This is a genomic window from Dictyobacter halimunensis, from assembly GCF_036245075.1.
Genome location: NZ_BSRI01000002.1, coordinates 1 through 57671 on the forward strand (window position 1 = coordinate 1; position 57671 = coordinate 57671).

Below are 57671 nucleotides of genomic sequence, written 5' to 3' on the forward strand. Positions count from 1 at the left end.
CCTTTCTCCGTGGAGCATGATACAAACACGTGCAGGAGGAGACAGACGCACCATTTCTTGCCTCGACACCGAGGCATGCCGTGTGAACGCCTCCACCCGGGGCGCCAGATCATCTGACGCCCCGGGTGGAGGGGAACGAGACACACACACACCACAATCAAATACGATCGCAGGGCACTGCGAGAGGAGAACCAATCCGCTCTCCTCTCGCAGGCCCGGTCCAGACAACGGCTGATCAGACACCATACAGATCACGTCGGGCATCCTTTTTCACTTTCGCATCCCCCCATTCCCTTCAGCCTTTCCCCGCAGCACACCCTCACACCATCGAGCACTGGGCGGCTGCACACAGGACCTGGCACATCCAGAGGAACGTGAGACGGCCTCGAGCTCGCGACACATCGTCATCCATTCGCCGCCCGCACTCCTGGCTTTCTCGGTCCCCCCCTCCACCTCCACCGTCAGCACTCCGGCCCCTCGCTCACACAACAACGCGCTCTGCTCGGCCTGCATGACACCGCAACCGATGCCCTCTGGACACCCCTGCAGGCCATGCCCCTGCCTCGCTCCCAGCAGGTCGACGCCGATCTCCTGCTCACTTCCTCCCCACATGGCACCATCCACACCTCCCTGCTGGCTGCCCTCCTGCGCACACCATTGGAGCCATAACGGCCAGCTTCCTCTCACACAGCAGTGAGCAGGGCCGGCACGGTGACCAGCCCTGCTCACCTTGTTCCCCTCTCACTCTTTGTTCACAAATTCATCTCATCTATCGATCAAAGCATTACACAAGGAAGCTGGCACCGTCAATTCCATTTTTATGTGGTGTGCTTTTTTTCTTCGCTGTTTGCGCGCTCCTTCTCCTGCCTCCACCCGCCTCCTTCCTCTCCCCATGCGCTTTCCCTCCCGTTTCTCCCCTCCCTCCTTCTCCCCAGGCCACCACGAAAAAAAGAATTCAGGGTATTTTCACTTTCACTTTCACTTTTACGAAACAATCAATATGTTATCATCTGATCGGAAATAGTTTTGCTCATATCGCAATTTTATCAATGCGATTCTATCCATCTTACAATATCATCATCTAGTAATACTCTATCAGCTTCAAATTCAGTATCATGATACCAATTGGGGTATTCTTTCCATTCTTTGTCTTTACTTTTTAAAGTTTCATAGAAAGCATGAGTAGCCGCAATAATAACCACTTTATCCTCTTGAGCTTGTAACACCAGAGCAGGTATAACAACACTTTCCGCTCTTTTCATCGCTCCCAAACGCATCCGCAATATCTGAACGAGAAATGTCGCTGTAAGCTCTTTTACCCAATAAGGGTCTTCCTCTAACATGCGTGCAGCCTCATGATTTGTCGTCATTCCATCATACCCTCCTGCCACATGCCAACGGCGACGAGATTTAAAAAGCCCTCCAATCAAAATAGACAAGGTCGTTCGTAACGACAGTCGACTGCCATCTCGTATCCATGGATTCAAGAAGATCACACCACTGAGAAGGTGTCTATAATCAGCCGCGACATAAGTCGCAAAGATACCCCCCATACTATGCCCCAGGAGATATACTTTGGCAGATTGATGACGTTGATGAATTTCGGCAATGACCTCTACTATATCTTGCACATATTGTTGATACACATCTATGTGACCGGAATGTCCTTGTGATCTGCCAAATCCTCGATGATCCACGGTATATACCGTTAAGCCACGAATATATAATTCATTAGCTAGATCAACATACCATCCTCCGTGCCCTCCTAAACCATGAAGAATTAAAAGCACGTCAGCATTTTGCTTCTGCCAGGATCTGACAAATAACTGACAACCATCTTGTAGAATTATATATTCGTCTTTGCGTGGGATATTCACATCATCTGTAAATTCCCCCCATATTCCAGGCGTCTCTGCATTATAGCGTGCCATACATTTATCACCCCTTTACTTTCGTACATTCATTCTTACTATATGAATACGCACAATCACAGTTTATTATAATTCAATTAACTGTACCAGGGTAAGGCTCTATATATCACCCAGGAAGCTCATCTTGCCACTCGCTCATTTGGAAATCTGCAATCCGTGAGAGTATACTATCTGTAAGAGGATAAATGTTCCTGTAAGGTGTTCACTTTTACTGCGGATCATATGTACAAACTCATCAATTATAAGTAAAGGCGCAGCTTATGAAGCCTCATTCTATTCCTCTACACTTCATAGTACTAAGCGCAATGATCGTACTTATTGCGCTCTTTTTTACAGGTAGCCGCACTGAGGTGTCTGCACTTCATCCTAGCATAATCCCTCGCACAACACAGATAACTTCAAGCCCTGATAGTAGGCTGCAAGATTTCGCTGGCACATGGTATAGTCATGGGGCAGCTTTAATTATCCAGGCTAATGGGGACGCAACCTATACAGCTCGAGCCTATAGCTGGTGTAATGCAAATACCCCCCAACCCTGTGACGTAATACAAAAGAATATTATTATCTCCGGCATCAGAATGGAACTTAAATTCACACAGGCTCAAGGAAATGTCGCGTATGGAACCGTCTTAAAAAGTACAGTTGGTCATATTGGCTCTCCGGTCAGTTTGACACTGGCTCATGACCATACAGCAAAGTTTACAGAGGTGACCTCAAAGTCTCCTCGTGTGCTATGTGATCTCTATGCTCCCACTGGACGTTGCGGAGCATAAAGTATGCCAATCCTTAATCAGCTCTCAGGGGTTTTACATCTACAAGATTTGAAAGGATATATATTGATGTAAAATTCAAACATCATGCACAATATATACCCTTTACAAAGACCTACTATTTGCCGCTGCGGCTACGAGTCTGCGCACGACGAATTAAAGCATCGGAAGTGACTGCCAGAATCAGTACCAACCCTTCAACCATCTGCTGTACATCTGTCGTCTGATTTAGCAGTGACAGGCCGTTATCCAGACACTGCACAATGAACATACCCAATATCACAGCCCAGATCGAACCACGACCACCAAACAGACTGACACCACCAATAACAGCTGCCGCGATAATGTCCAACTGCAACATGGAGGGAATAGCACTGGCTACCGCATTTTGTCTCGACGTGTCAACAATAGCAGCAACTGCAGCAATCGCTGAGCATAGCACAAAAACGGCAATCCTAATACCTACAACATTAATACCTGCACGGCGGGAAGCCTCCGCATTACCACCAACTGCGTAGATGTGACGACCAAATGAAGTTTTAGTTAACACCAACCATAGTAGTAAAATGAGTCCAAAGAGAATGCCCATGGAGTAAGGCACGCCCTGATAATTCTCAAGCAAAACTACTACAACTTCTACAATAGCAATAGCTACAACTGATTGCACAATTAGCCGCGTCATTGACATTGTGCGTAAGCCAGCTTTTTTACGGGTAAAGTAGTCATAAACGAGGCTGGCAACGTATGCCAATACTGCAAGTGTAGGCAAACCTACGCCCAGAACATCCGTAAAGTAGCTGACCGGTGTACCCGCCAGCGAAAGAATGAAGGGATCTCCTACACTCTGCGTTGTCTGGGAACCTAGAAGGAAAAGAAGTAAACCAGAGTATACAATAAAAAAAGCAAGCGTCACAATAAATGAAGGAATTCGAAGGATCGCGACAAAGATACCATTCAGCAGACCTGCACCAGCACCTATCAATAACGCAATCAGGATCGCTGGTCCAGCTGACCACCCATGGCGCTCGGTAAGAATAGCCATGACCACCGCACATAACGTTCCCACAGCCGCCACCGATAGATCAATTTCACCCAACAAAAGCACCAGTACAATGCCTGAACTATAAATACCTAGCGAGGCGCTTTGCAAGAGGATATTCGTAAAGTTTTCACCTTGCAAAAAAATCGGGTTCAAAATCTGGAAGAAGGCAACAATCAAAATCAAGGTTAACAGAACTGGTAGAAAACCCAGGTCGTTCCTCAGCATTTGACCAATTGTCTGACGAGGCTGATAGCTGGGGACTTCTACCGTGCTCGCCGCTACCTGAGTTTGTTCAGTGCTGGCATCTGCCCCATGTTTTTCTACAGTATCACTCATTACTCATTTCCTCCCATGGCACTAGCCTTCTCTCCGCTTACAGTGCTATAATCTGCGCCTGTCATAGCAGCTACAACCTGGCCGCTTGTAGCATTCTTGGCATCAAAGGTTGCTACACGCTTCCCTAAGCGCATCACAATCACACGATCTGCAACCTCGAAGACATCGATCATGTTGTGCGAGATCACTACTACAGCTAAACCTTGATCCCTCAAGCGTTTGATAAGATTAAGCACCTGGCGAGTTTGGGCAACACCCAGGGCCGCTGTTGGTTCGTCTAGCATGACGAGTTTTGCCTGGCGCAATATAGTTTTGGCTACGGCTATGGATTGGCGTTGTCCACCTGATAGTGAAGCAACTAGTGCTCGTGCAGAAGGAATCTTTACATCCAGAGTCTTCAATACAGCTAGAGCACGCTTTTCCATTTCAGTGGAATTAAGCGTTCTGTATGGCGTGCGGATCTCATGTCCTAGAAAAAGATTCGAGGTGACATCTAAATTATCACATAAGGCCAGGTCCTGATAGACAGTTTCAATACCAAGTCTCGTCGCTGCCTGAGGACTATTGATGATGGCAGGCTGCCCATCAAAGAAACATTCGCCTTCATCCGCTGGCCCTACTCCGGAGATTGTTTTGACTAGGGTCGATTTACCGGCTCCATTGTCACCCACAAGAGCAACTACTTCACCTGAGTATACTTCAAAATCTACACCAGATAAAGCTCTGACGGCACCGAAGGTCTTTCCAATGCCAACCATACGCAGTAAAGGCTCTGCCCCTCTGGTCGCTATTTTTTCGTTCTGGCTCTCTGGCAGTTGTTTGTTCTCAGCCATATAAACCTCTCTGTTAAGTAAAAAGAAAAGAGGACAGCTACATTAACAAGAACTATATAGTTGTTTACTTTTTTACACCTTCATGAGGCGCAATTCTTCTGCTTCTCGTTCTTGCTACTGACAATATAGAAGCCCTGATACACGTCATTGAACACGGTACCAGGGCTTCTATAGGTCCAAGAGCTGTGTTCTGCAGTGTAAGGTGGAACGGACCATATTTTCGCTAGCCTCGTTTATGTATACGCTTCTGCGCTAAATATAACCTGTCGCCACCTCGATCAAACTACAGTACTATTTAGCAGACGCCACCAGCACCAGCTGGAACACCTTTACACACCTGATCTTTGGTGTAGAAATTGTCTTTAATAATGGTGTCTTTTACGTTGGTGATGTCAACTGCAATAGGAGCTTCCAGAATCGAAGGAACTGACGCGCCAGAAGTTGGCTCTGTAGATGTATCCGTAGCAATGGATTTAATATCATCACCCTTACTAATCGCGGCTACAACTTTGGCAGTGTCCTGAGCCTCTTTGCTGTACGGCTTGTAGACAGTCATTGCCTGCTCACCGTTCAAAATGTTGGTGATAGCAACCTGGGCAGCATCCTGACCAGTTACCAGCACTTTTTTATCCAGGTGAACAGTTTTGAGTGCCGCAATAACTGAGTCAGCCATGTTGTCGTTAGCGACATAGGCAATAGCAACTTTGTTTCCGGTGCGGGAAAGGGCAGCCTGCATGTCTTTCTGGGCTACAGGGCCGGTCCAGTCGGTGAACTGCTCATAAACGTTTTTCAGGGTTCCGTTATTGAACAGGGGATCTAGAGAAGTATGCATGCCCTGTTTGAAGAGAATTGCGTTGTTGTCAGTCTGTGCGCCGTTGATAAGAACAGTGTTAGTGGTGCCGTTCTCTTTAACATACTGCTGGTAGTGCTTAGCAATGTAATCGCCCTGCAGTTTACCAACATCCTGACCCTGGAAGGAGACATATGCGGTAACTTTCTTGTTGGCGATCAGACGATCATAAGAAACGACTGGCACACCTTTCGCTGCAGCTTTATCGACAATGGCTGATGCCACTTTACTGTCAGCAGGCGCTACCACCAGGATACATGCACCCTGCGTCAGCATCGATTCTGCCTGCGTCTGCTGGGTTGCTGCACTGCCGTTAGCGTTGTTGTACAGAATGTCGCTGTCGGTAATAGACAAGGCGCTCTTCAAAGCATTGATGAGCAGTGGCTTGTCCTGGTTGTCCCAACGATATGAGGTATTGGTCTCTGGGAAGGAGACACCAATCTTTTTACAATCTTTGCCGTTAGTTCCACCGTTCGTGGTGGGGGTCGAAGAACTTGTGTTACCACTGTTATTAGCGCTACCACAAGCTGATAGGAGGAGAGTAAATAAGAGGATGCCTGCCATGAGGCTCCATTTGCCGCGTTGACCCTTTGAGAGTTTCATCTTGAAACCTTTCTCCATAAAAATCACCTGTGTCTTCTTCTACTAAAAAAACACGCCAATGGTGAATTTCTAATGAACGCTTTCACAACTCCCCATAGGTCATATTTCTACCTGTACAGATATTAAGGAGCACAGCTAGCCATTATTAAGCTATAATTTCGTATTAAAATATGGAATTCTTCAATACGCTCTATAAAAATGAGATAAAACCCACTCTTCTGCTTCACATCTTGCTAGCAAGCATGTTAGAATCGTGAAGTTCTATCCTTCAATTTTTCTTAGGTGTATCGAACATCGCCATCGGACAACAATGTCTTAGGATCCATTACGCCGCACTAGATAATACTCGTATACGCGTATTACATTCTCCCATATCCATAAGCTACAAACATGCACTCCACACAAGCTTTTTGTAACCCAATGGTAGGCAGTGCCTTCTTCGTATATCAGCATCACACATGTACAGCTATTCTGCGAAACTGGTCCTTTAATATATGCAAGGTCTAAATACGAACCAATTGAAGAAGTTACGAAAACACTACCAAAGAGCTACACTGCTCCTGGTAATCCGGACAATATATCCAACAGTGGAAATGTATCACAGCCATAATAGTTTGTCAATAAACTGATCTTACGAATTATGCTCATTCGCTAAAAATGAAACCTCGCCGGACAAATATATCATGCATTACTATTGTTTGCTTACTATTAATGCAAGCATTTATCGTCTCAAGGGTTGTTACCCTATTATGTAGCGAACGTTCTGCGATTAATGGAGTCAAGAGGTTTCCACACCTCTATTACTCTTATATCTATTTCGCTACAAATATGCATTAAACGATCAGTATTGTCAATCGCTAAAATGCTTACTCTTGTGCGCTGTGCATCTTGCAGTTTTTAAAAGACGATTGGCTACTTCTAGATATTCAAGATATAGATCCATCAAATTGACAACAACTATTAGATCTGGGGTCTTTTTACCCTGACTCGGTATGTTCTGGATAGCACAGCACGCTAAGTTTTTTAGCGAATAACATTTACCACCTGCTACAGTTAACCTCTGCCAAAATGGGTAAAAAGTTCCGATTTTTTTATGTGCCTTCCATTTCTCCCTCCTTTGTGGTCTTATACATAATAAAGATACCTGCAGTTACGAAAAAAGAAGGATTGACAAACTTGACAGAATATGTTACAAGTAAATGAAACACATCGAAACTAACTGAAAGCAGAGAGAAAAGTAGTACATGGACATAGAAAAGGAAAAGGCATATGCTCCTGCTGCGTTAACAGCTGGTTCATCCCTCTTTACAAATGAGAGAAGACAGCAAATCGCACATATTTTAGGAGAACAGCAGCGTGTAACCGTTCCTGCGTTAAGTCAGTTGTTTTCTGTCTCAGAGGTAACCATCCGCAAAGACCTGGCCTGGCTTGAAGCCCATCATGTTGCAGTACGCACCCATGGAGGTGCTGTTCTGGCAACAAGCCACTCGTTGGAAATGGGCTTCGATACCCGCGAGAAACTTCAGCATAACGAAAAGGAACGCATAGGTGCAGCCGCAGCCAGTTATGTGCTTGATGGTGAAACCATTGCACTGGATGCCAGCACTACCGCCCTTGCTATGACCCAGTATTTGAAGGCGAAGCGCGAATTAACGGTTGTTACCAATGGCTTACGCATCGGTATGGAACTTATCAATACTCCAGGTATTTCCGTTCTCATTCCCGGCGGTATGCTCCGTCATGAGTCGTTCTCTCTCATCGGAACGTGGGGAAAATCTGTTTTGCAGCAGGTTCATATCAGTAAGGCGTTCGTAGGCGCCCGTGGTTTTTCCCCTACTGAGGGTCTTACTGATGTGAATGGGGAGGAAGTGGAATTGAAACGCGCTATTGTTGAGGCTGCAAAAGAGGTTATTGCTATTGTTGACCATAGCAAATGGGGTCATCTGGCCTTTGCTACGTTTTGTCCTCTTGAACGGTTGAAGTTAATTATTACTGATGCGAAAGCTCCCACCAATATGGTTGAGCAAGTACGTAGTCAGGGCATCGAGGTCTGGATTGCTTAGGGTCTGGTATCACTAATACTACGTGTCTGTTATCGCTAGTACAAGGAAGGAGTAGCGGTCAATGGGGATTTCAGCATACACATTTTTTGAGCAGCAGCAGGCCGATCGTGGCATCGATCTTGAACAGGTGAAACAACAGATTAAGGCTTTGAAGATTGAAACCCCTTCATGGGGGTATGGCGACTCAGGCACGCGATTTAAGGTTTTTCAACAGGTTGGCGTTCCTCGCAATCCGTTCGAAAAACTTGAAGATGCCGCTCAAGTTCATCGCGTGACAGGTGCATGTCCTTCAGTTGCTTTGCATATTCCATGGGATAAGGTTGAGAACTATGATCAGCTCCGCAGCCATGCAGAGTCACTAGGACTCACCCTTGGCGCGATTAATCCCAACCTTTTTCAGGGAGATGCATATATTTTTGGTAGCCTTTGCAATTCTAATGAAGATATTCGCCTCCAGGCAGTAAATCATGTACTTGAGTGCGTCGATATCGCTCGCGCAACCGGATCCTCTTTAATTAGCCTCTGGCTCGCTGATGGCACTAATTACCCTGGGCAGGATAACATCCGTGAGCGTAAACATCGGCTTCTGAGTTCTTTACAAAAGATCTATCAGGCGATGGATCCCCATATGCGTTTACTCATTGAATATAAATTCTTTGAGCCCGCCTTTTACCACACTGATCTCGGCGATTGGGGGATGGCCTATAATATGGCATTAAAATTGGGTGAGCAGGCTCAGGTGCTGGTTGATACTGGTCACCATGCTCAGGGAACCAATGTCGAACAGATTGTGGCCTATCTCCTCGATGAGCAAAAATTAGGCGGATTCCATTTCAATAGCCGTAAATATGCCGATGACGATCTGATTGTGGGTTCAACCAATCCTTATGAGCTCTTCTTGATTTTTTACCAGATTCTCGATGCCTCTCGAGCTAATGATGCGGGAGTCCGTCAGACGGCAGCGAACATTGCGTACATGATTGATCAGAGCCATTGTATTGAACCTAAGATCCCAGCTATGATCCGCTCAATCCTGAACGTTCAAACACAGTTCGCAAAAGCACTCTTGATCGACTTCTCCGCTGTGAAGCGCGCCCAGGAACAGCAAGATGTTCTGGCTGCCGAGAATGCTGTTCGTGAAGCTTTTGAATTTGATGTCACTCCTCTTCTATATGCTGTTCGTGAAGAAATAGGAGTACCAGTAGATCCAATGCGCGCTTATTTACAGAGCGATTATGGTCAGCGCATTCTTGCTCGCGGTAAAGGCGGTGCAAGTTGGTAAAAGCTCTCGCTTTCGATTTAGGAGCGAGCAGCGGACGCGCAGTTGTTGGTCAGCTTGATGCAGATAAACTTACTATCATTGATACCCATCGTTTTCCCAACGAGCCAGTGCATGTGCTGCAGCATATGCACTGGGACATTCTACGCTTGCTCCACGAAATCAAACAGGGATTAATTCAGACGCGCTTGCAAGGTCATACCGACATTGAAAGCATGGGCATCGATACCTGGGGGGTTGACTTCGGTCTGTTGAATGCTCAAGGTGAGCTTCTTGGTAACCCTTATCATTATCGTGATGGTCATACCAGTAGCATCATGGAACAGGTCTTTCAGCAAATTCCTCAGGCTGAGATCTTTCAGCGTACAGGCATTCAATTCATTTCCTTCAATACTATTTATCAATTGGCAGCCTTGCAAAGTTCTTCTTCACTGTTGCTTGGTCAAGCCGAGACGCTACTTCTGATACCAGAACTGCTACGTTACTTTCTGACGGGGCAACGCTTAAGCGAGTGGACGATTGCCTCTACAACTCAGTTGTGCAGTCCAATCACCCGCAATTGGGATATGGATCTCTTGCAGAAGTTAGATATCCCAACTCAGCTGTTTCAATCTCCAGTCAGTCCTGGTACACTAGCTGGAACATTGCTCCCAGCTATCAGCTCAGAAGTTGGCCTTCCATCGCTACAGGTCGTTGCTGTAGCAGAACACGATACAGCTTCCGCTGTCGTAGCTGTTCCTGCCACCACCTCTGATTTTGCGTATCTTAGTAGCGGTACATGGTCCTTGCTGGGGACAGAAATCTCTTCACCCATCCTTAGTGCACAGGCACTGCAGGCAAATGTTACCAATGAGGGGGGCATTAATCAAACGATCCGCCTGCTCAAAAACGTGACCGGCCTCTGGCTTTTACAGGAATGTCGCCGTATCTGGAAAAATGAAGGATTGCAATTTACCTTTGCAGATGAGGAAAAACTGACTGCTGATGCACCCGCGTTCCGTTCCTTTATTAATCCAGATCATCCTATGTTTATGAGCCCTGCTCATATGCCTCGTCAGATACAGGCGTATTGTCAGCAAACAGAACAACAAGTGCCGCAAACAGCGGGGGAGATCATTCGCTGCATCCTTGAAAGCCTTGCCTTGCGCTACCGTTATGTACTGGAACTAATCGAGAATCTTGTGCAGAAACGCTTTTCAGGATTGCATGTCGTTGGAGGTGGCTCTCAGAATACCCTTCTGTGCCAATATACTGCAAATGCGCTGGGCCGCACAGTCTGGGCGGGTCCGGTAGAAGCAACCGCTATCGGTAATTTACTTGTTCAATATATTGCTCTTGGACATCTTGTAAATCTTCAACAGGCTCGCTTCCTTGTTCGGCAATCATTCCCTATTCACACGTATGAACCGCTTGAGGTGGCACACTGGGAGGCTGCATATACGCGTTTTTGCCAGATCATGTGATTGGATCCTCAATTACGCATCAAATAGATATTGCACCTAAAGGGATGCTATGCCGATTTGCGCTTTCTCACGTAGATGTCGTAGGCTGATAAGATATAGGTTGTGATGACCTTATTTTCCAGATTAATGAAAATGAAGGAGCTTATATTACCATGGATTATGGAGTTATTGTTCCCCAGGGATGGCGTATGGACCTTGTTGAGATCACTGATCCAGTTGAGGCCTATGAGGCGATGACCCGCGTGGCTCAGGAAGCCGAAGCCCTGGGGTATTATTCGATCTGGCTCTATGACCACTTCCATACAGTACCAACCCCTACCCAGGAGGCTACATTCGAATGCTGGACCAGCACCGCCGCTCTAGCACGCGATACGAAACGCGTTCGTATCGGTCAGATTGTGACCTGTAATAGCTATCGAAATCCGGCTCTGCTAGCAAAGATGGCTAGCACGGTCGATGTGCTTTCACATGGTCGCCTCGATTTCGGTATTGGTGCAGGCTGGTATGAACATGAGTACCGAGCTTATGGATATGAGTATCCCGATGCCCCTGAGCGCTTGCGCCACTTGCGCGATGCCATCCAGGTAATTCTGGCGATGTGGACCCAGGAAGAGGCTACGTTTGAGGGTAAGTACTATCAGGTCCGGGGCGCAATCAATCAGCCCAAAGGAGTTCAGAAACCACATATCCCATTGCTTATTGGTGGCAGTGGAGAGAAGGTTACTTTGAAACTTGTTGCTCAATATGCTGATGCTTGTAACGTTGGTGGTGATATTGCTAATATCAAGCATAAACTGGAGGTCTTGAAAAATCACTGTGAGACTCTAGGTCGTGATTTCAATAGCATCCGCCGTACCGCGATCGTCGATGTGTGCGCTATTGCTGAGACTGAGGAGAAAGCCATTGCGAAGTTAACACAGAGAGAGCGCGCGAATCTGGCAGAACTACGCAAGATAAGTCTAATAGGCACGCCTGAACAGATTCGTCAACGTCTGGCTGAATATGAAGAGGCTGGCATTCAGGAATTAATCATTCACTTTGTAGATGCTGCAACCAATCTGGAGTCACTGCGCCTATTCGCACAGCAGTGCATGCAAAACTCCTGATACTTTAGGTGATGAAGCACGAAAAGGCGAGCCATGCACATGGCTCGCCTTTTCGTGCTTCATCACCTCTCTTTGCCCGTTTCTATGACTATAGGAGTAAACCGTTCACCAGCTGATTGTGGCTGCTTTCCCTGATTCCGCGCTTTCGATAGCCCCAAAAACCATGGCCAGGCTTTTGATGTTGTCAGAAGCTTGCGTTTCGGGCTGGGTATTATTTTGGATACACTCAAAAAACTCACGAATTAATCCTGCGTGACCGCCAACGTTGGTCGCTTCATACGCTGGTATTTCTATATCCTGGTACGCTGAAATAAAGCTACCTGTCTCTTTGACGATCTGAGCCAGTTGCTTTTTCCCTCCATCCCAGGTCAGCGTTCCCTTTTCACCTATCACGCGCCAGTCGCATTCCCAGGTCGTGGGCAATCCTTCGGCACACCAGCTGCCTCGATAGGTGTAGATAGTGCCATCAGCCATTTCAAAAATAGCAATAGCCGATGCATCTTGATCATACCAGGAACCGCTGGGATTCCATTCCTTGCAGTATACGGATACTGGATCTGCTCCAATCAGGAGCCGTGCCGCGTCAAAGGTGTGGATGGCCATGTCCAGTAGCAATACGTGCTTCATATGGTCTCGGAAGCCACCAAAGTGAGCTCCGATATAGAAGTCGCTGTTCACAGTCGTGATGTTACCTATGGTTTTCTGCTCCAGAAAATGTTTGACCCGGCGTATCTGTGGTTCATAACGTCTATTCTGAATAACTGAAAAAATTTTCCCGGCTTGTTGGGCCACTGCCAGCATTTCTTTGGCGTGCTCCATTGAGTCGGCCAGTGGCTTTTCACTTAAGACATGGCACCCATGCTTCAGTGCTGTCATAGTGACTTCATAATGTGCCTCCGGAATGGTGCAGTTGAAGACGGCATCTACCTCCGTCTGCTCAAAAACACTAACCAGGTCTTTGGCAATGATAGCGTCTGATAGTTGGAAGTCTATGGCCTTCTTTCTGGCCGCCTCTTCAAAAATATCTATTAAAGCTACAACTTCCACTTCAGGCATCTTGCCCACAGCCTCAAGCCATGCCGCGCTCATTCCCCCACATCCAACCAACGCGGTGCGTATTTTTTGTTGTTGCATGCTAACCTCTTGCTTCTTACTCCGCATCTATCAGGTACAAGAAACGCTCCTGGCTTGCGTATCATGGAGAAAATTGTGCTTACGGCAAAAAGCCAGGAATATTCGCTCGTGGGGTGCTATTTTGCGGTCCAGCCACCATCAATGACCAGCGTCGATCCGGTAATAAAAGCGGCTTCTTCAGAAGCTAAATATAATGCAGCACTGGCGATCTCTTCAGGCTTGCCCATACGCCCTATCGGCTGTCGCGCATGCAGTTTGTTGCGCTCTTCGTCTTTTGTCTCGGGAAAATTCTTGGAGAGGAAACCTTCAACGAACGGTGTATGTACTGTTCCCGGGCAGATGGCGTTGGCACGGATGTTCTGTTTCACAAAGTCCATAGCGATAGAACGCGTGATGCTGATAACAGCTCCTTTGCTGGCCCCATAAGGGAGACGGCGATCGACGGCTATCATGCCTGCTACTGAGGCGATGTTGACGATTACGCCTCCCTGCGGCTGTTGCGCGACCATGTGTTTAACACCCTCGCGCGCGCAAAGGAACGCTCCTGTCGCATTCACGTTCATGACGCGCTCCCAATCACTCAGGCTGGTCTCTAAAATGTTACCCACGTGGCTTACACCGGCGTTGTTCACTAAAATATCAAGCCGTCCGTGCTCTTGTATGACCTGGGCAAAGATAGCCTGGACCTGGGCTTCATCTGCGACATTTAGCTCTATCGCTTGCGACTTTCCTTCTTGCGCTTCAATCTCACTAACGACTGTCTTCGCTGCATCCAGGCGGATATCTGCGATAATTACATGCGCTCCCTGTCTGGCATAGAGCAAGGCGATCTCACGTCCAATTCCAGATCCAGCACCAGTGATGAGTGCTATTTTATTATCTAAGCGAAACACAAATGAATCTCCTTTATGCAATATAGGCTATGACACATTATTATAATTCATAGTTGTTGTGAACTGACCTTTTTATAGTGTAACATACCCGCTATTGCTGCTTCCAGCATACTTTCATATGTATATACGCTATAGAAACACTCTTGCCCTGAGCCATAAGTTACATTGTTCCCTGCCTTCTTCCTTTGGGTCGCTGTTTTCCATAACAACATTCATGGACACGGGCTACCAGGTACGAGTTGACAAACCCTTGTTTTTTCATTATTCTCAGAACATACACAATACATCAGCGTCTTCGGGGCAGGGTGAGAAAATGCAATGAGCATTTTCAATTCCCGATCGGCGGTAAAGCCCGCGACCTACTGTATGAGAATGTGATTCCATACATTGGTGGACCTGGGGAAGTTCCAGGGCCGACGGTATAGTCCGGATGGGAGAAGACATGAGTAACGACCCTTGTGGTTGTTCCATATAACATAGTGCCTGTCTGTTCATCGATATGATAGCTTGTCAATGCAATCGCATCCGACAGGGTATCCCTCGATTGTGCCGACGTGCTTCAGCTAAGAAGAGAAACCTACCTCTTAGTAGTAGTTGGGCGCGTCAGTCAGTATGTGGGTACGGCAACTTTGCGTACCTCTCATGGCTAACTGGCATGATTCTTTGTTCGATGTGCCTATAAACAGTTGCTATTGTTAATATCCCTTCTCCCTTTCCGTATCCATCTGTTACGCCCCCACTGATGTAAGCATATGTTCTCTTGCAAAAATCAAGTACGCAAATAGTTCGCTTTTACAATTAAGTCTGATGAATAGACATCAGTAGGACAGGGGCATTTAAATGGAAACGCAATCACACCTTTCGCCTCCAAATCTTTCGGTAGCTGATGCGATATGTGCAGTGCAAGCAGGCAAGATGTTGTTAATCTGCGATGATGAAGATCGTGAAAATGAAGCAGATCTCTGCCTGGCCGCCCAGTTCGCAACGCCACAGGCGATCAATTTTCTTATGCATTCTGCCTGTGGACTCATTTGCGTGGCCATGGCAGGTGAGCTTCTGGATACATTGCACCTGCCATTGATCGCCGGCGAGGGGAAACCTCTGCAGGGTACCGCTTTTACTATGTCTGTCGATGCATATACCTCTACAACTACTGGCATTTCTGCGCATGATCGTGCTCAAACTATCCGTACACTGGTTAATCCTATGACCCGGCCCGAAGATCTTGCCAGGCCAGGTCATGTCTTTCCGCTGCGTGCCCGTGCCGGGGGCACGCTCGAGCGCCGAGGACATACAGAGGCCGCAGTCGATTTGATGCGCATGGCAGGCCTGACTCCTGGCGCGGTTATCTGTGAAGTTCTGGATCACGCTGGCAATGCGGCACGGGGTGCTACATTGCGCGCTATGGCACATGAGTGGGGCATCGATATTATCTCTGTCGATGCCATCGCCCGTTTTCGGCGCGACCATCGTGTCAGCCTGGTTGCTCAGACTCATCTGCCTCTACCAGAGGCTCGATTTACAACGTTGGCTTATCGTGAGATAGATTCGGGTAAACAATATGTTGCGCTGCTTCTTGGCGACCTGACAGACAAGCAGGAGATACCTCCATTGGTTCGCCTCCACTCTGCCTGCGCCACTGGCGATATCTTCGGTTCCCAACGCTGCGATTGTCAGGCCCAGCTTCAGACAGCACTACATGCCATTGCGGCTGAAGGTCGGGGTATCCTTCTCTACCTTCCTCACGAGGGCCGTGGGATTGGTCTCTCAGCCAAGCTGCAGGCATATGCATTGCAAGATAAGGGCTACGATACACTTGAAGCCAATGAAAAATTGGGCTATCCCGTTGATGCACGCGATTATATTACCGCCGTTGAGATTCTACAGGACCTTCATATTACCCATGCTCGATTAATGACGAATAGCCCGAAGAAAATTCAGGCTCTTACGTCAGCAGGCATTCAAGTTGAGCGTGTTCCCCTTGAGATACAACCAACGGTCGATAATATTCGCTATCTGCATACAAAATACCAACGTCTGGGACATCTGTTTGCCAATTCACAAACTATCGATGTCTCGAGCTCATTGAAAGAGTGTGAATTGTGATGCAAAATCAATTTTATGCCCATGAACCTGCAATGTCTCTAGATGGGACCAATCTGACGCTTGGACTCGTTGTTGCTCGTTATAACTGGTCCGTGACGGGTGCGGTACTGGCTTTGTGCCAGCAGGAGCTCTCGCATTTAGGGGTTGCAGATAAAGCTGTGCATGTAGTGTACGTTCCGGGTTCTTATGAACTGCCAACCATCGCCCAGGCGATGCTAACGCACCAGGCTCACGACGCATTAATCTGTATTGGCTGTGTTATGAAAGGCGAAACACGCCACGACGTGGTAGTTGAGGATACGGTCGCCCGTGGTATTCAACGCGTCTCGCTTGATACAGGCGTTCCAATTATTCTAGGTGTGCTCTGCGTAGAAAATCAGCAACAGGCTGGACAGCGCATCGCCAGGGGCAAAGAATTCGCTCAGGCTGCGGTAGACGTTGCCTGCACGAGCCGCCTGTTACGCCACAGGCGCTAGATTCCATTATTTCATTCAGGAGGAAGATATGTTTACGGGAATCGTTGAAGAACAGGGAATACTCCAATGTTGCGAGGAAACCAGCCTGCGCATTTCGGCCGGTAATATACTGCAAGGCGTTACAGAAAAAGATAGCGTTGCGGTCGATGGCATCTGTCTGACGGTTACAGAAATCGGCGCGGATTGGTTTCGCGTAGATACGATGCCGGAGACCATACGTCGTACGCGCCTGGTCAGTTTACAGCCCGGCGATCGGCTAAACCTGGAGCGTTCATTGTTGGCCAGTGGGCGCATGGGCGGTCATATGGTGCAGGGGCATATAGAGGCGTGCACCTCTGTGCTGGCGACAAAAAAAGATGGGATCGGGCGGGATGTGATAATAGCCCTGCCACCTCATCTACGTCCTTATGTCATCCCCAAAGGCTTTATCGCTTTAAATGGCGTCAGTCTGACGGTAGTAGATGTCTGGCATGATCGCTTCTCAGTCTCTCTTATCCCATACACCCGCGAACATACGAATCTGGGGCAGGCCGTTGAAGGGATGCTGCTCAATGTGGAAACCGATATCGTTGGTCGCTATGTGGCTCGCTTTTTCGAGACCACTTACATCCATCAATCACAGCAACAGCCGACAACAGCCTGATCAACATGTGAAGTTTCAATGCAAGCTAGCGAGTGTTTGACGTAAGAAATGCACTGACCGTTGCAATTCGTCTAGCCCATTGACACCATCTTCAATCGAGATCCAGCCGTGAAAACCGACCTTCTTCAGCGTCTGGAAAATGCGGGGAAAATCATTGAGGCCGGTGCCTATTTCACCATGGCACAGTATACTGGCATAACCAGGACCTTCCTCTTTAGCTCGTAGGTCTTCTAGCGTATATCCAGGCTGTAAGCGCCGATCACTGGCATGCATACTTACAACACGCTCTTTTATGGCATCCAGTACGTCCAGTGGATCCTCGCCTGCCAGGATGGCATTGGATGGGTCATAGTTGACACCAAACCAGGGCGATTCTATGGCATGAACGATATGGGCGAATAGGGGAAGATGCTGAGCAAATTCCGGATAGGTCCAGTAGTTGTCTTTATAGTGATTCTCTATAGCCAGTATGACACCGTGTTCCTGCGCGTAGGGAAGAAGCTGCTGGATGCTATCCACTACCATCTCAATACCCTGCTCTTCAGAGACTCCTGGCCTCCTTTGACCGGAGAGAACACGGCACGTTCGCGGCTCGGGTGCTGCGAAAAAATCAACCAGTTCTATCATGCGCTTGCCCTTTTCAATTTCAGCCTTGCGCGCAGCTTGATCAGGCTGGATAAAGTCGGGGGACGCACATAACATGGGCATAGCCAGGCGGTGCTTTTGGAGCGCTGTACGTACCTCTGTTAAATAAGGACGTTCAAATGATGTGAAGAAACCAGGATAAAATTCTAATCCGTCTACACCTAAACCTGCGGCCATCTCTATCCACTGAAATAATGTTAGGCTCCTGCTCACACATAGCTCATCCATAAAACATTTGGGGAATGCCGCGATTTGCTCTGTATGGGCAACTTGCGTATTCATGCTTTCTCCTCCTTAAACTGCTGCAAGTGGGTACGTTCAGTTATATGAGAAGCCTCGATCCTGACTATCAGGTGCTTCACGGAGTGGGGCTGCCACCTGATGGCGTGGCGGTGGGCATCATGCCTGGTAACGGATCTATAATCGACTCAACGTCCATGCTGATGAAAGAGGCCGTGACTTCATCTGATGACCAGCCGTTGTTTACAAATAAGGCAACCTGCCCTTTGGTGTAGTCATAGTCTTCGAGCTTCTTAACCTCTACCCCATTCACCTTTAAGACAATTTGAGGGCCATTCATCGATACTTCAAGCCTGTTCTCATGCCCAATCTTTTTGATCGATGGAATATTGGTGATCGTGCTCAGCACTATGCTTTGTGGCAATTTGTTATCATCTAAAGATTCTTTGTTGATGGTGATGGTATTGTTACCAAAGATATCAATCCGATAGTCATGATCGAGATTACTGTCCCCCCTTAGATAGAGACCCACTCTGTCATTTTTATCGGCTTTTTCCAGAATATAACTGACGTCGAGCGTAAAATTACTTAAAGGCGCCGAGGTGGGCACATTTTCAATCAGGATCTTGTGTTCTGCCACCGATAGAGTAAGCTTGTTGTCAGCCATCGAACGTATATAGCCAGCGCTACTGGATACGGCCCATCCATTATGATTGTCTAAAAAATCTTCGTGGAATAAGGTGGTGGGAGTCGGAGTAGCGGTATTGGTAGTAGTGGAAGTAACTGTCGGCGTAACGGTAGGCGTCTTTGCTCTACTGGTGGCGGTGTCTGTCGGCATTACTTGAGAAATATTTCCGCCACTTCCTTTAATTTTTGCGGCAAAGATAACACTGCCGCTTATAAGTATAAGTAGCAGTAAAGCAACCCAGACGAAAAGCCTTATAGATCTTTTCTGGCGCTTCTTTTCACTTCCCATAACAGTGAGTTGCTCCCCCGTTTCCAATATTTATCATAAAAACACTGTTGATAACACTACAGTTCTGCTGATACACATATGCTTTTGCCCCCTACCATCGGCGATTTTGACCTGCAATACAGGTTGCTTCAATGCTATGCATAAATCCTTCTGCTACTATGTACGTTCAATGCTGAACCCTGGTATGCCATCCTATAGGATTTCATACCTTTCTGGCTACATACGTGTGCAGGAAGATGAGACTAAAGCAAATGGGCCCTCTCATCAGGCATATGCGTGATGCCCGACGTTGTTAGTAACCCCTCTGCGATAAATTGGCGATAGCTGGTAATTACTTGTTGTACACTTAATCTTCCATCTGGTCGGAACCAGGTTGCGACTTCTGTGCACATCGCAATGATGGCATACGAGGCAACTTTAACATCGCATTGGCGGAAAACACCTCTCTCCATACCATCTTGCAATAGCTCCTGAAGAAGGGCTTCATACTTATCTCTCAATGAGATAATCTGTGCTTTGTGACCATCTTCTAAAGCTCTCATCTCTGTATCGATAATAAAAAATTCCTCTTTGTACGTCGTATGCATGCGTATATGGTTGGCAATCGCTTCGTGCAGGCGCTGGAGCGGATCATCATATTCTTTGAGGACATGTTCCAGGCTTACATTCAAACGTACCATGTATGTTTCCATTATCTCAATCAGGAGGGCCTGTTTGTTTGGATAGTGATGATAAATACTGGCAGCCTGTATCCCCGCCATACGAGCAATATCTCTCAATGGTGCTGCGTGATATCCGTATTGAGCAAAAAGGTGGACAGCAGCAGCCAATATGCTTTCACGCATTGAACGGCCTTCGGGCCGCATAAGCTATTTCCTCGCTTCTCTCAGTCTCATACCATTGTAGCAGAAATAGAGAAGCCCGTGAACGCTACCAGAATTTTTCCAGAGATATCCTACCAGAATTGCCGGTCAGTTGTTACTTTTGCTACGCTGCTTCGCCATACTACGGCAATACAGCGCGGGATAAAGATGGTACCAACAATGGCAATCCAGAGCGCAGTCACAGGGGCAAAGAGATGACCGAATAGCCAGACTCCTACCCAGCCTCCTGCCCAACCCGTACATCCTCCAATGGCTAGCATACCGAACCAGGGCCATTTTGACCAGCCTTTTGGCTGTAGACGCGCTGCGATAGAAAGCATTCCAACACCCAGACCAATCATACCCCACAGAGAAGTGGATGCGAAAATCATCATTTTTTCCATTTCGTGCTAGGAGCCTGTATAGAGCAAATTATCCAGTATGCTAAAGAGATGAAAGCCGTCACCAGCAAGTTGGCCCACATTCAGACCAGAGCGAACTTCGACATGGTCAAAGATATGGAACTCTACGTATTCATGCTTATGCCGCAATTGGGTGAGCGCCGCGTCAAATTCTCGCGTTTCTGTGACGGGTAGCGAACCATCATTGCGATCATGAAGCAGAAAAATTGGGGCGCGAATGTCTTTGATCACCCGTTTTGGAGAAAGATCTGTCAATAACTTCTGTATTTTTAGTGGTAACAACTGTATGTTCCTCGCAGCCTGGTGTGGCTCATCACCTTTGAGCAGATGATACACGGCCTGCGCTCCTGGGGATAAGGATTGTAGTTGAGTGCCAGTTAGCGGTTGGGCATCGCTAGCTAACGCTGTCCTGAGCGTGGTTTGCTCATCATAAGAAAAATCCTTTGTTGTCATGTTAGTAAGCACCTGTATTGGGATGTCAATAGGATGCCAGGCCTCGGTCTTGCCATCTATCGTTATACTTCTACTCCCCAATGCTTCTAAAAGGGTTGTGGTGTCAAAATACCCTCCAAATGCGGCGATATACGCGACTTCATCTCTGATGCGAGGATCTGCGGCAGCGAAACATGTAAGTGGGACGCCCCCGCTAAACGCGATCATGCCACTGTGCCTGCCCGCCATTCCTGGTAGGCTTTCTAGTTTTTTGAAGGCCTGTACCGTGGCATCAGTATCCTGTACAGAAATATCATAGGCCATCAAAGTGGGGGTCGTCATGTCCATAACAATTAGCCCTGTACGCGCAAACGCTTCCGATAAATTAAGTAACTGTGGTACCTGGCGGTTATCTCCCACCCCTGGCACAATCAAGACGCCACCGCGCGCGCTTTTGATGAGAGGATCTCCCCCTATCGGCATAAATACATCTAGATATACAGGACCACTCTGTGAGGAGATGCTCATCTGCATGTGCTTGATGGCATCACCATTGTTGATCAATATTCCAGGTTGCGTAGCGAAGATGAGCGCAGGCAGAATAACAAGCGATCGGATTATTGATCGTCCCCAGGGGAATACGGATGCGCATATACTCCCAACAAAGAGCATACCTAATAGGATGCGCGCGACTTTATGCTTCTTCTTGAGTGGCGGTTCGGTAGTCGACTCGCCTTCTTTTTTAGAAGGTTCCATAAAAGGATGATTTTTTGAGGATCCTGGTGTCAGCCGGCGAGACATGCGATGATTCTACCTTTCTGCTCTTTCTTTACCACTGCGCTTAGGCAGTTGATTTGAGAGTAGTATAGGTGATTATTTCACTTTGGCAATAGGGACATTTGCCCCATTGTTTGTCCCAAAAAGAAGCACAGCCAGCAAATAGTTTTACATTTGCTGACCGTGCTCCTCCCATGCATTCTTCAAGACGGGATCTTTCTTGTTTCAATACCTATTCCAGGTAGGGGTCATCCACCTCCATTGCCGCGGAGGTGTGCACACCTATCTGTCTATATCTGGATTTATGTCGTCCTCATCGGTAACCAGCCCTAGATAGACCCCCATCCATCCAGCAATAAAATGCGAACGCCAGAGACCTTGCTCAAACGCGTTCAGATTTGTTGGGACGAGGTGCTCAACAATCATAGTGAATTGTTTGTCATCTAACGGTACAGGATTTGGACATTCGTGGTCTTCAATAAAGGTAAAGTGGGCGCGAATCCCTGTTCGATAACCATGCTCTACAGCACTTTCATAGATTGTTTGCTCGGATAAACCAATGCGTATACGTTTTCCAAACGGCAGATCAGTCCCAGGTGAGTAAACCAGATCACCAATTTTTTCCAGAGGTGGTGGCGGAACTTCATTTGATCGAGAAGAGAAAGACATTAGAGAACCTGCTTTCTGCGTGTAAACCGTACGTACATTTTACAAGTTAACACATATTAAATATGATTTGGTTAGCACAAGGCTCCTGAATAAGACCAATTCAATAGGCCCTCTCGGAGTTCTATCCCCGTGAGTTCTAGATAAATAATGCTCCCTTCCTTAGGACTGTATCTATCACATCAACCGCTGACTCTATTTTACATTCAACCTATTCCATAAGACAAATATATCTTGTAATCCATAGTTTTTATTACTTTTTGGTGAGTTACTTTTACTTTCTTTTTCGACAAAAAATACATATGTATCTATAAATCAAAAAGAAATTACTAAGCTGCGATAGGCCTGATGGCCATAATTTTCTGCAGGAAATGGTTGAGTCATTCCGTAGCTTCAATCTCCCACCGAGAAGCACCTTTAAGAAAAATATGTGTGGGGAGATTGTCCCTATAAAGAGAGATTTTGTTATAACCAGAATGTGGTATGTTGTTAGCTGGCAATAGTGCATTTTTGGCTGAATACTTATATACTGCAACAGATGTCAGGCTGTGGGAAGCTTCATACGTTGCCTTTACATAGAGAGAGAGAACAGGTGATATACATCCATGAAAAATGAGTTGCTTATAACCGAACATGCGCACAAACAAGGGAAACCTTTTTTACGAGGATGGTTTCACGCGTTCGCTGCTGTGGCTGCTCTGCTGCTGACGGTGGTCCTGTGCTGGTATAGTCGCGCGGATCTGCCACGCTTTATCTCCCTGCTTATCTTTGGTTTGAGTATGATTGAGATGTATACGGTGAGCGCTATCTATCATATCGTTCATTGGGAGCCTGCACGGCGGCGCGTCTGGCGCGCCCTTGATCATGCGAATATCTTTGTGCTGATCGCCGGCACCTATACACCACTCTGCTTCAATATTCTTTCTGGTTGGGTGCGTGTCACCTTGCTCGTTGCGATCTGGCTGCTGGCAGGTACCGGCATCGGTTTTACGCTCTTCCCTTATGCACTGCGCGTCCCTAAGTGGTTCAATGCTCTGCTCTATATATTGATGGGCTGGATCGCCATCCTTGCTTTGCCCGCCTTTCTGGCAGTTCTCCCGTGGTCTTTCGTCTGGACAATGATCGCTGGTGGCATCCTCTATACAATTGGTGCTCTAGTCTATGCCAGCCACTGGCCCAATCCCCTGCCACGCTACTTCGGCTACCATGAGATTTTTCATCTTTTTGTGATTGGGGGCAGCGTGGCCTTTGCCTCCTGCGTCTGGCTGTGGGCACTACATTTTCCTCGCGTGTAGTATAGAAGACCAGGGCATGAACGATGGAAAAACAGCCTGTTTTCTATCCTTTATGCCCCCAACCCTACAGCTGCCATGCGCCCATAGCGAGATTCCGTCAGATCTGGGACACAGACGGATATTTGTCACTTACAAGCACAACAATACTATGCTCTGCAAGCTCATACGTATTATCTGCCATATATTGAGCCTGCTTTTGCTCCACAATATCATCGGGACTGGCCAGCGCCGTGTCGATAATTCGTTTCCAACATTTGCCCTTACCCACTACGGGTACTTGAAAGCGAAGCCTGACAAAATCCATATTCATCATAACATGAATGTCATGGGCATCTTCACCTGACCAGATAGTAAACGCCAGGACACGTGAGGCAGGATCATCCCAGCCCGGTTTCGCCAGCTGACAGCCGTGCCATTCAATGTCCTTTTTTCCATGCCGATCTGTGCTGCCGCTAAAGAAGCGCTCCCTTCTGACATTGGAATATTGTTTGCGAAACGCAATCATGCGTTTGAAGAAGCGATGCATCTCGGCATTCTTTTCGAGTAGTTCCCAGTTAAACCAGGTGATTTCGTTGTCCTGGCAGTAGGCGTTGTTGTTTCCGTGCTGGGTACGACATACTTCATCTCCGGCGAGCATCATGGGAACTCCCTGTGAGATAAGGAGGATAGTCAAAAAGTTTTTTATCTGCCTGCCACGTAGTTGTTGTATTTCTAGATCCTGGGTCTCGCCCTCTACTCCATGATTCCAGCTGCTATTATAATTGAGGCCGTCTCTGTTATCCTCCCCGTTCATTTCATTGTGTTTCTCGTTATAGGATACCAGGTCGTTGAGCGTGAAACCATCATGGCAGGTAACGAAGTTAATGCCATTAATCGGTCTCTGCCCCGGCTCACTGAAAATATCCTGGCTGCCGGCTATGCGCGATGCGACGGTCCCGATAATTCCACGATCTCCTTTGACAAAGCTACGAATGGTGTCTCGATATTGTCCATTCCAGACCGCCCAGCGATAACCAGGGAAATTCCCAACCTGGTAGAGCCCCGCCGCGTCCCATGGCTCGGCAATAATTTTGGTGTCAGCTAATACATCTGAAAGTTCAATTGACCATAGCACTGGCGCATATTCCATTGGCTTCCCATCGATGCCGCGACTTAAAATAGAGCCCTCATCAAAGCGAAAACCATCTACATGCATTTCTCGCACCCAGAAAATCAGACATTCGGTAATCAATTTGGCGACAATAGGATGGTTGCAGTTAAAAGTGTTTCCACAACCCGAGTAGTTGAGATATAGGCGCTTGTCCTGGGGATCAAGAAAATAATAGATACGATTGTCGATTCCTTTGAAGCTGATAATTGGCTCGTTTTCGTCACCTTCGCCAGTATGATTAAAGACGACGTCCAGGATAACTTCGATGCCCGCTCGATGTAAAGCCTTGACCATGTCTCTAAATTCGTCGATATGCCGTACACCCTCCGCGTCTATGCAATAACCAGGGTGAGGAGCAAAATGGCAGATTGGATCATACCCCCAGTAGTTGCTGAGAGGCTCTCCCGTCAAAGGATTGACCCGGGCCACGCTGGTTGGATCAAACGCAGCTACTGGCATTAATTCTACCGCGGTAATTCCCAGGTCCTGTAAATAGGGGATTTTCTCTATCAAAGCGGCAAATGTTCCGGGATGGGCGCTATACGATGAAGGCGAGCGGGTAAAACCACCAACATGCATCTCATAAATAATGGTTTCACTCATCGGCCTGTTTAAGCATTGATCCCCTTCCCAGTCGTAGTTTGAAATGTCAACCACCGTGCTTCTTAAAGAGGTTTCAACGTTGTCGGACTCACCAATGGCATTGCTCCTCTGCCATAAGTCGGCAGTGATCCCTCGACAATATGGATCTATCAGAACTTTGTTGAAGTTAAAGCGATCACCGGTTACTTCGGTCTGCGCCGATCCAAAGATACGATATGCATAATGCGTGCCCGCCTTCACCCCCCGTACATAAACATGCCAGAAGTGAAATGTTCGATTTTTAAGCTGGTCTAACAGGATAGTTTGAATGGGAATGGTGTCATTGCTCTTCTCAAAGAGTAATAATTCAATATTTGTGGCATGCTCTGAAAATATTGAGAAATTTACTCCATTCGCGTCTGGCGTGGCTCCTAAAGGACGTGGGCGACCTGCTTCAACAATATACATTGCATTTCCTTCCTATGTGATCCTGCTATATATAACGTTGTATAACGTTGAGTCGCTGCAATGGTTACTCTACTACTGAAGATTTTCGTCCTGATATCCTATCCTGAAATCAACCCTTCAGCCGATGCTTTCTCTCATCTTTCATCCTATACTCCTGAAGATGGATTCGTTATTAGATTGGGCTCATTAGTGTTGGCTACGTATCTACCGTATCTCCATCTCTGTTGTATTCCTGGCATTATCGCGGCAAACCTTCTTTGAGATGATGCTAAAGGTGGGAGGAGTAATTATCCGATGAAGCATGTAGGCCTTTTTGTACTCACGATCCTGTTCTTTACGCTTATCTGTATCCCTCACTCAGTTTTGTCATCTTTCGCATCTGCTTCCACTAACCCTGCCTTGACTCGGCTACTGCTGGCCACAGAACAAGTCTCTCATGATATTCCTCTCGATAAAGATGCTACACTCATTAGCCATAAGCAATTTGCTTGCCTGATCCGCCTTATCCCTCCTCGCTGCTATACACCACAGCAGATTCTACAGGCTTATCAGATTCGGCCATTATTTGAGGCCGGCATTACGGGCAAGGGTCAGACGATCGCCATTATCGGCTTTTTTCAGAGCCCTCATCTCTTCACTGATGTGCATATCTTCGATCAACTCTTTGGTCTGCCAGATCCCCATCTCACTATCTTTGCTCCTTTAGGATTAACACCCCTCAATAGCAGTAACCGCAGTCAATTGCTCGCTGCTCAGGAGATTAATCTCGATGTGGAATGGGCCCACGCCATCGCGCCAGACGCAAAGATCAATCTTGTTTTAAGCAAGTCGGCCGGTATTGAAGACCTGTATGCCACTACCCGCTTCGCTATTCAACATAATCTGGGTGATGTGCTCACGCAAAGTTTTGGCTTTCCCGAAACCGCCGTTTCTGCTAATATGCTGCGTAAAGAGCATGCCCTATTTGAGGAGGCACGAGCCAGGGGCATCTCGGTTTTTGCCTCCTCCGGGGATCGTGGAACGCTGGAGCCGGTATACAATAATACGTTAAAGCTTATTTCTCTGGGCCCGGGAGTGGAATATCCCGCCAGCGATCCTTTGGTAACCAGCGTAGGAGGCACACATTTATCATTGTCGCCATCAGGAATCTATCAGCAGGAAGAAGTCTGGAGTAACAGACTTGGCTCAACCGGAGGCGGCTTTAGCCGTCGCTTTCTACGTCCCTCTTATCAAGATGGCTTTGTTGGCGCTAGCCGCACCCGTGGCGTGCCTGATGTGGCCTACGTTGGAGATCCCATAACCGGGGTTCCCATCATCTTTAGCCTGAAACAGGGGCCGGCCTTTATCCCGATTGGGGGAACAAGCGCGGGCGCGCCGCAGTGGGCCGCCCTGACCGTATTGGGTAATCAATTGGCGGGAAGAAGGTTGGGATTTTTAAATCCTTCACTTTACGCATTGAGTAAAAATCCTCTCTACCCACATGTCTTCCATGATGTTTTGAGTGGTAGCAATACCTTGACGGTCCATGTCCAGAGTTCAACCGTCTCGTTCCCTGGCTATAATGCCCGGCAGGGATGGGACCCTGCGACAGGGCTCGGCTCTCCAATCGCCAATCGGTTACTGATTGCGCTGGCGCAGAGCAGGTTATTCAATCCGGTCACCTTACACTATACGAAAAAAGCGACCTCAGTACGCATGCATATACCGCAGTGGCAGTATCCTCACCCTGCTTTCTATGGCTTCACAAGGCATAGACACTACAGGCGAATCTATCGGCAGGCCCTTATTCGCCATGGCGAACACCTCCATTGTCCGCTATACGGCTACGTTTTTTTCCACTTCTACCACGCCTATACTCCCAGACGCTTAATTCGCTAGTTATACACAATACACTGCATAAAAGAGACATATCCTGACTCCTCTGGTTTACCAGCCATCTCTTCCTGGAGTCAGTCCTTCTCAAGCGTACCATTGATATAGTCAATACGGCATTCACATGGTACGCTATGCAGTAATAGAAATTCGATCACGAACAGCAAATTATCCGGAAGTTAGCTGCACCTGGACAAGACCTTTTTCGCATTGGTCTTTGCTGGCAGTACAAACTTCATCAGGAAGGACCAGACAAATATGCCAATGTCCAAACGTTGTATCCCCTATACTCCTCGCAATCGCGAGGTAAAAGATACAGTCTTTGCGCTTGTCAGTACTGCGGGCGTCCATCTACGCGAGCAAGAACCATTTCATGTTGAGGGAGATAATAGCTGGCGTCTCATCCCTGGCGATAGCGAGAGTCGCCAGTTGATGATTACCCATAGCCATTATGACCACCATGATGCCGATGAAGATATCAATTGTGTCTTCCCACTCGATCGCTTACGCGATCTGGCGTCGCAGGGGATCATCGGTGGCGTTAGCGATAAGCATCTGGGCTTTATGGGCTTTACGCAAAATTTTCGCGAGCTCTATGAAAAAACAGCGCCCGAAATGGCGAAGATCATACTGCGCTCTAAAGCAGATGGCGTGATCTTGACCGCGGGTTGCCCTCTCTGCCATCGGGTGGTTTGTTCTATCGCTCGTGAGATCGAGATAGTTGGCATTCCGACGGTCTTGATTACGGTCGCACCGGAACAATCAAAACAGGCTGGCCCTCCACGCGCGATAGCGCCCCGGCACTTTAAACTTGGCCATAGCCTGGGGGGTCCCCACCAGGTTCACCTTCAACAACAGGTGCTATTGGATGCGCTAAAACGCTGGGAGACGCGTGAGGAGCCAGGTCAGATCTGGGATATCCCCTATCCAGAATATAATAGTAGCGACTGGCAACCTATCGATCTGCAGGAAAGCTAGACTGATAGGTCAGAAAAAGATCGCCTATCCACAACGTTAGGAGCGTCCTGGTTTTGTAAGAACATACCAGGTTTAAAGATGTTCGCATTAAACTACATTGGCCCTTCTAACCATATTTCTCAGAATAAATGCCTTACGAAACAAAATAACCTCGTCCTTCGTATAATATAAAAAGCTAAAAACAGGTGGAAATAGGTCTAGACATTATGGATGAAGAAATCAACAATTCGCCAATCCTGATTGTAGACGATGACGCGGCTCTGTTACAGGCTCTTCCCCAGGTCGTAGATCTGCGTATGAAGAATGTTCAGGTAGAGACAACAGATTCAGCACAACATGCACTTGAGCGCGTTAAAGAGTTCGATTTTGATGCGATTATCAGCGACATAAAAATGCCCGGGATGGATGGCATTGAGTTACTCGCGCATATCCGTGAGCTACGCCCTGATACGCCGGTGTTGTTGATTACCGGCCACGGGGATCATGGCCTGGCCATTCAGGCTATTAGAGGGGGCGCGTACGATTACATTTTGAAGCCTATTGATCGTGATGCGTTCGTAAATGCGCTGCAACGCGCGATCCAGACACGACAGCTGCGACGTAAGGTTACCGAACAGCAGCTGGCGCTATCTCTTCATGCGAAATCACTCGAACGCCTGGTGGAAAAACGCACCAGTGAGCTGGTTAGCGCCAATGCGACCAAGGATAAATTCCTTGACATTGTCTCTCAAGAATTGAAATCCCCCCTCTCTAATTTGAAAGGCATGACCCAGTTGATGCTCCATCAGTTAGAACGAGGAGATGCGACAACAGCGGTACATCAGGGCCTGGTTGACATGGAGCGTTCTATTACACGTACCGAGGTGCTGGTCCAGGATCTGCTTGATACGTCGTTAATGGAGACAAACCTGTTTGTTTTGCATCGTAAGCGCTATAATCTGGTGGATCTGTGCCGCGAATTGCTCGATGCCTATACAACGCGCGCCGTTCTTTCGCTCAATTGCGAACTGTTAGGTGATCCTATTGTAGTAGACATTGACAAGGATCGTTTCTCACAGGTCCTTATTAACTTACTCTCCAATGCACGCAAATTTTCTAAAAAAGGCTCCCCCATTACCATTACACTTCAGCAAAGTGGCTATGAAGTTATCGTTTCGGTTCAGGATACAGGCATCGGTATACCAGAGGAGTATCTTCCCAATATCTTTGAGCAATTTTTCCGTGTTCCAGATGTCAGGATCCAGTCAGGGAACCGTCCAGGTCTGGGCCTTGGTCTGTTTATTGCTCGTAAGATTGTGGAGCGCCATGGAGGTCATATCGAGGTGCAAACGGTGCTTGGGCAGGGAAGCGTTTTTAGCGTAGTGCTCCCCGTTTATGTTGACCCAACGGTTATCAACCAGTCGGATCCTCCTCCTTCACTCCACACCCAGGCCGTCTGGACCATTACACATTAAAACTTTCACGCTGCACTCTTGAGCTTTCTCATCAGCAGTGTCCCAAGGCCCTTTCTGAGGTAGCACATCAGGGAAGCGCATGTGTCCCTGTCGCACTCACATAATTTATAGAGGCAACCGAACCAACAATGGCGCTTCATGCGCCATTGTTGGTTCGGTTGCCTCTATAAAAAACCAGGGCTGCCGCGTGTGCGGCAGCCCGAGCAGGGTCCAGGGGCGGCAGCCTCTGGCGGGGTTTCAGGGGTGCCCCCTGATTTTCCCTCTCCTTGTGCCGCCGTCAGGCGGCATAAGCGGGTTCAAGGAGCAAGTCCCCTGAAAACCTATACTTGAAAGGCTATCACGCCCCCAGTAAAAAGTGTGTCTGACACCCTCACAGCTTTCGTAAAGATTCAAAGAGATCTTCGTTATCCGGCATCTCACCTGGCGAATGCTGTACTTCAATATAGCGGATAACGCCTTCTTTATCGATGACAAAGAGGGCTCGCTCAGGCATTCCAGCCGCGTGCCGCACCCCATACAGATCAACCACAGCGCCTTGAGGATAGAAGTCTGAGAGCAAAGGGAACGTTGTATGCATGGCTTGAGACCAGGCGTTTAGCGCATACGTGCTGTCCATACTGATACTCACGACTTCGGTGTCAAAATCATGAAAGCGCTCAAGCTCAGCTTCGTATGAGGGCAGTTGCGCGGAACACACACTGCTAAACGCAAATGGCACAAAAGCCAGAACGACGTTCTTCTTGCCACGAAAATCCTTGAGATGCCATTGCTCACCTTTGGCAGCCTTCAGTGTAAAGTCAGGCGCAATATCTCCCACTCTCAGAGTTTTCGTTTCGGTACGGTTTTTACTGTCCATGAGAAAATCCTTCCACTAAAATATTCCTGTTTCATTCAGGAGCAACCATACGTCTTGTAGTTATGGTTACGATGAAAGATAATGTTTCTTGAACACGCTGTTCGCGATTGTAGCATTGCCACTCAATACTGTCAAATCTGCGTAAAGAGAGGATTTACAAACTTTTGTTACCCCAAAAAGCTATACCCGATACAGAAGATAAAACCAGACTTTCCTATGTAAAAGCACAGCAGAAATTATCCCAACCTGGTGGTCTGGCAAGCACTATTCCAGTTGTTATTATTACTTTGCTGATGTTTATTGGCGCTGCGGCCCAGGGTTTTTGGCCATTGACCGATCCTGCTCGCTACCAGTGCTACGCCCTTACGTTTTGGCTTGGGAGCAATGCCACTCACATGCTACCATCAGTACAATGTTCTTTTTTGAACCTGTCAGGCTCTCACCCGGCATTCCATATGCTTCCACTCGAATATCCTCCACTTACGCTACTACCATTCTCCCTCCCTCTCCTTGCCCCTCTGGCCTACTACCAGGTGGCGTTTGCCTTTCTTATGTCGCTCGTTATTATATTTATTTACTGGCTGATGCTGCGCTACGGACCTCCAGGAGGAGCGGTCGCTTTTCTGGTTTTCCTCGTGATTGGTGCCTGTGCACTGGCCCCTATGCGCTACGACCTGTTGCCGGCCGCCTGTACATTGCTTGGTCTGATTATGGCCCACCAAAAACGTTGGCGTATGGCTTATGTCATGCTGGCCATCGCGGTACTGCTGAAGATTTATCCAATTCTGCTCTTTCCCGCTTTCTTTATCGCGGAGCAACAAAGCACTGAACGTATCTATGTGCCTGCGGATAGCTCCTTGCGGGGTTTACCTTCCCATCTCTATCGCACATTGCTGGGATGCGTGCGCTGGCGCTGGTCCAACTGCCTGTTCTTCTTTGTGCCTTTGCTGGCAGTTACCGGTTTTTTCGCGCTGCTGGATTTCCAAAATGCCGTTGTCAGCCAGGTCTCCTATTTTTTGCACCGCCCCATCCAGGTTGAGTCACTGGGGGGAAGCCTGCTCTGGCTGGCTCATCTGGGCGGTCTGAACTGGCGCATTGTCTATGACTTCGGCTCGATCAATATGTATACATCGCTCAACAGCCTTGTTGCGCCAGTATTGACCGTTCTATTTGTGCTCGCGGTGGCCTATATTTTCTGGCTGCAATGGCAGTCGCGCCTCACACTGACTCAGACGGTCATTGCTCTGACACTGGCGTTTATTACGACGGGTAAAGTGTTTAGTCCTCAGTATCTGATCTGGCTTATCCCTCTGCTGGCCTATGCAGGCGCCTTTAATAAAGCCTGGACCATCCTCTGGGGATCGGTGTCCCTTTTGACAATGTTCATCTATGTAGCTTTTTATTCACAAATTCTGAACTCGACACATGTTCATATGCCTGTCGGATTTTTTGAGGTTGCGTTCATCCGCAATATATTGCTCGCACTACTAACCCTGGCCTATCTTTTTAACTGGTTTCGTACACGTGAGCAGCAAACAATCACACCACTATGCCCTGAATTAACACCACCTTCTTTCTCAACTCCATTTACACCACAGACACCAGAATAACCTCGTACACATCTCAATATCTTTGTCTCCCACGCAGAAAACATAGTACACAATCAAGAACAGACCGGCGTACCCTCTTTTCTGGGTACGCCGGTCTGTTCTTATGTGACGTCTCAACCTGTTTTGCAGGTTATGCTTGCCTGTTGGAGTGGGCAGTGATAAAACGCAATACCCGATTCCAGGCGTCAGTCGATGCCTCCGCGAACTCGGTGGAACGGCGGTCGAAGAAGCTGTGGGGAGCCCCTGGATAGGAGATGATTTCATGCTCTATCCCGGTGTTGCCTAGTTTCTGATCCAGCGCCTGCACCTGGTCATTGGGAATTCCCTGGTCGGCACCACCAAAGAGTCCAAGTACTGGATACTTAATTTCACCCGCGCGATCAAGCAGGGTCCCTTTGCCATCCATGTTGCGGCTCATGCCTGCATAGAAACCGACTAAACCGGTAAATCCCAGATCCTGGGTGCCGCTCAACATTGATAAAGTACCACCCAGACAAAATCCTACGGCAAACGTGGGTGCGTTCCCTCCCTGGCTGCTGTGCAGATACTCCTGAGCCGCCTTTACATCTGAGAAGAAGGTTTCAAGATGCATTTGCTGCACATGCGGCATGTACTCAAATGAGTCATTGCGTGCGGTGAGACCAGCGGTACGCCCAAAATAGTCTATCGCGACTGCCTGAATGCCGGTTTCAGCAAAGCGGAGCGTCAGTTCTTTATAAAACTGATGCAACCCACGTACATCTGGATAGATAATGACCTGAGCACCCAACGGTTTATCAGGATAGGCACTATAGGCGGCAAAGCGCGTACCATCAGCAGCGGTCAGTACGATATCTTCACCATGGGCACTACCACCATCAACAGGGGGCAATGGTGGGCGAGCGTTGTCATCATAACACATATTCTACAATTCTCCTTTTCTTCTGCGTTACAAGTCGTTTCCGTGCCACTACTTGCTACATGTATAGGATACAATTTCTAGCACGCATCGGGTTACATCCAGGTTGCAGAAAAGGGCATGTAAACGTTCCTCGACACGCAAATGTTCCCCGTAGGTGCCGGGCTTGCCCCGGCTTTGCTGATGGTCACTTGGCCCCTTCGACAGTTCCGCAGGCATATGGTATGATAGCACATACGCTAAAGCACTGATAACACAACTCTCGCTCGTTAGCGCTAAATCTAATGACCCCTCTCTTTATTAATGTGTAGTCAGGAGATGCCAATACAAATGAGTACTCAAACGCGTGTTAACATGCAAAAAGGGATTGTGTCAAAATATCGTCCTTTTACACCTATCAACTTGCCCGATCGGCAGTGGCCTTCTAAGATGATTACGACCGCGCCTATCTGGTGCAGCGTAGATCTGCGCGATGGCAATCAGGCCCTCCCCATACCGATGAGTGTGGAGGAAAAGCTGGAGATGTTTGACCTCCTGGTGAAAATCGGATTTAAGGAAATTGAGGTCGGCTTCCCTTCCGCATCACAGACGGAATATGATTTTACGCGCCGCTTGATAGAGGAGAACCGTATTCCCGATGATGTCACTATCCAGGTACTGGTGCAGGCAAAGGAGGAGCTCATCTATCGCACCTTTGAGTCTCTACGCGGTGCTAAAAAAGCGATTGTACACATCTATAACTCTACATCGGAGCAGCAGAGACGCATCGTCTTTGGTCTGGATAAGCCAGAGATCGTGGGGATCGCTGTGCGTGGTGTCCGGTTGATAAAAGAGCTTGCTTCTACACTCCCAGAAACGGATATTACTCTGGAGTATTCACCGGAGAGCTTCTCGCTCACTGAGATCGATTTCGCCCTTGAGATCTGTGAGGCGGTCGTGGATGTGTGGCAGCCAACGCCGGAGAAAAAAATTATTTTGAATCTCCCGACGACTGTAGAGGTTTCAACCCCTAATATCCATGCTGATCAGATTGAATGGTTCTGTCGCCACTTGCGCAACCGTGATACGGCTATAGTTAGTTTGCACACCCATAATGATCGTGGAACCGGTGTGGCATCCAGTGAGCTTGGCCTTATGGCCGGAGCAGAACGAGTCGAGGGCACGCTCTTCGGAAATGGTGAGCGTACCGGCAATGTCGATATTGTGACACTGGCATTAAATATGTATACCCAGGGTGTCGATCCAGGTCTCGATTTCAGCGATATTCAGGCGATCCAACAGGTGTACGAGAAATGCACTCGCCTGCCTGTACCTATGCGCCAACCATACGCGGGTGAACTGGTCTTTACCGCTTTTTCAGGTTCCCACCAGGATGCGATTAATAAGGGTATGAATTCGCAGGAAACGTCGTCCAGCGAGCTCTGGGATGTGCCTTACCTGCCTATCGACCCAAAGGATATCGGTCGTTCCTATGAAGCGATTATTCGCATCAATTCTCAATCTGGTAAAGGTGGCGTGGCCTACCTGATGGAAAGCGAGTTTGGCTTGCAGCTGCCAAAGGCGATGCATATCGAGTTTGGCAAGGTTATCAAGCAGCTGGCCGATACTCGCGGTTCTGAGATTCTCTCAACCGAACTTTTTGCCACCTTCGAAAATGAGTACCTGGCACGCACAACACCTTTCGCCCTCCAGGCATTTGAAAGCCGTGCCATGATACACGATGATGGATCAAAGGATATAGAGTGCGTGGCTTGTGTCGAGGTCGATGGCGTCACCAGAGAGATTAGAGCACGGGGCAACGGTCCTATCGATGCGTTTGTGCGCGCGTTAAATGAGCATGACCTGGCTTCCTTTAAACTCCTTACCTATACCGAACATGCTGTTGGTCAGGGCGCTGAAACGCAGGCCGTTGCCTACATTCAACTTCAGACAGCATCAGGCACCTTCTTTGGCGCCGCCATGGATTCCAATATCGAAATCGCCTCGATTAAAGCGGTCTTGAGTGGCCTCAACCGCTCCCAGGCCTATGCTTGATCAGGCCCGCTCTTGCTTGTTCTCTCCGGAGACATGCCACATACCTGTGACTGCCCCGGAGAGAACAACCGGCTCTTTTCTTCCACTTTCCATTAAACCCTCCTGCCCCTAAAAGTACCACACATTTCTCTTTTTTCATCGCAGCTTCTAGAATATAAGAAAGATGCTTGTAACATCTTTCGAAATGAGCACTTTGAGATGGACCTCGATAGCTACTATGAGAAAGAGAGATCGAGAGTGCAGATAAGCGCCGATAACTATGAAATTTCTTTTAATCCACAACATCCTGAACAAATTCGTATCTATGATACCGAAACCGCCAATGTATTAGACCTTTCTATAGACGAAGCATTCTCACTTCTTCAGGTTATGCTTAAACATCGCGGGGAACTGTATACCCAAAAGCATGGCTAGTTCGGTATTTTCAGCATAAAAAAAGCCTCCCGGTTCGGATCGGGAGGCTTTTTTTATGCTCGTTGGATATGTGTATCGCTCATGAAATAAATTTAGCTACTACATCTAGCAATTCATCTATATCAAATGGCTTGGCGATCACTGCGACATAGTTACAGTCGATCTGACTAAATGCTTTATGTACCGCAGTCATAAAAATGAGTGGGATCGTATGATAACGTGGATTAGCCGCCATCCTTCGGCATAGCTCTCTTCCATCTAACACGGGCATCATTACATCACACAATACGAGGTCTGGACGCATTTCTTCTAAGCAGATTAACCCTTCCTGTCCATTACTAGCGGTCATGACCTCATATCCTTCATCTGTAAGTACATCCTGCAACACTTCGATAATTGATATTTCATCATCGACAACTAGAATAGTGTTCATTGCGGCTCCTTCTGTGAGGTTAGAGAATCACCCATCGCAGATTGTTGACCAGTGCTCTCACCAGAATGCGCAATCCCTGACAAGATGGCTTCCGCACTGGTAAAAGTAGCATCAACATCTAAGCCGCTATCGCTTATACGGAATTCTCGTATAGAAGGATCGTATTTGCTTTGCCGCATTTTCATAATGGAGATCAGTCGGTATAGCTGCGAATACAGTTCGACATGTCGCAAAAGGACAATGTTTTCAACCAGGGCGGCCATTTTACTGATCGGTGCGGGCATTGTAATGGTTGGATTCAGTAAATCCGCTAGCTCTATCGTCCAGATGGTTGTGACATCCAGCTTCCGCAGCGTGATAAATAGCGATGAGAGAAAAAGGTCCATGCGCTCCTGCGAGGCGATAGCGTTCTGAAAACCGGATAATCCATCAATAACTAGCCGCTTCACTTTTTTTCACGCACGGTTGCTATAATCTGTTCGCCCAGAACATCAATGATGTCTTCCGTTGGCGACTGCGTTAGAATCTCCAGGTATCGGCTCACCGCTTTGTCATCAATGTTCAATTGTAATTCAACCAGGCGCCGCTTTAGCTGTACCGGGGATTCATAAAATCCAAAGTAAAGACTCTGCTCTTGTCGCCTGACGCCAGCCCCTAAGAAATGCAAGCCTAATAGCGTTTTTCCTGTGCCCGGTGCCCCTAGTACCGCCGTCATTGACCCTGTTGGTACTCCCCCCTCTATCATTTCATCTAAACGGGCCACGTCAAAAGCCATCCTTCCTGCTGACTGAAGTGAGGTTAGCGAAGTTAGCAGAGGAATGGGGCTGGTCTTCATGAGCGATTCTGCACGTGGATAAACTCCGATTCCTCGCCTATCAATAATATATGAGTGGCGGCCTTCAAGAAAACCACTGCCACGAAATTTGCGTATCTGTATCTCACGAAGCAAGCGCCAGTCATGCAAATGCGTAGTGAGATGAAAAAGACCATCGACCATGGTGTGCTCCGGCTGATCATAGATATCTCTGTCATACTGGGCCAATAACAACGTCGTACAGCCGGCGGTTTCTGTGGTTACACTCAAAGCGTGCAGGAATTCTTTGCGTTCTCGCAAAGAAGCTGCATTTTGCTCAATAGTCATTATCCCATCAATAACGAGCAATGTAGCTCGCTGCCTACGAACTTCCTTGCGAATAAGCTTTGTCAGCGCATCCAACCCCTGTTGCTCCAGGGTGGTATAACCGCTGAGATAGGTAAGCTTATCAGCTAGCGGGTCCCCCGAAAAAAAAATCGAAGGTCTGCATGTGCGCCAGCATACGGCTATGCATCTCCGCCAGCAAGGTTAAATATATAGCGCGTCCTCCAGTGGCGATATGATGAAAACACATTTGATTGCCAAAAATCGTTTTACCAGCTCCCGGTGGTCCCATGAGCAGATATGTCTCTCCCTTGATCAACCCGCCATGTAAAAGCTGGTCAAACCCTTCAATCCCACTGGGTACACGCTCTATTGGTGCAGTCTGATTTGTAGTATCTGTCATTTACACACTCTCCTCATTTAGTTACGACTAAAGTATTAGGAGTCGTTTCAACTTGCTATTTGGTATTTATAATAGCGGTATATAGACATGGGGTGGCGCTTGAGCTCGTTTACCGCGCCTGAATAAAATTTTTTTCGCGGTAGTATTATATGTAAATACTTGATTGCCTTTCAAATAGGATATCAGATGGCTACAATAGAGTAGGGATAATTTCTGCCATGTCTATTGTTATAGAAACAAGAACAAATTTATACGCTTATTTTTGGTTACTCTCCTAAAAGGAATTTACAATGTCACTTCCTCTTTCTATTCTTGATCTTTCGCCGGTCGACTCGGGTTCAACCAGTGCGCAGGCGTTACATAATACGATTAAACTGGCCCGCCTGGCCGATCGATTAGGCTACACACGGTATTGGTTGGCCGAACACCATAACACGAGCATGACGGCCAGTCCAGCTCCAGAAATCATGATTGGGCACGTGGCCCAGGCCACCAACCGCATTCGCGTGGGTTCGGGAGGTGTTATGCTACCTAATCATTCTCCCTTGAAGGTAGCTGAAAACTTCCAGATGCTGGAGGCATTGCACCCTGGACGCATTGATCTAGGCCTTGGCCGGGCTCCCGGAACCGATCCCAGAACGGCGCTAGCCTTACGCCGCTCCCGCGAAGCCTTGAGCGCCGACGACTTCCCACAACAATTGGCTGAGCTTCTGACTTTTTCAGGTGCGGACGAAACCTTCCCGTCGGGTCACCCCTTTAAATCGGTGAGGGCCATTCCAACTGGTGTCCCTCTTCCGCCTATCTGGCTATTGGGCTCAAGCGATTTCGGGGCACAGGCTGCGGCTGCGCTGGGGGTTGGCTTTGCCTTTGCCCATCATATCAATCCTGATTTCGCGCTGCCAGCCATCCAGATGTACCGCGATCAGTTTACCCCGTCTAAAAACATGCAGTCTTCCAGGGTCATTCTGACGACCGGTGTTATCTGCGCCGAGACCGATGAGCAGGCGCAGAATTTGGCTGCGGCCATGGCTCTGGCCTGGTTGCGGCTGCGCACAGGTCACACGGGTCCTCTGCCATCTCCAGAAGAAGCCCGCAACTATCACTACACAATGGCGGAACAGGCAGTTGTCAGTGAGACCCGGCGTCGACAGATCGTTGGTCGTCCCGAAGTGGTACGCGAGAAATTGCTTGACCTAGTGCAGCGCACCGGTGCAGATGAGTTGATGATTTCTGCTATGGTTTATGGACATGAAAATCGAAGTAAAGCCTTTGAATTGCTGGCCTCGGCATTTCAACTGCCCACTTCGATAGAAGATACGACAACGCCCGCATCCAGTGAAGCTGAACGTCAGGTGCCTTCCCTCTAAATCAGCATGTGTGATCGGTGGGGCATCTACGTCTGCCTCACCGATCATTATGACAGGCTATGTACTAAAGCACGGCATACAGCGCACACTCATCGCAGTACGCTGATTCATGTCCAGATTAAAGGGGGAGATCAGTGAATCTCATCGTGGGGACTCGGATAGGGCTTTAAACCCCAGGCCGGACCCAGTTGATCCGCCGGCGCCATTAGCTTCTGGGCCTTTTTAGACAGCGCCAGCATGACAAGCTCTACGGCTGCGTGCAGGTCTAGTATCCCGGTGTTAATAGTGATGTCATACAGATGGGCATCATTATTATCCCGACCATATTGCTCTTTAATGTTCTGCTGCCTCTGGTGTTCTTTTAGTCTGATGCGCTCCCCTGCTGCTTTTGCATCCAGGCCTTCACGCCGCATCACATAAATAATGCGCTGTGGCAGCGGAGCTACAATACATACATGCAGAACGCTTCTATCAGTTGCCAGTACCGCTTGTGAGGCACGGCCGACAATAACTATATGACCCATATCAACGGCGGTACGCAAGACCTGCCCTAGCGCATGACTATAGGCGAGATCATTCACTGAAGGTCCAATAACCTCGCTCAAGGCGACCGGAGGCATAAAATATTGGGTTGCCTCGAATAGGCGTTGCGCAAACCCTTCTACCTGCTCATCATGTGATTGTGCGGCAGCTCTGCTGATATCCAGCTTCTGCGCGACAAGTTGGATAATCTGTGCATCCAGCAGTTTCCACCCCAGGTGGTCAGCGACCATGCGCGCAATCTCGCCTCCCCCACTGCCATATTCTCGCGTTACTGTAATGCCGCGCATTTCGTTCATTCGAGATAGATCATCGGCCATAACTTTGCCTCTCCTTTGCTACTAGCAATAATCTTGCCTGCTAACAGCATATCCCTCTTGCCATACACTGAACTCCTCCAATCAGGTGATTCTACTGGATGATTTCAGAGTTTTCACCATAAGGCTATCAGGCATAATAAAACGCTCGCCCTACAACTACTATAAGAAAATTTTCGGAAATTCATTCACTGCCTGATTTACTTTTAGGAAAATTTAAAGCTTGACAAAATCAATTGCAATATGTTATATAGTTAATAACTAATAGCGATAACCATTTTTAGCATGCCCTCCAGACATTCACAGTGCTATATGAGAGAGGAAAAATTGTGATGGATCATTCAAGCCATCTCCAGAAGCAGTCAGCACATATGGCGGAGATAAAACTTTCAGAACGCATCAGGCAGCAACAACGAGAGCAGCAAACATTTAGGAATGATATGACTTCTGATAAAGTGCATCTTTCCAGACAGGCACTCTCACTCATTTTACTCGCCATCATTGTAGCTGCCATCATTGGTATAGTCGTCTTATATCAATTCCTCCATTAATCGACGACCTTATAATAACTGCCATTCTGCATCTTTAGCGCAAAACAACTATCATATCTCTGCTTTTTAAGTGACCTGTCATGCCCAAAAGGACAGTCAGACACTGTCCTCTCGTTCGATGCCATATCCATTCCTATCGCCTAAAGTATGGGTAGGAAACAACAGCTACCACTTCTCTCACAGCGAAAGGAAGTTCAGGATATGACTGAGACGCTATCACATACCGCAGTAATTACCGGGGCATCACGAGGCCTTGGCCGCGCACTGGCACGCGCATTCGCCCGGCAGGGCTGGAATCTGCTGTTGGATGCCCGTCATGCGGAACCACTTGAAGCGGTCAAAACAGAATTACAGGCACTTACCCGTGTACTGACTCTCACCGGCGATGTAACAGATGCGTCGCATCGCCAGGAGTTGCTGGAGGCGGCACAGTCACTGGGCGGCATCGATGTACTGATCAACAATGCCAGTATGCTCGGCCCAAGCCCACAGCCCGCTCTACTCTCCTATCCCTTAGATGTTCTTGAACAGGTGTATCAGACAAACGTTATCGCGCCACTGGCTCTGATTCAGGCACTCCACCCCCAACTCAAGCCCACAGCCTGCATTATCAATATCTCCAGTGACGCCGGACAGGAAGTGTACGAGGGTTGGGGTGGCTATGGCTCCAGTAAAGCGGCTTTGGAGCATCTTTCCGCCATCCTGGCAGCAGAACAACCAGGAATTTCCATCTACTGGGTCGATCCAGGCGACATGCGGACCGATATGCATCAAGCTGCATTTCCTGGAGAGGATATCAGTGATCGGCCATTGCCCGAGGAGAGCGTGCCCGGCATTCTACAACTCATCACCCAGCGTTACCCCAGCGGACGCTATCTCGCCCGCTCACTACCAGCAAGGAACCAATAATTATGATGTATGTCAATGCTGACTCGTTCCACGCTCCGGATGTGATACAGTCGATGGATTTTATTCTGCCGCCCGAACTAGAGGCAACCATGCCGCCTGAAGCGCGTGGGCTCACCCGCGATGCGGTCCGACTCATGGTCTCCTATCGCTCAGACGATCACATTGTCCATAGCCGCTTTCAGCATATCGGCGCTTTCTTGCAAGCTGGCGATGTTGTGGTCATTAATACCAGCGCGACAATGCGGGCTGCGGTTCCGGCGACACGCGATGATGGTACATCTGTGGTCGCGCATCTGTCTACGCGCCTTCCAGCTGATCTGTGGGTCGTTGAGATTCGCCAGTACGAGGGAAAAACAACGCGCCCTTTCTTCCATATTCAGCCTGGAGAGACGCTATCCCTACTCGATGGCGCGACCTTGACGTTACATACTCCCCATGATCAGCATTATCGTGTCCTCGATAGGAGTAGTAAGGGATCTCCTCGCCTATGGATTGCAACCCTGCATCTCCCAGGCGCTACGATGCTGGAAAGTTATCTCAATAGTCATGGTAGTCCTATTCGCTATAGCTACGTCAGGGATGAATGGCCGATCGAATATTATCAGACCGTTTATGCGAATGAGGTCGGGAGCGCGGAGATGCCATCAGCGGGGCGCGCCTTTACGGCGGCCTTGTTGACTAGTTTAATCGCCAACGGTGTACAGATTGTCCCGCTGCTGCTGCATACGGGAGTTGCCAGTCTGGAGGGCCATGAGCTTCCCTATGAAGAGTTCTACCGCATTCCCGCTATAACGGCCCGGATGATAAATATCGCCAGACATGAAGGAAGGCGCCTGATTGCCGTGGGTACGACCGTTGTACGCGCCCTGGAAACGGTGACTACAACCGATGGCGTTACACATCCGGGCGAAGGCTGGACACGGACTATCGTCACGCCAGAACGTGGCATACATAGTGTCGATGCCCTGTTAACAGGATTTCACGAGCCACAGGCAACCCATCTAGCTATGCTGGAAGCACTCGCCAGTCGACACCATCTACAGCTAACCTATCAAGCAGCACTCGAGCAGGGCTACCTCTGGCACGAATTTGGCGATCTCCACCTGATCTTGCCATAATGAAGTTATCATGAGTTGCGTTGGCTGATGGTCCCATTACTTCCCAAATGGGAGCATCAGCCTCTATCTCAGATCCTCAAAAGAGATCTATGTTGTTAGTTTAGTATGCTTCTCAGCTTGCCCAAAAGCATGTTCCGTGCCGCTTCAGCAATGGTTGCGTCCATGCCATGCTGATCTGCAATCCTCCACTCGTAGTACATCTCTCCGCCACATGTCACGTAAGGCGAGAATTCTGCCGATGTATCAATACTCCGCAGCGAATCTAAAAGCTGCAAGGCAGACTCTTCATTATCAATGTTACCCATCTGACCCAGAATAGCACCTATCCTTTCATCCTTTATACGAGCAGCGAGCAAAGTTTTTCGCTTCTATCAGGGTATTTCTTTTTTAAATTGTCGAAAGCGGTAATTATCGTATTTTATTGTATATATATCATTTCTTGATGATGGGCCGGCTAATGGAGTAACCTATAAGAAGATATAAAGACTTGTAGATCCGTCAGCCACCTTTTTCTTAAGGAGCATGCATGTCCACGAAGGTTATATTAGATACAGACATCGGCAGCGATATCGATGATGCGGTCTGCCTCGCCTATCTGCTCGCCCAGCCAGAATGCGATCTGCTGGGCATTACTACTGTCACAGGTGAGGCACAGAAACGTGCGATGATGGCCAGTGCGTTGTGTAAGATCGCCAACAAAAACATTCCCATCTTTCCAGGTGCCGAAAAACCGTTGCTCATCCAGGCTCAGCAGCCAGAGGCACCTCAGGCAGCAGCATTAGATAAGTGGGAACATGATACGGCATTCCCACAGGGGGAGGCCATTGAGTTTTTGCGCCGGACTATTCGTGCCCATCCTGGCGAGGTGGTCCTGTTAGGTATCGGGCCCCTGACTAACCTTGCCTTGCTGTTCAGCGTTGATCCTGCCATTCCCGGACTCTTAAAGGGACTCGTCCTGATGTGTGGCGTATTTACCGATCAAGTGGCAGGACAGCCTGAACGCGAGTGGAACGCGCTGAACGATCCCCATGCGACGCGTATCGTTTATCAGGCCCCGGTACACCGCCATCGTTCGCTCGGCCTCGATGTGACAACCAGGGTAACGATGAACGCAGACCAGTTTCGCAAGCGGTGCACCGCGCCACTCTTACAGCCAGTTCTGGACTTTGCCAATGTCTGGTTTAAGGGACGCGATCAGATTACCTTCCACGATCCCCTGGCCGCGACGTCCATCTTTGATCCCTCCATCTGTACCTTCACGCCCGGAACAGTAGAAGTAGAGTTGGATAACAAAGAGCTAGCGGGAAAAACATACTGGAGGGATCATGGGAATTCTCCAGAGCATGAGGTTGCTCTGGATGTCGATCCCCAGCGCTTCTTCGATGCCTATTTCCATGTCTTTTAAACGCTGAAACAAAAAAAACAGGAGGGGCACTTGCCCTCCTGTTTTTTAAACGGTCGGGGTGGGAGTGGCTTTCGCTTTTGTGCCGTTCCTGGGCTGCACATCCAGGTAGCGATCAAGGGTCTGGGGCTGCTTTAACATGCGGTTAATCAAAGTGTTAAGCTGCTTTTGTGTCAGATTGCCACTATTGACCGCTGGCTGAAATCCTTGCTGAAAAGCGGTTTTCACCATTGTCTGCAGCTGGCTGTTGGAGATTCCTTGCGAGGAGGCGATGCTGCTCAGTGTCGTTCCCCCTTTCAGGCGCGCTACCAGTTGGTCGACGGGCAAGTGTAAACCCTGGGCAATCTGGCTGCGAATCGTGCTCCGATACTGCGCCAGGTAGGGGGCATAGGCGTTTCCGTTCGCGGTCCTGGTAGTAATTGCGGTCGGTGTGGTACTGGCAACGGGCGTAGCTGCAGGCGCCTGATTGGATGCGCTTGCATTCAGGTTGGGTAAGATCACCAGCGCACCAATAATCAGAATAAGCAAGACAAGGATGCCCACACCCCCAGTCAGCAACATTTTGTTGTTTGGACGCTTCCCTGGCGCCCCGGTAGTGGCTGGCGGTAGGTTTCCCCTAAAAGGAGGCGCTGGTTGGACAGGATTTTGAGAAAAATCGGGCCCCGGCACCGCAGATGGTCCAGGTTGCCCATAAGCAATGGTGGGGGCATCATAGTCAGAGGGTGGAAGCCCCACTCGTGGGGCTCCAAAATCCTTCTGCATGGGCACGGTTCGCTGGTCATCTTCTGGCTCGGGATAATTGTGCGTCTGCCCATCATCGGATGGAAAATTAGGATTATATGACATAGCTCAGTTTCCTCACTTAATGCCGATCTTTATTATCTGCTTGAGATGCGGAAGAGCCAACTGTACGTCAGTTAGCCTGTACCCTGAGCATTATACAGAAGATATCCATTGAAGCCGTTTAGAAAAACTCAAGAAAGCTTCAAATTTCCCTCATGGGCATGAACCTATAAAAAGGGGATGCGGAACTTGAGCGCCCCCCGCAGACGCCAAAAGATCGATAACGGTGGGATCAGCACCGATGTAACGATCATTTCAGCGACATGCTCGGGCCGGTGATTCGTGTTGCGCAGACGTCGCAGACAAAACTGGCTGGTAAACCATAACCAGAGTCCGATCCCTACCACTGCCTGCCGCTTTGATCGCCGTAGCAGGCCATGCATGAAGAATACATACGTGCCAAGGATGCGGTAATAATGCCATGGTGGCTGAGCTTGAATCCTGTTTCGATATAGCTGGGGATGCTTCTTGTAGAGCAGGGCATTGAACATGCTTTTCCGCTGCTGCTGGATGCTGACTCCCCATTTGCCAGGGCGCACAGGATGGATCACAATCGCTTCTGGTTCGTATGTCCACCTGCGCTTCTTCTCAAGCAAAGCAAAGAAGAGATCTGAGTCTTCACGCCATGCCGCCGTAAATCGCTCATCGAAACCGCCTACGCTCTCAAGGCTGCTGCGCAGGTAGAAACAGTTGGCGGTGGCAAACTCGCTATTCTCCAACTGCGCAGTGCTACATTCATAGTCGCTGGGATTCTCTGGCATCGGCACAACGATGCGCCCGGTTACCGCCTCAACATCCTCAGTGAATGCGGCTCGTCCCGCCTGTAACCAGCCGGGATCGGGAAGACAGTCATCGTCTGTAAACGCGATGATGCGTGCGGTACTCTGCCTCCATCCCACATTGCGAGCCGCCGCCGGGCCTCGACGCGCCGTGGACAGGTAATGGATACAGACTCCAGCCTGCTCTCCACATCGCTTCCAGCGCTCAACCTGCTGACGCGTCTGCAAAGAGACCGCGTTATCAACGATAAGGATGTCATAACAGAAATCGGGATGCCTCTGCAGTAAGAGTGCCTCCAGGCAGCGCTCTAATGCAGCAGGGCGATTATAGGTTGGTACAACAATCGAGACATCTACACTCATCAGGCCGTCTCCCTCGGCTTCTGGAGCAGAAACGACCCAATTACCAGGGCGTCCAGCGGTGAGGTCCAGAAGGATTCGATAGCGTCCCGGGGCGTACAGACGATGGGCTCTCCGCGAGTATTAAACGAGGTGTTGACCAGCACCGGTACCCCGGTGCGGCGTTGAAAGGCTTTGATTAGATCGTAGTAGAGTGGATGCTGATCATGCCGAATGGTCTGAATACGAGCGGTTCCATCAATATGGCGCACGGCAGGAATCTGCTCGGCTCGTTCGGGATCAACATCATAGACAAAAAGCATGTAAGGGGATACGGAACCATTGACAAACCAGTTCGCGACTTCCTCTTCCAGTACTACCGGCGCAACCGGACGGAAGTCCTCACGATCTTTGATGTCGTTGAGACGATTCTGCATTTCAGCCTGAATAGGCGATGCTAGAATGGAGCGAGCCCCTAACGCACGAGGCCCAAATTCCATCCTCTGCTGATACCAGCCAATAACTTGATTATCGACCAATATATCCGCGACCTCTTCGGCGATATTGTCCAGCCTGCGATAAGGGACATGCGTCCAGCGTAAGAACTGCTCGATCTCTTCATCAGAAAAAGCGGGTCCTAAAAATGCGTGCTCCATTACATAGCGCCGCTCATCGCTTTTCCGTTCCTGTGCGTCGATATGCAGCGCCGCTCCCAGCGCCGTTCCGGCATCGTTGGCGGCTGGCTGCACCCATATATTGCGGAAGGGCCCGCGGTCCCGCAAGCGAGCGTTGAGTACACAGTTTAATGCAACCCCGCCAGCCAGACAGAGATTCTCCATGCCTGTGGCCTGCTGAAACCAGGTAACCAGCTCTAGCACGGTTTCTTCCAACACTACCTGCAGCGAATGGGCGATATTATAGTGGCGTTGCTCTAAGGGTCCTCCCTTTAAGCGCGCCGGCCCAAAGAGCTCTTTCAGGTCTGCCTTGTCTATAGTATAGTGGCCTTCCCCTGTGAGATGAATCAGGCCGCGAAAGGTATCAGCATAATGTGGCTTTCCATAAGAAGCCAGGGCCATGACTTTATATTCATCAGAGGAATGGAGAAACCCTAAATATTCGGTCACCTGTTCATAGAGGATTCCCAATGAGTGCGGCATGTTGACCTGGCTCAGGCGCTCTAGCGTGTTTTTGTGCCCGATGCTATAACTGGTGACAGCCTTTTCCCCTCGACCATCAAGCACGAGTACAGCGGCATCCTCAAATGGTGAAGCCAGAAATGCGCTGGCCGCATGGGATAGATGGTGCTCTACAAAATGCCACTGGTAGCCCCCCTGGGACCGAAAACCACGGAACCGTGGTTGAAGGTGAAGAGGAACACCACCCGCCAGTTGACGGGGCGCGTTGACAATAGATGAAAGAAACAGGGGATCCCAGGGTGATTCCCAGGGAGGCGCAACAGGATGAGCACTCGGCTCAAGTGGCAATATCAATTCTGTTTCTCGCCCCGCTGGCCCGAGCAATAAAAAAGGATCATATGAATAAGCGATGTGCTCTACATCAATCAGACGTATATTAGCTTCCTGCAAACAGTAGTTGATGGCATGGAAGGGTAATTCATATGTGGAGAAGGGGATTGGTCGTTTGCCATGCTTGATATGGGTAAAGCGCTCTTCTTCAGCGGCCGCCAGCACCTGCCCGTCTTTGACCAGACAGGCCGCAGGATCGTGATAAACCGCGTTTATACCTAGAGTGTACATGTTTTCGTCTCCTGGTGAAAAAATTTCCTCGCTTCTACACTAACTCATCCTCTTTATGATACGCAATAGACTAAAAAAAGCGTCTCATCCATTGAAGTATTCAAGCCTAATATCGCACACTTGTTGCCTTTGTGAAACTGTTCCTGTGGCTTCTACGTAATTGTTGTTATAACGCTTATTACTAATAGTTGTGAAGCACAATAACAAAAGAGGAGACTTGCTCAACATTTATAATTTCCGTTTGTGCCCTATCAAAATAAAATCCAGTTGATAAGACAGATAAAAAGTAGAGGCGCATTAATGCAAGAGGTAATACAAATATGGAAAGGATTCGTCTATAGAGCAGCATTATAAGTCAAGCATCTTATGGAGATGATCGATGGTACCACCCGGTTTCTAAAAGAAAGAGCCTATAACCGTGTGGTTGTTATCATACCTGTTGCTCCATTGAAGGAAAGGCTCGACCTTCAGCTGCTCCAGGAGCTCCGTAGTTGCAGAGACATGAGTAGTTTTTAAGTGCAAAAAGGATGAGGCATGGATAGAGATTCCCACATCAGCTCTATGGTTACAACACCTTCAATGACTGATTCTACAGTTAATTGGGAGCAAAAAATTCAACAGTCACTGACTATACACCATCAGGTGCTTGAGAGTGCTTTCCATTCACTCTATTCAGAAGTTTCTTCACTCGCACAGATAGTCCAGAAGCTTATCTTCACCCTTCAATCAGGGCATCGAGTCCTGGTGATAGGAAATGGTGGCAGTGCCGCAGAAGCACAACACTTCGCCTCTGAACTGGTCGGACGCTTCAAGCTTGAGCGCCAACCCTACGCTGTTATTGCCCTCACAACTGATACCTCCATTCTTACAGCCATCGCCAATGACTATGGCTACCAGGATGTTTTTATGCGCCAGGTATATGCTCTGGGACAACCGGGAGATATGTTGCTCGTCTTTAGTACCAGCGGAGAATCCCCTAACGTCCTGAGCGCGGTACATGCCGCGGAACATTGTCACATGCAGACGGTAGCCATCACCGGAACCCATACCAATCAATTGGCACATTTAGCGCAGCTAACCGTTGGGGTTGCGCAGGAAGATGTGGCCACGATACAAGAAATACATATGGTTGTGACCCATCTGTTATGTGATTTAACCGAGGCGTGCCTCGCCTCGCAAGAGACACCCCGTTGAGGGATGGTATGGGCTGTACCAATGATGGGAGGATGCTATGAAAAAAGACCGCCGTGCCGTTTTCTTAGATCGTGATGGGACGCTTGTACATCCTTTTCATTACCCTTCTCGTCCGGAACATTTACGGGTATACGAGGGCATTGGCCCTGCCTTGCATCGTTTACAAGCACGAGGGTTTGCCCTGATATTGATTACCAACCAATCCGGCGTTGCACGAGGATATTTTAATGAAAAGGATCTTGCGCGCATGCATACATATCTTCAAAATGAACTGGCACTTACGTTTGATGGCATCTATTTTTGCCCTCATCACCCAGACGGCATTATTCCTGAGCTATCTATCCGCTGCAACTGTCGCAAACCTGAACCCGGGATGCTTTTCCAGGCGGCCAATGACCTTGATCTGGCTACATCTGCCTCCTGGTTCGTTGGCGATATTTTGGATGACATTGAGGCGGGGAATCGGGCCGGCAGCCAGACGATTCTGGTTGACATTGGAACTGAACAGGTTCCAGAACTGGCAATTCGTAAACCCAACTTTGTGGCCCGAGATACACTGCATGCACTGACAATCATCGAAACAGTGTCGTCACTTGAACTTGATGTAGACCTTGTCTATTCGCCTTCTTCGTGGCGTACAGGATTACCCCATGCATAAAGACATTATATTCACGCACCAGGCGTTCCCCACCGATGCAGCACTACATACAGCCGTCGAGACGGTCGAGCGCTTTAGCAAGTTGCGTATCCTTGTGCTTGGCGATGCGATGCTCGATTCATATCTTGAAGGCACTGCTTCACGCTTGTGTAGTGAGGGACCAGTCCCTGTAGTCGCCAAAACCAGTGAACGGCACATGGCAGGAGGCGCCGCGAATACTGCTATGAATATTCGTGCCCTGGGCGCTCAGGTTGATCTGCTCAGCATCATTGGGAATGATACAACCGGAAAGCTGTTGCGGACAACGTTACAACAATATCAGATCGATGATCAATGGCTGCTTGCGGATACGGAAGGGCAGACGCTTCACAAGGTTCGTATTCTGGCCAACAATCAATACGTTGTGCGCTTTGATGAGGGCCGCGCTCTCGATCAAAAAGGTGACAGCTATGCGCGACTGATGTCCAGGTTGTTGACACAGCTTGAAACGCTCTATCATCTCTGCGATGCCGTTATCATCTCAGATTATTGCTATGGAACGGTGACTGAAGAGGTAATTACCTTCTTACGGATGTTACAAGAGCGGGAATCCAGGCCTCTCCTTGTCGATTCAAAGGCGCTCTGGCGCTTTCGTACACTTCCTATGACCGTTGCGACGCCCAACCTTGGTGAGGCCCAACAGTTGCTCGCGATGACACACTCCGGGGAAAATCCTCATCACAAAGCTCAGATTGACCCACATGATACGGAGCAGGTCTCCTCTCTAGCCCGGCAACTGCTCGAGATGTTTATGACACGCTCCATAGTGATCACACTGGGAGCGGACGGAGCATTGCTTCTGAACGCGGATCAGCCACAGCAAGCGCTGCATGTGCCCGCTCATTCAGTGCCACATGCCAATGACGTCGGCGCCGGTGATTCCTTCGCGTCTACGTTGATCACCGCCCTTGCCGCAGATGCCGATATACAGGATGCGGTCTATCTCAGCCGCGATGCGGCCAGTATCGCGGTAACGAAATCCTATACCGCTACCGTTTCTCAGCAAGAACTGCTTCAACACGTCCATCTCAGACTTAACCTGCCCTTGAGAGACACCTCTATCCATGCATTACCATATATCATGAGGCAACTGGAACGTGAACGCAGTTCGGGCAGCCGTATCATTTTGACCAATGGCGTCTTCGATATCCTTCACCGGGGACATATACAGTTGCTGCGCCAGGCCCGACAACTGGGAGACATTCTGGTGGTCGCCATTAATAGCGATCGTAGCACTCGTCACCTGAAGGGTCCAACCCGCCCCATCAATGGTGAAGAGGATCGCCTGACACTGGTGGCAGCGCTGGATATGGTAGATTATGCCTTCATTTTCGATGAAGATACACCAGAGCAATGCATTCGCCTTATTCGCCCTGATATCCATGTGAAAGGTGGCAACTACATGGGAAAAACATTGCCCGAAGAGACAGTTCTTCAAGACATTGGTGGGCAACTGGTCATTTTGCCATTTGCACCATCGCATAGCACCAGCCATGTGATTGAGCGTATTATGTCAATCTCTTCCGCGAGTAAGCACAATAGTTATACGTAATTCGCTCATCTAATCAAGAAAAGATTGAGATACATTATTGTGTTGTTTTGCCAGTAGTAAAATGGAGGTTTGTACAGATCGTGTCATCACCGTGGTCAGCCTGTAAAAATATCTTGCTTATACGACTGGATAACCTTGGCGATGTTTTGTTGACAACACCAGCATTTCATGCTGTCAAAACATCGGTCCCGCAAGCCCGGCTGACGCTGCTGGCCAGTCCGGTGGGGGCTCAGATTCAAGAGGTCGATCCCGACCTCGACGATGTGATCGTTTATCAGGCCCCCTGGATGGACCCCTGGCGCAAACGCCCTCAGGATAGCCAGTACGAGCAGCAGATGATCTCCCTGCTGCGTGAACGTCACTTTGACGGCGCGATTATTTTTACGTCGTTTCGCCAGAGCGCGCTACCATCCGCTTACCTCTGCTATCTCGCGGATATCCCGCTGCGAGCAGCCGCCTCGATTGATGGGCCGGGTTCATTGCTCACTACGCGCCATAAACATCCCGAGCAGATGATGCATGAGGTCGAACGTGGATTGGACCTGGTCCGTGCCCTGGATATGACAAGTGATGAGAATGATATGGTGCTTCAGGTACCATCCACGGCGAGGGAGAGTCTCCTGCAGCGAATCGCAGCGTTTGAGCCCGATCCGGCGCATCCTCTCATCGTTGTCCATCCCGGCTGCAGTATGCCCGCGCGCACCTATCCCTGGGAGATGTATGCTGAGGTCATTTCACTGCTGGTCCGTCAGCTTCACTCATCCGTCATCGTGACCGGTATGCAGGATGAGCGCCCGCTCGTTGAGAAGGTCCTTAATCATGTTCCGGCCACACAGCGTGCTTCGGTCCATGCACTAATAGGCGTTCTACCTTTTCCAGAATTCTGTGCTTTGATTCAGCATGCAGACCTTGCGATCACGAATAATACCGGGCCGATGCATGTTTCGGCGGCGGTGAAGACGCCGGTGGTCGCCCTCTTCGCGCTGACCAATCCACCAGAACAGTGGGGACCATGGCATGTGCCACATCAGCAGCTCTATCACGAAGTCTCTTGCCGCCTGTGCTATCAGCGTATCTGCCCCTATCAACATGAGTGCTTGCGCCTGGTTTCGCCACAGATGGTCGTAGACGCCGCACGGTCATTATTGGATAGCTCGCCTTCCACTCTCTCAGGGGATGTGGGTAAAGACAGGCTTTCTATCAGGGAGGTGCAGTGATGAACGAGTGGTTGGCGGCAAAAAACATCCTGGCGGTTCGCATGGATAATATGGGCGATCTTCTTATGCTAGGCCCTGCCTTGCGGGCGATCAAAGAGAACTCGCCACAGGCACGCCTTACGCTGCTGGCCAGCCCGGCTGGTACAACAGCGGCCACGCTGTTACCATGGGTCGATGATACGATTACCTGGCGCGCTATGTGGCAGGACATTGGTGATTCTGTGCCCTTTGAACCTGAACGGGAACAGCAGTTGATTCAGCTCTTGCGAGAGCGCCACTTTGATGCCGCCTTTATCTTTACATCGTTCAGCCAGGATCCACATACCCCCGGCTATGTCTGCTACCTGGCAGGCATCCCGCTGCGTGTGGGCGATTCCAAAGAGTTCGGCGGCAAGACGCTCTCGACGGAACTACGGGACACACCAACTGAATTGCATCAGGTTGAACGCAATCTGCGCCTGATCGAGCACGTTGGCCTCATGGTTCACGATCGTCGCCTGGTGGTCTTTCTCACGGAAGAGGATCATGCTCAGGCCGCTGATATTCTGCGTTCCCTGGATATTCAATCTGCTACACCCTATATCATCGTTCATCCGGGAGCAAGCGCCCACGCGCGTCGCTACCCCATCCAGAAATTTGCCAGTGTGGCCAATATGCTGGTCGAGCGTGGCTGGCCTGTGCTGGTCACGGGCAATGCTCGTGAAGAAGATCTGCTAAAAGAGATGCAGCAGAGCGCTCCTGGCGCGCACTACCTTGTGGGCCAGACGTCGTTGGGCGGCTATGCTGCCCTGGTGGAAAAAGCGGCCCTGGTGATCTGCAATAATTCATTGCCGATCCATATGGCGGATGCGCTCAATACGCCGGTCGTGGCCCTGTTTGCGGGAACAGATCTGGAGGATCAGTGGCGCCCCCGTAGCACCCGCGCCCGCCTCTTGCGTCGGCCGACCCCATGCCATCCCTGCCATCTGTTTACCTGTCCGATTGGTCAACCATGCCTGGATATTCCACCAGAAGAGGTTGTCGCAGAGGGGGAGGCGATACTTGGATAAAACGATTCGTTCTATTGGCATTTTTCGTGCACTGCAATTAGGTGACCTGTTGGTGACGGTTCCGGCGTTGCGTGCTATACGCCACCGCTTTCCACAGGCAGAGATCAGTTTGATCGGACTCCCCTGGGCGGAGGCGTTTAGCAGACAGTTTTCTTGCTATCTCGATCGCTTTGTGCAATTTCCTGGCTATCCCGGTATTCGTGAGCTACCTGTTGATCCTGCCAGGACACAGGCCTTCATTGAGCAGCAGCGCGCCTACAAGTACGACATGCTGATCCAGATGCATGGCAGCGGAAAAACGAGTAATCCCTTCGTTGCCGCCTTCGGGGCCCGCATAACGGTGGGTTACTACGTGGAAGAGGACGGGCCGCCTCGTGATTTAACTGTGGCCGCGCCTTATCCAGAAACGGTGCCGGAGATTCAGCGCAACCTGGGCCTGGCCGCTTTGCTCGGCTGTGACGTTTCTGACACCAGCCTGACGTTTCCCCTGTCAGCACAAGACTGGCAGGAGGCGGAAACACTGCTGGCTCCCATTCTGGACACTGGTCGTCTCTGCATTGGAATTCATCCAGGGGCACGTCCCCCCTCGCGACGCTGGCCTGCCTCTTACTTTGCCTTTGTAGCCGATACCCTGGCCGAACGCTATCAGGCGCACATCATTGTTACAGGCTCTCCATCAGATCAATCGCTCATTCAAGAGGTGATCTCGTACATGAAGACACCGGTACATAACCTGGCCGGAAAAACCTCGCTGGGTGGCTTGGCGGCCGTGCTCAAACATCTTCACCTCTTTCTCAGCAATGACACAGGGCCGGCACATCTGGCGAGTGCGGTTCGCTGTCCGGCTATCACCCTGTTTGGACCAGCAGACTACCCACGCTGGGCACCATTGGATGATCCAGTACGGGTTGCGCTGCGTCGGCCGGTTGCCTGTAGCCCTTGCAGCTTTTTCGAGTGTCCGATCGACCATCGCTGCCTGCGCTGGTTGAGCCCATCTCTGGTACTGCGTACAGCACAGGCCATGTTACCGCGCTCACGTTCTACAAACGATCCACCACAAGACAATCAGAGACAGAACGTAGAGTTGTTGAAGAGGAACTAATATGAAACGCTTAAACATTTTGATCTGGCACATTCATGGCAGCTATCTCAATACCCTGGCACGTATTGAGCATAACTGGTATCTACCGGTAAAAGAAGGTCGACCAGAGGGATATGGGGGACGCGGTCCCACCTTCGATCTGCCAGGCTATGTACATGAAGTTGCCGCCGATCAGGTGGCGAACCTTCCACTGGATCTGGTTATCTTCCAGACACCCAAAAATTACTTTACCGATCAATATGAGATTCTCAGCCCTGCACAGCGTGAATTACCAAAAATTTATCTGGAGCATAATACGCCGCGACCACATGCCTCTGATACATCCCATCCCATCAATGATCCGTCCGTTTTGCTGGTTCATGTGACGCACTATAATCGTTTGATGTGGGATAATGGCCAGGCCCCGACCATGGTTATTGAACATAGTGTAGCCATCGATCCAGAAGCTCACTATAGCGGTGACTATGATAAAGGCATCACCATTGTCAATGGGATACAGAAACGGCCACGTATCGCTGGCTATGATCTCTTTCTCCAGACACGCCAATCTATTCCACTTGACATTGCCGGGATGCAGACCGAAGAGTTCGGTGGACTGGGCGATATTCCTTATCGCGACCTCCATCGGCGTATTGGACACTATCGCTTCCTCTTCAGTCCAATACGCTATACGAGCCTGCCTTTGGCCGTCATTGAGGCGATGACCATTGGCATGCCGGTAGTCGCGCTGGCCACAACAGAACTACCTACAGTTATCGAAAACGGCAAAAATGGGTATATCTCCTGCGACATAGATATGTTGATGAAGCAGATGCGCCACCTGCTGGATAATCCATCGTTGGCTCGGCAGATGGGTGAATATGCCCACCAGGTGGCACTCGAACGTTTCGGCCTTGATCGCTTCATTCGGGATTGGAATGAGGCCTTTGCACGCGTAACCAGGACTTCAGCCCTGTCAACCTGATCCCGCATAGCGATGGAAAGGATTTAAATTAGTCAATGCGTAGAATTGCATTTTTAAGTGAACATGCCAATCCCCTGGCTGCTCGTGGAGGAGCAGATGCCGGCGGACAAAATGTCTATATCAGTGAGTTGTGTCAGCAATTAGCACAGCGCGGCTATCAGATTGACGTCTTTACCAGGCGTGATACACCTGACGGTCCTGAAATCGTTAACTGGCTGCCAGGCATACGAGTCATTTCTATACAGGCAGGCCCCACAGCGGTCTGCCCTAAAGATAGTATCTGGCCATTCATGCACGAATTCATGATGGGTATTCTGGCTTTTCTCACGCGTGAGCGGTGCCAGTATGAGCTCATCCATAGCAATTTCTGGATGTCCGGCTGGGTTGCGGTCGAGCTAAAACGTCGCCTGGCTCTGCCGGTCGCTCACATCTTTCACGCGATGGGAAAAACCAAACAGCGCAATCAAGGAGCGCTAGATAGCAGCCCGGCGGAGCGGCTTGAAATCGAGCAGTATGTTATCAATGGCGTTGATCGCATTATCGCGCAATGTCCGGAAGAGCAACGCGAGCTCATTGAGGACTACGGTACACCAGCGCATAAGGTCGCCGTCATTCCTTCCGCAGTAAATAGCACCATCTTTTCACCGGTTGACCGCCAGCAAGCCAGGCAGACGATCGGTGTTGATGGCGACGACTTCATTATCGTCTATGTCGGCCGCTTGCTTCCCCGTAAAGATGTGCGCAACGTGGTGCGAGGCGTTGCCCAATTGGTGGAGCACGTGCGCCACGATACTCAGCATATGTATCCCAGTATCAAGTTGTTGATCGTGGGCGGCGAGACCGACGTTCCGTCCCCCTCCCATACTCCTGAGATTGCTGTGTTGCAGAAGATTGCTGATGATCTGCATATCGGCGACGCTCTGCGTTTCATCGGCAAACGCCAACAGGAGATGTTGCGTTACTACTATAGCGCTGGCAATGTTGTGGTGACCACACCCTGGTATGAGCCTTTTGGGCTGACACCGTTAGAAGGGATGGCCTGTGGGCGACCAGTGATCGGCTCGGCGGTCGGGGGCATTACATATACCATCGCTGATGGGATAACTGGCTTTCATGTTCCTCCCAAAGAGCCAGCGGCCCTGGCGCGCAAGCTCTTTCAGCTCTTTCAGCAGCCATCCCTAGCTATACAGATGGGCCATGCTGCGCGCCAGCGTGTGGAACAGTTATTCTCCTGGCCTATCACCGCGTTGCGCACAGGTGAGCTGTACAATGAGGTCCTGTCCGAAACGCAGGTATCCCAGACCTCACAATCAATAAATACGAACTCGAAAAAGGAGTTTTAATAATGCCAAAACAGACATACTCATTAGCGGAAAAAGTGGTGCTCGTGACAGGCGCGGGCAGCGGACTTGGTGAAGCCACCGCCCGGGCCTTTGCCGACGAAGGATGTTCCGTCGCCTGCATCGATCTCAATCCATCTGCCATTGAACATGTCAGTGCAGATCTTGAACAACAGGGAGCCCGTAGCCTCGCCATTACCTGTGATGTGAGTAGCGCAGAAAGCGTTCAGTCGGCGATTCAAGCAGTGGTGGACCGGTTTGGCCGGCTTGATATCCTTGTCAATTGCGCCGCCATCGACCATACACTCTCGGTCGAGGAGATGTCCGTCGAGCAGTGGGACCAGGTCATTAACGTGAATCTTCGCGGTCCATTTTTACTGGCCAAGGCGGCCTGGCCTTTCTTTAAACAACAACACAGTGGACATGTCGTAAATATCGCTTCTACAGCTGCATTGCGTTCATGGGCAAACGCCTCGGCCTATCATGCCTCTAAGCGTGGT

The 57671-nt window shown here is 49.2% G+C and carries 54 protein-coding genes and 1 riboswitch (1 of these 55 running past the window's edge); of the genes, 28 read left to right on the plus strand and 26 right to left on the minus strand.

Annotation, left to right across the window (positions count from 1 at the left end; genetic code table 11):
- The 6 genes from AABA21_RS14070 to AABA21_RS14095 all read right to left on the minus strand — a co-directional run.
- Nucleotides 1-255, minus strand: a 255-nt coding sequence (locus AABA21_RS14070) for a hypothetical protein (protein WP_338251063.1), incomplete at its 3' end; no start/stop codon positions are given.
- A gap of 15 nt (nt 256-270) precedes the next feature.
- Nucleotides 271-729 (minus strand): hypothetical protein, encoded by a 459-nt coding sequence (locus tag AABA21_RS14075; protein WP_338251064.1) that lies wholly within the window; start codon nt 727-729, stop codon nt 271-273.
- A 317-nt stretch (nt 730-1046) separates the two neighbouring features.
- A complete protein-coding gene (locus tag AABA21_RS14080; RefSeq protein ID WP_338251066.1) occupies nt 1047-1931 on the minus strand; it encodes an alpha/beta fold hydrolase in 885 nt (294 codons plus the stop codon).
- Nucleotides 1932-2819: 888 nt separating this feature from the next.
- Complete coding sequence (locus AABA21_RS14085) at nt 2820-4079, minus strand: sugar ABC transporter permease (protein ID WP_338251068.1); 1260 nt, start codon at nt 4077-4079, stop codon at nt 2820-2822.
- On the minus strand, nt 4079-4912 hold the full coding sequence (locus tag AABA21_RS14090; protein WP_338251070.1) for an ATP-binding cassette domain-containing protein: 834 nt from the start codon (nt 4910-4912) through the stop codon (nt 4079-4081). Before AABA21_RS14090 ends, AABA21_RS14085 begins: the two co-directional genes overlap by 1 nt.
- A 295-nt stretch (nt 4913-5207) precedes the next feature.
- On the minus strand, nt 5208-6383 hold the full coding sequence (locus tag AABA21_RS14095; protein WP_338258443.1) for a sugar ABC transporter substrate-binding protein: 1176 nt from the start codon (nt 6381-6383) through the stop codon (nt 5208-5210).
- 1226 nt (nt 6384-7609) lie between these two features.
- Here AABA21_RS14095 and AABA21_RS14100 point away from each other — a divergent pair.
- The 4 genes from AABA21_RS14100 to AABA21_RS14115 all read left to right on the plus strand — a co-directional run bounded on the left by AABA21_RS14100 (nt 7610) and on the right by AABA21_RS14115 (nt 12276).
- Nucleotides 7610-8428 (plus strand): DeoR/GlpR family DNA-binding transcription regulator, encoded by an 819-nt coding sequence (locus AABA21_RS14100; protein WP_338251072.1) that lies wholly within the window; start codon nt 7610-7612, stop codon nt 8426-8428.
- 61 nt (nt 8429-8489) lie between these two features.
- Nucleotides 8490-9710: an L-rhamnose isomerase gene (gene rhaI / locus AABA21_RS14105; RefSeq protein WP_338251074.1), complete on the plus strand. Its 1221-nt coding sequence runs from the start codon at nt 8490-8492 to the stop codon at nt 9708-9710.
- Nucleotides 9704-11170 (plus strand): rhamnulokinase, encoded by a 1467-nt coding sequence (locus AABA21_RS14110; protein WP_338251076.1) that lies wholly within the window; start codon nt 9704-9706, stop codon nt 11168-11170. The genes rhaI and AABA21_RS14110 overlap by 7 nt, the downstream gene beginning before the upstream one ends.
- Nucleotides 11171-11322: 152 nt before the next feature.
- Nucleotides 11323-12276: an LLM class F420-dependent oxidoreductase gene (locus AABA21_RS14115; RefSeq protein WP_338251078.1), complete on the plus strand. Its 954-nt coding sequence runs from the start codon at nt 11323-11325 to the stop codon at nt 12274-12276.
- A gap of 105 nt (nt 12277-12381) precedes the next feature.
- Here AABA21_RS14115 and AABA21_RS14120 read toward each other — a convergent pair whose 3' ends face one another.
- Together AABA21_RS14120 and AABA21_RS14125 are read right to left on the minus strand one after the other, a co-directional pair.
- Nucleotides 12382-13410: a Gfo/Idh/MocA family protein gene (locus tag AABA21_RS14120; protein WP_338251080.1), complete on the minus strand. Its 1029-nt coding sequence runs from the start codon at nt 13408-13410 to the stop codon at nt 12382-12384.
- A gap of 116 nt (nt 13411-13526) precedes the next feature.
- On the minus strand, nt 13527-14303 hold the full coding sequence (locus tag AABA21_RS14125; protein ID WP_338251082.1) for an SDR family NAD(P)-dependent oxidoreductase: 777 nt from the start codon (nt 14301-14303) through the stop codon (nt 13527-13529).
- 287 nt (nt 14304-14590) lie between these two features.
- Nucleotides 14591-14749, plus strand: a riboswitch (FMN riboswitch).
- Between the two features lie 394 nt (nt 14750-15143).
- On the opposite strand from AABA21_RS14125, the gene ribA reads away from it, so the two are divergent.
- The 3 genes from ribA to AABA21_RS14140 are packed head-to-tail and all read left to right on the plus strand — an operon-like array spanning nt 15144 to nt 17528.
- Nucleotides 15144-16409 carry a GTP cyclohydrolase II gene (gene ribA, locus AABA21_RS14130; protein ID WP_338251084.1) on the plus strand — a complete coding sequence of 422 codons (1266 nt, stop codon included), beginning with the start codon at nt 15144-15146 and terminating at the stop codon, nt 16407-16409.
- The gene (gene ribH, locus AABA21_RS14135) at nt 16409-16885 is read left to right on the plus strand and encodes a 6,7-dimethyl-8-ribityllumazine synthase (RefSeq protein WP_338251086.1); all 477 of its coding nucleotides are present in this window, start codon (nt 16409-16411) and stop codon (nt 16883-16885) included. The genes ribA and ribH overlap by 1 nt, the downstream gene beginning before the upstream one ends.
- Nucleotides 16886-16913: 28 nt before the next feature.
- Nucleotides 16914-17528 (plus strand): riboflavin synthase, encoded by a 615-nt coding sequence (locus AABA21_RS14140; RefSeq protein ID WP_338251088.1) that lies wholly within the window; start codon nt 16914-16916, stop codon nt 17526-17528.
- Between the two features lie 15 nt (nt 17529-17543).
- On the opposite strand, the gene AABA21_RS14145 is transcribed toward AABA21_RS14140, so the two are convergent.
- From AABA21_RS14145 to AABA21_RS14170, 6 genes are all read right to left on the minus strand, one after another.
- Entirely contained in the window at nt 17544-18455 is a 912-nt protein-coding gene (locus AABA21_RS14145) for a sugar phosphate isomerase/epimerase family protein (protein WP_338251090.1), read from the minus strand.
- A gap of 76 nt (nt 18456-18531) precedes the next feature.
- Nucleotides 18532-19389: a hypothetical protein gene (locus tag AABA21_RS14150; protein ID WP_338251092.1), complete on the minus strand. Its 858-nt coding sequence runs from the start codon at nt 19387-19389 to the stop codon at nt 18532-18534.
- 242 nt (nt 19390-19631) lie between these two features.
- Nucleotides 19632-20255 carry a TetR/AcrR family transcriptional regulator gene (locus AABA21_RS14155; RefSeq protein ID WP_338251094.1) on the minus strand — a complete coding sequence of 208 codons (624 nt, stop codon included), beginning with the start codon at nt 20253-20255 and terminating at the stop codon, nt 19632-19634.
- Nucleotides 20256-20344: 89 nt separating this feature from the next.
- Nucleotides 20345-20647, minus strand: coding sequence for a hypothetical protein (locus AABA21_RS14160; protein ID WP_338251096.1), 303 nt, complete (start codon nt 20645-20647; stop codon nt 20345-20347).
- Nucleotides 20648-20662: 15 nt separating this feature from the next.
- Nucleotides 20663-21907 carry an alpha/beta hydrolase family protein gene (locus AABA21_RS14165; protein WP_338251098.1) on the minus strand — a complete coding sequence of 415 codons (1245 nt, stop codon included), beginning with the start codon at nt 21905-21907 and terminating at the stop codon, nt 20663-20665.
- A gap of 258 nt (nt 21908-22165) precedes the next feature.
- Nucleotides 22166-22552: a hypothetical protein gene (locus AABA21_RS14170; protein ID WP_338251099.1), complete on the minus strand. Its 387-nt coding sequence runs from the start codon at nt 22550-22552 to the stop codon at nt 22166-22168.
- Between the two features lie 602 nt (nt 22553-23154).
- Between AABA21_RS14170 and trhA the strand changes: the two genes are divergently transcribed.
- Entirely contained in the window at nt 23155-23844 is a 690-nt protein-coding gene (trhA, locus tag AABA21_RS14175; protein WP_338251101.1) for a PAQR family membrane homeostasis protein TrhA, read from the plus strand.
- A gap of 97 nt (nt 23845-23941) precedes the next feature.
- Here the strand turns inward: trhA and glgX are convergent, their stop codons facing one another.
- Entirely contained in the window at nt 23942-26044 is a 2103-nt protein-coding gene (glgX, locus tag AABA21_RS14180; RefSeq protein WP_338251103.1) for a glycogen debranching protein GlgX, read from the minus strand.
- A gap of 294 nt (nt 26045-26338) precedes the next feature.
- On the opposite strand from glgX, the gene AABA21_RS14185 reads away from it, so the two are divergent.
- The 3 genes from AABA21_RS14185 to AABA21_RS14195 all read left to right on the plus strand — a co-directional run bounded on the left by AABA21_RS14185 (nt 26339) and on the right by AABA21_RS14195 (nt 30348).
- The gene (locus tag AABA21_RS14185) at nt 26339-27922 is read left to right on the plus strand and encodes a S53 family peptidase (protein WP_338251105.1); all 1584 of its coding nucleotides are present in this window, start codon (nt 26339-26341) and stop codon (nt 27920-27922) included.
- A gap of 252 nt (nt 27923-28174) precedes the next feature.
- Nucleotides 28175-28894 carry a glycine/sarcosine/betaine reductase selenoprotein B family protein gene (locus tag AABA21_RS14190; protein ID WP_338251107.1) on the plus strand — a complete coding sequence of 240 codons (720 nt, stop codon included), beginning with the start codon at nt 28175-28177 and terminating at the stop codon, nt 28892-28894.
- 206 nt (nt 28895-29100) lie between these two features.
- The gene (locus AABA21_RS14195) at nt 29101-30348 is read left to right on the plus strand and encodes an ATP-binding response regulator (protein ID WP_338251109.1); all 1248 of its coding nucleotides are present in this window, start codon (nt 29101-29103) and stop codon (nt 30346-30348) included.
- A gap of 370 nt (nt 30349-30718) precedes the next feature.
- Here AABA21_RS14195 and AABA21_RS14200 read toward each other — a convergent pair whose 3' ends face one another.
- Entirely contained in the window at nt 30719-31204 is a 486-nt protein-coding gene (locus AABA21_RS14200) for a peroxiredoxin (RefSeq protein ID WP_338251111.1), read from the minus strand.
- Between the two features lie 164 nt (nt 31205-31368).
- On the opposite strand from AABA21_RS14200, the gene AABA21_RS14205 reads away from it, so the two are divergent.
- Nucleotides 31369-32814: a glycosyltransferase family 87 protein gene (locus tag AABA21_RS14205; RefSeq protein WP_338251113.1), complete on the plus strand. Its 1446-nt coding sequence runs from the start codon at nt 31369-31371 to the stop codon at nt 32812-32814.
- 130 nt (nt 32815-32944) lie between these two features.
- Here the strand turns inward: AABA21_RS14205 and AABA21_RS14210 are convergent, their stop codons facing one another.
- Nucleotides 32945-33715, minus strand: a complete 771-nt coding sequence (locus AABA21_RS14210) for a dienelactone hydrolase family protein (protein WP_338251117.1) — start codon at nt 33713-33715, stop codon at nt 32945-32947.
- A 351-nt stretch (nt 33716-34066) separates the two neighbouring features.
- On the opposite strand from AABA21_RS14210, the gene leuA reads away from it, so the two are divergent.
- On the plus strand, nt 34067-35746 hold the full coding sequence (leuA, locus tag AABA21_RS14215) for a 2-isopropylmalate synthase (protein ID WP_420917189.1): 1680 nt from the start codon (nt 34067-34069) through the stop codon (nt 35744-35746).
- Between the two features lie 198 nt (nt 35747-35944).
- On the plus strand, nt 35945-36160 hold the full coding sequence (locus AABA21_RS14220; protein ID WP_338251120.1) for a hypothetical protein: 216 nt from the start codon (nt 35945-35947) through the stop codon (nt 36158-36160).
- A gap of 79 nt (nt 36161-36239) precedes the next feature.
- Here the strand turns inward: AABA21_RS14220 and AABA21_RS14225 are convergent, their stop codons facing one another.
- Genes AABA21_RS14225 through AABA21_RS14240 form a run of 4 tightly spaced genes read right to left on the minus strand, consistent with a single transcriptional unit; the run spans nt 36240 to nt 38134 of the window.
- The gene (locus tag AABA21_RS14225) at nt 36240-36593 is read right to left on the minus strand and encodes a response regulator (protein WP_338251122.1); all 354 of its coding nucleotides are present in this window, start codon (nt 36591-36593) and stop codon (nt 36240-36242) included.
- On the minus strand, nt 36590-37042 hold the full coding sequence (locus AABA21_RS14230; RefSeq protein ID WP_338251124.1) for an RAD55 family ATPase: 453 nt from the start codon (nt 37040-37042) through the stop codon (nt 36590-36592). Before AABA21_RS14230 ends, AABA21_RS14225 begins: the two co-directional genes overlap by 4 nt.
- The gene (locus tag AABA21_RS14235; RefSeq protein WP_338251126.1) at nt 37039-37809 is read right to left on the minus strand and encodes an ATPase domain-containing protein; all 771 of its coding nucleotides are present in this window, start codon (nt 37807-37809) and stop codon (nt 37039-37041) included. Before AABA21_RS14235 ends, AABA21_RS14230 begins: the two co-directional genes overlap by 4 nt.
- Nucleotides 37810-37855: 46 nt before the next feature.
- Nucleotides 37856-38134, minus strand: a complete 279-nt coding sequence (locus AABA21_RS14240; protein WP_338251128.1) for an RAD55 family ATPase — start codon at nt 38132-38134, stop codon at nt 37856-37858.
- Nucleotides 38135-38424: 290 nt separating this feature from the next.
- Here AABA21_RS14240 and AABA21_RS14245 point away from each other — a divergent pair, with 290 nt between their 5' ends.
- Nucleotides 38425-39501: an LLM class flavin-dependent oxidoreductase gene (locus AABA21_RS14245; protein WP_338251130.1), complete on the plus strand. Its 1077-nt coding sequence runs from the start codon at nt 38425-38427 to the stop codon at nt 39499-39501.
- 131 nt (nt 39502-39632) lie between these two features.
- Here AABA21_RS14245 and AABA21_RS14250 read toward each other — a convergent pair whose 3' ends face one another.
- Nucleotides 39633-40361, minus strand: a complete 729-nt coding sequence (locus AABA21_RS14250) for a cytidylate kinase-like family protein (RefSeq protein ID WP_338251132.1) — start codon at nt 40359-40361, stop codon at nt 39633-39635.
- 329 nt (nt 40362-40690) lie between these two features.
- Between AABA21_RS14250 and AABA21_RS14255 the strand changes: the two genes are divergently transcribed.
- The 3 genes from AABA21_RS14255 to AABA21_RS14265 all read left to right on the plus strand — a co-directional run bounded on the left by AABA21_RS14255 (nt 40691) and on the right by AABA21_RS14265 (nt 42936).
- The gene (locus AABA21_RS14255) at nt 40691-40909 is read left to right on the plus strand and encodes a hypothetical protein (protein WP_338251134.1); all 219 of its coding nucleotides are present in this window, start codon (nt 40691-40693) and stop codon (nt 40907-40909) included.
- 201 nt (nt 40910-41110) lie between these two features.
- Nucleotides 41111-41818: an SDR family NAD(P)-dependent oxidoreductase gene (locus AABA21_RS14260; RefSeq protein WP_338251136.1), complete on the plus strand. Its 708-nt coding sequence runs from the start codon at nt 41111-41113 to the stop codon at nt 41816-41818.
- A gap of 2 nt (nt 41819-41820) precedes the next feature.
- Nucleotides 41821-42936 carry an S-adenosylmethionine:tRNA ribosyltransferase-isomerase gene (locus AABA21_RS14265; RefSeq protein ID WP_338251138.1) on the plus strand — a complete coding sequence of 372 codons (1116 nt, stop codon included), beginning with the start codon at nt 41821-41823 and terminating at the stop codon, nt 42934-42936.
- A gap of 95 nt (nt 42937-43031) precedes the next feature.
- Here AABA21_RS14265 and AABA21_RS14270 read toward each other — a convergent pair whose 3' ends face one another.
- Nucleotides 43032-43241 carry a hypothetical protein gene (locus tag AABA21_RS14270; protein WP_338251139.1) on the minus strand — a complete coding sequence of 70 codons (210 nt, stop codon included), beginning with the start codon at nt 43239-43241 and terminating at the stop codon, nt 43032-43034.
- Between the two features lie 221 nt (nt 43242-43462).
- Between AABA21_RS14270 and AABA21_RS14275 the strand changes: the two genes are divergently transcribed.
- A complete protein-coding gene (locus tag AABA21_RS14275) occupies nt 43463-44341 on the plus strand; it encodes a nucleoside hydrolase (protein WP_338251140.1) in 879 nt (292 codons plus the stop codon).
- A 45-nt stretch (nt 44342-44386) separates the two neighbouring features.
- Here AABA21_RS14275 and AABA21_RS14280 read toward each other — a convergent pair whose 3' ends face one another.
- The 3 genes from AABA21_RS14280 to AABA21_RS14290 form a co-directional block, all read right to left on the minus strand.
- Nucleotides 44387-45184 carry a hypothetical protein gene (locus AABA21_RS14280; protein WP_338251142.1) on the minus strand — a complete coding sequence of 266 codons (798 nt, stop codon included), beginning with the start codon at nt 45182-45184 and terminating at the stop codon, nt 44387-44389.
- Nucleotides 45185-45348: 164 nt separating this feature from the next.
- Complete coding sequence (locus AABA21_RS14285; protein WP_338251144.1) at nt 45349-46323, minus strand: glycosyltransferase family 2 protein; 975 nt, start codon at nt 46321-46323, stop codon at nt 45349-45351.
- Nucleotides 46323-48056: a carbamoyltransferase family protein gene (locus AABA21_RS14290; protein ID WP_338251146.1), complete on the minus strand. Its 1734-nt coding sequence runs from the start codon at nt 48054-48056 to the stop codon at nt 46323-46325. The genes AABA21_RS14285 and AABA21_RS14290 overlap by 1 nt, the downstream gene beginning before the upstream one ends.
- A gap of 534 nt (nt 48057-48590) precedes the next feature.
- On the opposite strand from AABA21_RS14290, the gene AABA21_RS14295 reads away from it, so the two are divergent.
- The 9 genes from AABA21_RS14295 to AABA21_RS14335 form a co-directional block, all read left to right on the plus strand.
- Entirely contained in the window at nt 48591-49250 is a 660-nt protein-coding gene (locus AABA21_RS14295) for a D-sedoheptulose-7-phosphate isomerase (RefSeq protein ID WP_338251149.1), read from the plus strand.
- Nucleotides 49251-49287: 37 nt separating this feature from the next.
- Entirely contained in the window at nt 49288-49908 is a 621-nt protein-coding gene (locus AABA21_RS14300; protein WP_338251151.1) for a D-glycero-alpha-D-manno-heptose-1,7-bisphosphate 7-phosphatase, read from the plus strand.
- A complete protein-coding gene (locus tag AABA21_RS14305) occupies nt 49901-51499 on the plus strand; it encodes a PfkB family carbohydrate kinase (RefSeq protein ID WP_338251153.1) in 1599 nt (532 codons plus the stop codon). The genes AABA21_RS14300 and AABA21_RS14305 overlap by 8 nt, the downstream gene beginning before the upstream one ends.
- A gap of 80 nt (nt 51500-51579) precedes the next feature.
- Nucleotides 51580-52716, plus strand: a complete 1137-nt coding sequence (locus AABA21_RS14310) for a glycosyltransferase family 9 protein (protein ID WP_338251155.1) — start codon at nt 51580-51582, stop codon at nt 52714-52716.
- A complete protein-coding gene (locus AABA21_RS14315) occupies nt 52716-53765 on the plus strand; it encodes a glycosyltransferase family 9 protein (RefSeq protein WP_338251157.1) in 1050 nt (349 codons plus the stop codon). The genes AABA21_RS14310 and AABA21_RS14315 overlap by 1 nt, the downstream gene beginning before the upstream one ends.
- Nucleotides 53758-54867: a glycosyltransferase family 9 protein gene (locus AABA21_RS14320; RefSeq protein ID WP_338251158.1), complete on the plus strand. Its 1110-nt coding sequence runs from the start codon at nt 53758-53760 to the stop codon at nt 54865-54867. The genes AABA21_RS14315 and AABA21_RS14320 overlap by 8 nt, the downstream gene beginning before the upstream one ends.
- A gap of 1 nt (nt 54868) precedes the next feature.
- Nucleotides 54869-55831 (plus strand): glycosyltransferase, encoded by a 963-nt coding sequence (locus tag AABA21_RS14325; RefSeq protein WP_338251159.1) that lies wholly within the window; start codon nt 54869-54871, stop codon nt 55829-55831.
- A gap of 35 nt (nt 55832-55866) precedes the next feature.
- A complete protein-coding gene (locus AABA21_RS14330) occupies nt 55867-57174 on the plus strand; it encodes a glycosyltransferase (protein ID WP_338251161.1) in 1308 nt (435 codons plus the stop codon).
- 2 nt (nt 57175-57176) lie between these two features.
- Nucleotides 57177-57671, plus strand: partial view of an SDR family oxidoreductase gene (locus AABA21_RS14335; protein ID WP_338251163.1) — the 5' portion only. It continues 255 nt past the right edge of the window; 495 of the gene's 750 nt are visible here — the first part of the coding sequence; the start codon lies at nt 57177-57179; its stop codon lies off the right edge, out of view.

Excerpts from the sequence above, each read along its gene's own strand:
- leuA (WP_420917189.1), top strand. The coding sequence starts at position 34,067 with ATGCAAAAAGGGATTGTGTCAAAATATCGTCCTTTTACACCTATCAAC.
- AABA21_RS14160 (WP_338251096.1), bottom strand. The coding sequence starts at position 20,647 with ATGATGATTTTCGCATCCACTTCTCTGTGGGGTATGATTGGTCTGGGT.
- AABA21_RS14250 (WP_338251132.1), bottom strand. The coding sequence starts at position 40,361 with ATGGCCGATGATCTATCTCGAATGAACGAAATGCGCGGCATTACAGTA.
- AABA21_RS14170 (WP_338251099.1), bottom strand. The coding sequence starts at position 22,552 with ATGTCTTTCTCTTCTCGATCAAATGAAGTTCCGCCACCACCTCTGGAA.
- AABA21_RS14260 (WP_338251136.1), top strand. The coding sequence starts at position 41,111 with ATGACTGAGACGCTATCACATACCGCAGTAATTACCGGGGCATCACGA.
- AABA21_RS14295 (WP_338251149.1), top strand. The coding sequence starts at position 48,591 with ATGGATAGAGATTCCCACATCAGCTCTATGGTTACAACACCTTCAATG.
- AABA21_RS14195 (WP_338251109.1), top strand. The coding sequence starts at position 29,101 with ATGGATGAAGAAATCAACAATTCGCCAATCCTGATTGTAGACGATGAC.
- AABA21_RS14165 (WP_338251098.1), bottom strand. The coding sequence starts at position 21,907 with ATGTCTCGCCGGCTGACACCAGGATCCTCAAAAAATCATCCTTTTATG.
- AABA21_RS14225 (WP_338251122.1), bottom strand. The coding sequence starts at position 36,593 with ATGAACACTATTCTAGTTGTCGATGATGAAATATCAATTATCGAAGTG.
- AABA21_RS14255 (WP_338251134.1), top strand. The coding sequence starts at position 40,691 with ATGGATCATTCAAGCCATCTCCAGAAGCAGTCAGCACATATGGCGGAG.
- AABA21_RS14300 (WP_338251151.1), top strand. The coding sequence starts at position 49,288 with ATGAAAAAAGACCGCCGTGCCGTTTTCTTAGATCGTGATGGGACGCTT.
- AABA21_RS14270 (WP_338251139.1), bottom strand. The coding sequence starts at position 43,241 with ATGGGTAACATTGATAATGAAGAGTCTGCCTTGCAGCTTTTAGATTCG.
- ribA (WP_338251084.1), top strand. The coding sequence starts at position 15,144 with ATGGAAACGCAATCACACCTTTCGCCTCCAAATCTTTCGGTAGCTGAT.
- AABA21_RS14285 (WP_338251144.1), bottom strand. The coding sequence starts at position 46,323 with ATGAGTGTAGATGTCTCGATTGTTGTACCAACCTATAATCGCCCTGCT.
- AABA21_RS14315 (WP_338251157.1), top strand. The coding sequence starts at position 52,716 with ATGAACGAGTGGTTGGCGGCAAAAAACATCCTGGCGGTTCGCATGGAT.
- AABA21_RS14155 (WP_338251094.1), bottom strand. The coding sequence starts at position 20,255 with ATGCGGCCCGAAGGCCGTTCAATGCGTGAAAGCATATTGGCTGCTGCT.
- AABA21_RS14095 (WP_338258443.1), bottom strand. The coding sequence starts at position 6,383 with ATGGAGAAAGGTTTCAAGATGAAACTCTCAAAGGGTCAACGCGGCAAA.
- glgX (WP_338251103.1), bottom strand. The coding sequence starts at position 26,044 with ATGTATATTGTTGAAGCAGGTCGCCCACGTCCTTTAGGAGCCACGCCA.
- AABA21_RS14100 (WP_338251072.1), top strand. The coding sequence starts at position 7,610 with ATGGACATAGAAAAGGAAAAGGCATATGCTCCTGCTGCGTTAACAGCT.
- AABA21_RS14220 (WP_338251120.1), top strand. The coding sequence starts at position 35,945 with ATGGACCTCGATAGCTACTATGAGAAAGAGAGATCGAGAGTGCAGATA.
- AABA21_RS14330 (WP_338251161.1), top strand. The coding sequence starts at position 55,867 with ATGCGTAGAATTGCATTTTTAAGTGAACATGCCAATCCCCTGGCTGCT.
- AABA21_RS14090 (WP_338251070.1), bottom strand. The coding sequence starts at position 4,912 with ATGGCTGAGAACAAACAACTGCCAGAGAGCCAGAACGAAAAAATAGCG.
- AABA21_RS14305 (WP_338251153.1), top strand. The coding sequence starts at position 49,901 with ATGCATAAAGACATTATATTCACGCACCAGGCGTTCCCCACCGATGCA.
- AABA21_RS14185 (WP_338251105.1), top strand. The coding sequence starts at position 26,339 with ATGAAGCATGTAGGCCTTTTTGTACTCACGATCCTGTTCTTTACGCTT.
- AABA21_RS14325 (WP_338251159.1), top strand. The coding sequence starts at position 54,869 with ATGAAACGCTTAAACATTTTGATCTGGCACATTCATGGCAGCTATCTC.
- AABA21_RS14280 (WP_338251142.1), bottom strand. The coding sequence starts at position 45,184 with ATGTCATATAATCCTAATTTTCCATCCGATGATGGGCAGACGCACAAT.
- trhA (WP_338251101.1), top strand. The coding sequence starts at position 23,155 with ATGAAAAATGAGTTGCTTATAACCGAACATGCGCACAAACAAGGGAAA.
- AABA21_RS14150 (WP_338251092.1), bottom strand. The coding sequence starts at position 19,389 with ATGGGAAGTGAAAAGAAGCGCCAGAAAAGATCTATAAGGCTTTTCGTC.
- AABA21_RS14085 (WP_338251068.1), bottom strand. The coding sequence starts at position 4,079 with ATGAGTGATACTGTAGAAAAACATGGGGCAGATGCCAGCACTGAACAA.
- ribH (WP_338251086.1), top strand. The coding sequence starts at position 16,409 with ATGCAAAATCAATTTTATGCCCATGAACCTGCAATGTCTCTAGATGGG.
- AABA21_RS14240 (WP_338251128.1), bottom strand. The coding sequence starts at position 38,134 with ATGACAGATACTACAAATCAGACTGCACCAATAGAGCGTGTACCCAGT.
- AABA21_RS14190 (WP_338251107.1), top strand. The coding sequence starts at position 28,175 with ATGCCAATGTCCAAACGTTGTATCCCCTATACTCCTCGCAATCGCGAG.
- AABA21_RS14210 (WP_338251117.1), bottom strand. The coding sequence starts at position 33,715 with ATGTGTTATGATGACAACGCTCGCCCACCATTGCCCCCTGTTGATGGT.
- AABA21_RS14120 (WP_338251080.1), bottom strand. The coding sequence starts at position 13,410 with ATGCAACAACAAAAAATACGCACCGCGTTGGTTGGATGTGGGGGAATG.
- AABA21_RS14290 (WP_338251146.1), bottom strand. The coding sequence starts at position 48,056 with ATGTACACTCTAGGTATAAACGCGGTTTATCACGATCCTGCGGCCTGT.
- AABA21_RS14265 (WP_338251138.1), top strand. The coding sequence starts at position 41,821 with ATGATGTATGTCAATGCTGACTCGTTCCACGCTCCGGATGTGATACAG.
- AABA21_RS14115 (WP_338251078.1), top strand. The coding sequence starts at position 11,323 with ATGGATTATGGAGTTATTGTTCCCCAGGGATGGCGTATGGACCTTGTT.
- rhaI (WP_338251074.1), top strand. The coding sequence starts at position 8,490 with ATGGGGATTTCAGCATACACATTTTTTGAGCAGCAGCAGGCCGATCGT.
- AABA21_RS14080 (WP_338251066.1), bottom strand. The coding sequence starts at position 1,931 with ATGGCACGCTATAATGCAGAGACGCCTGGAATATGGGGGGAATTTACA.
- AABA21_RS14275 (WP_338251140.1), top strand. The coding sequence starts at position 43,463 with ATGTCCACGAAGGTTATATTAGATACAGACATCGGCAGCGATATCGAT.
- AABA21_RS14245 (WP_338251130.1), top strand. The coding sequence starts at position 38,425 with ATGTCACTTCCTCTTTCTATTCTTGATCTTTCGCCGGTCGACTCGGGT.
- AABA21_RS14145 (WP_338251090.1), bottom strand. The coding sequence starts at position 18,455 with ATGAATACGCAAGTTGCCCATACAGAGCAAATCGCGGCATTCCCCAAA.
- AABA21_RS14140 (WP_338251088.1), top strand. The coding sequence starts at position 16,914 with ATGTTTACGGGAATCGTTGAAGAACAGGGAATACTCCAATGTTGCGAG.
- AABA21_RS14200 (WP_338251111.1), bottom strand. The coding sequence starts at position 31,204 with ATGGACAGTAAAAACCGTACCGAAACGAAAACTCTGAGAGTGGGAGAT.